Source organism: Clostridium sp. NSJ-49 (assembly GCF_014287725.1).
In the GTDB taxonomy this organism is placed as follows: Bacteria; Bacillota; Clostridia; order Clostridiales; family Clostridiaceae; genus Clostridium; species Clostridium disporicum_B.
Genome location: NZ_JACOOP010000017.1, coordinates 1 through 57,671, shown reverse-complemented (window position 1 = coordinate 57,671; position 57,671 = coordinate 1). Strand labels below are relative to the sequence as shown.

Annotated in this window: 45 protein-coding genes and 2 pseudogenes (1 of these 47 running past the window's edge); 7 read left to right on the top strand and 40 right to left on the bottom strand. The window is 28.4% G+C overall.

The features are described from left to right. The 11 genes and pseudogenes from H8S10_RS08025 to H8S10_RS07975 form a co-directional block, all read right to left on the bottom strand. Positions 1-998, bottom strand: partial view of a penicillin-binding transpeptidase domain-containing protein gene (locus H8S10_RS08025; protein WP_243175851.1) — the 5' portion only. It extends 1,015 nt beyond the left edge of the window; the window shows 998 of its 2,013 coding nt (coding positions 1-998); the start codon lies at positions 996-998; the stop codon falls past the left edge of the window. 71 nt (positions 999-1,069) lie between these two features. Next, positions 1,070-2,488, bottom strand: coding sequence for an aminotransferase class I/II-fold pyridoxal phosphate-dependent enzyme (locus tag H8S10_RS08020; RefSeq protein ID WP_186838521.1), 1,419 nt, complete (start codon positions 2,486-2,488; stop codon positions 1,070-1,072). A 139-nt stretch (positions 2,489-2,627) separates the two neighbouring features. Continuing rightward, positions 2,628-3,842, bottom strand: a complete 1,215-nt coding sequence (locus tag H8S10_RS08015) for a pitrilysin family protein (protein WP_186838520.1) — start codon at positions 3,840-3,842, stop codon at positions 2,628-2,630. A 226-nt stretch (positions 3,843-4,068) separates the two neighbouring features. Next, the gene (gene scfB / locus H8S10_RS08010) at positions 4,069-5,421 is read right to left on the bottom strand and encodes a thioether cross-link-forming SCIFF peptide maturase (RefSeq protein ID WP_055263669.1); all 1,353 of its coding nucleotides are present in this window, start codon (positions 5,419-5,421) and stop codon (positions 4,069-4,071) included. Between the two features lie 218 nt (positions 5,422-5,639). Further along, positions 5,640-5,777 (bottom strand): six-cysteine ranthipeptide SCIFF, encoded by a 138-nt coding sequence (gene scfA / locus H8S10_RS08005; protein WP_003371542.1) that lies wholly within the window; start codon positions 5,775-5,777, stop codon positions 5,640-5,642. A 188-nt stretch (positions 5,778-5,965) separates the two neighbouring features. After that, on the bottom strand, positions 5,966-6,544 hold the full coding sequence (locus H8S10_RS08000; protein WP_055263671.1) for a CDP-alcohol phosphatidyltransferase family protein: 579 nt from the start codon (positions 6,542-6,544) through the stop codon (positions 5,966-5,968). A gap of 148 nt (positions 6,545-6,692) precedes the next feature. Next, positions 6,693-7,358 (bottom strand): HAD family phosphatase, encoded by a 666-nt coding sequence (locus H8S10_RS07995; protein ID WP_186838519.1) that lies wholly within the window; start codon positions 7,356-7,358, stop codon positions 6,693-6,695. A 126-nt stretch (positions 7,359-7,484) separates the two neighbouring features. Further along, positions 7,485-8,282 carry a MerR family transcriptional regulator gene (locus H8S10_RS07990; protein ID WP_186838518.1) on the bottom strand — a complete coding sequence of 266 codons (798 nt, stop codon included), beginning with the start codon at positions 8,280-8,282 and terminating at the stop codon, positions 7,485-7,487. A gap of 79 nt (positions 8,283-8,361) precedes the next feature. After that, positions 8,362-8,557, bottom strand: a pseudogene (locus tag H8S10_RS07985) (hypothetical protein). 97 nt (positions 8,558-8,654) lie between these two features. After that, positions 8,655-10,007: an MATE family efflux transporter gene (locus H8S10_RS07980; RefSeq protein WP_055263679.1), complete on the bottom strand. Its 1,353-nt coding sequence runs from the start codon at positions 10,005-10,007 to the stop codon at positions 8,655-8,657. 91 nt (positions 10,008-10,098) lie between these two features. After that, positions 10,099-11,049 (bottom strand): helix-turn-helix transcriptional regulator, encoded by a 951-nt coding sequence (locus H8S10_RS07975; RefSeq protein ID WP_186838517.1) that lies wholly within the window; start codon positions 11,047-11,049, stop codon positions 10,099-10,101. Positions 11,050-11,326: 277 nt separating this feature from the next. Between H8S10_RS07975 and modA the strand changes: the two genes are divergently transcribed. Genes modA through H8S10_RS07960 form a run of 3 tightly spaced genes read left to right on the top strand, consistent with a single transcriptional unit; the run spans position 11,327 to position 13,876 of the window. Continuing rightward, positions 11,327-12,112, top strand: a complete 786-nt coding sequence (gene modA, locus H8S10_RS07970; RefSeq protein WP_186838516.1) for a molybdate ABC transporter substrate-binding protein — start codon at positions 11,327-11,329, stop codon at positions 12,110-12,112. 32 nt (positions 12,113-12,144) lie between these two features. Then, a complete protein-coding gene (gene modB, locus H8S10_RS07965) occupies positions 12,145-12,828 on the top strand; it encodes a molybdate ABC transporter permease subunit (protein ID WP_186838515.1) in 684 nt (227 codons plus the stop codon). A gap of 1 nt (position 12,829) precedes the next feature. After that, on the top strand, positions 12,830-13,876 hold the full coding sequence (locus H8S10_RS07960; RefSeq protein WP_186838514.1) for an ATP-binding cassette domain-containing protein: 1,047 nt from the start codon (positions 12,830-12,832) through the stop codon (positions 13,874-13,876). A gap of 171 nt (positions 13,877-14,047) precedes the next feature. Here the strand turns inward: H8S10_RS07960 and H8S10_RS07955 are convergent, their stop codons facing one another. The 10 genes from H8S10_RS07955 to H8S10_RS07910 form a co-directional block, all read right to left on the bottom strand. Then, positions 14,048-14,347, bottom strand: coding sequence for a hypothetical protein (locus tag H8S10_RS07955; protein ID WP_186838513.1), 300 nt, complete (start codon positions 14,345-14,347; stop codon positions 14,048-14,050). Next, positions 14,319-14,540: a DUF308 domain-containing protein gene (locus H8S10_RS07950; protein ID WP_186838512.1), complete on the bottom strand. Its 222-nt coding sequence runs from the start codon at positions 14,538-14,540 to the stop codon at positions 14,319-14,321. Before H8S10_RS07950 ends, H8S10_RS07955 begins: the two co-directional genes overlap by 29 nt. Before the next feature lie 137 nt (positions 14,541-14,677). Next, positions 14,678-15,145 carry a MarR family transcriptional regulator gene (locus H8S10_RS07945; protein ID WP_186838511.1) on the bottom strand — a complete coding sequence of 156 codons (468 nt, stop codon included), beginning with the start codon at positions 15,143-15,145 and terminating at the stop codon, positions 14,678-14,680. Positions 15,146-15,166: 21 nt separating this feature from the next. Then, positions 15,167-15,874 (bottom strand): lysoplasmalogenase, encoded by a 708-nt coding sequence (locus H8S10_RS07940; RefSeq protein ID WP_186838510.1) that lies wholly within the window; start codon positions 15,872-15,874, stop codon positions 15,167-15,169. A gap of 377 nt (positions 15,875-16,251) precedes the next feature. Continuing rightward, positions 16,252-17,109: an AraC family transcriptional regulator gene (locus tag H8S10_RS07935; protein ID WP_055263693.1), complete on the bottom strand. Its 858-nt coding sequence runs from the start codon at positions 17,107-17,109 to the stop codon at positions 16,252-16,254. Between the two features lie 166 nt (positions 17,110-17,275). Beyond that, a complete protein-coding gene (locus tag H8S10_RS07930; RefSeq protein WP_186838509.1) occupies positions 17,276-21,283 on the bottom strand; it encodes a pectinesterase family protein in 4,008 nt (1,335 codons plus the stop codon). A 383-nt stretch (positions 21,284-21,666) separates the two neighbouring features. After that, positions 21,667-23,487, bottom strand: coding sequence for a CotH kinase family protein (locus H8S10_RS07925; RefSeq protein WP_186838508.1), 1,821 nt, complete (start codon positions 23,485-23,487; stop codon positions 21,667-21,669). 159 nt (positions 23,488-23,646) lie between these two features. Next, positions 23,647-24,888: a HAMP domain-containing sensor histidine kinase gene (locus tag H8S10_RS07920; protein WP_186838507.1), complete on the bottom strand. Its 1,242-nt coding sequence runs from the start codon at positions 24,886-24,888 to the stop codon at positions 23,647-23,649. A gap of 2 nt (positions 24,889-24,890) precedes the next feature. After that, on the bottom strand, positions 24,891-25,574 hold the full coding sequence (locus tag H8S10_RS07915) for a response regulator transcription factor (protein ID WP_055263701.1): 684 nt from the start codon (positions 25,572-25,574) through the stop codon (positions 24,891-24,893). 124 nt (positions 25,575-25,698) lie between these two features. Next, a complete protein-coding gene (locus tag H8S10_RS07910; RefSeq protein ID WP_186838506.1) occupies positions 25,699-26,226 on the bottom strand; it encodes a GNAT family protein in 528 nt (175 codons plus the stop codon). Between the two features lie 222 nt (positions 26,227-26,448). Between H8S10_RS07910 and H8S10_RS07905 the strand changes: the two genes are divergently transcribed. Continuing rightward, positions 26,449-26,616 carry a hypothetical protein gene (locus tag H8S10_RS07905; RefSeq protein WP_186838505.1) on the top strand — a complete coding sequence of 56 codons (168 nt, stop codon included), beginning with the start codon at positions 26,449-26,451 and terminating at the stop codon, positions 26,614-26,616. An 86-nt stretch (positions 26,617-26,702) separates the two neighbouring features. Here H8S10_RS07905 and H8S10_RS07900 read toward each other — a convergent pair whose 3' ends face one another. The 17 genes from H8S10_RS07900 to H8S10_RS07820 form a co-directional block, all read right to left on the bottom strand. Then, complete coding sequence (locus H8S10_RS07900; RefSeq protein ID WP_186838504.1) at positions 26,703-28,175, bottom strand: glutamate synthase subunit beta; 1,473 nt, start codon at positions 28,173-28,175, stop codon at positions 26,703-26,705. Position 28,176: 1 nt separating this feature from the next. After that, complete coding sequence (gene gltB / locus H8S10_RS07895) at positions 28,177-32,709, bottom strand: glutamate synthase large subunit (RefSeq protein ID WP_243175850.1); 4,533 nt, start codon at positions 32,707-32,709, stop codon at positions 28,177-28,179. Positions 32,710-32,741: 32 nt separating this feature from the next. Continuing rightward, on the bottom strand, positions 32,742-33,293 hold the full coding sequence (locus tag H8S10_RS07890) for an ANTAR domain-containing protein (protein WP_186838502.1): 552 nt from the start codon (positions 33,291-33,293) through the stop codon (positions 32,742-32,744). A 122-nt stretch (positions 33,294-33,415) separates the two neighbouring features. Then, positions 33,416-34,747 carry a type I glutamate--ammonia ligase gene (gene glnA, locus H8S10_RS07885; RefSeq protein WP_055263711.1) on the bottom strand — a complete coding sequence of 444 codons (1,332 nt, stop codon included), beginning with the start codon at positions 34,745-34,747 and terminating at the stop codon, positions 33,416-33,418. A 294-nt stretch (positions 34,748-35,041) separates the two neighbouring features. Continuing rightward, positions 35,042-35,347, bottom strand: a complete 306-nt coding sequence (gene trxA / locus H8S10_RS07880) for a thioredoxin (RefSeq protein WP_055263713.1) — start codon at positions 35,345-35,347, stop codon at positions 35,042-35,044. Between the two features lie 257 nt (positions 35,348-35,604). Continuing rightward, the gene (locus tag H8S10_RS07875) at positions 35,605-36,381 is read right to left on the bottom strand and encodes a M15 family metallopeptidase (protein WP_055263715.1); all 777 of its coding nucleotides are present in this window, start codon (positions 36,379-36,381) and stop codon (positions 35,605-35,607) included. A gap of 120 nt (positions 36,382-36,501) precedes the next feature. Then, a complete protein-coding gene (locus H8S10_RS07870; protein ID WP_055263717.1) occupies positions 36,502-37,800 on the bottom strand; it encodes a VTT domain-containing protein in 1,299 nt (432 codons plus the stop codon). 153 nt (positions 37,801-37,953) lie between these two features. Next, on the bottom strand, positions 37,954-41,178 hold the full coding sequence (locus tag H8S10_RS07865; RefSeq protein WP_186838501.1) for a sensor histidine kinase: 3,225 nt from the start codon (positions 41,176-41,178) through the stop codon (positions 37,954-37,956). A 120-nt stretch (positions 41,179-41,298) separates the two neighbouring features. Then, positions 41,299-41,766: a hypothetical protein gene (locus H8S10_RS07860; protein ID WP_186838500.1), complete on the bottom strand. Its 468-nt coding sequence runs from the start codon at positions 41,764-41,766 to the stop codon at positions 41,299-41,301. Positions 41,767-41,909: 143 nt separating this feature from the next. Further along, entirely contained in the window at positions 41,910-43,964 is a 2,055-nt protein-coding gene (locus H8S10_RS07855) for an FtsX-like permease family protein (protein ID WP_055263723.1), read from the bottom strand. Further along, complete coding sequence (locus tag H8S10_RS07850) at positions 43,954-44,721, bottom strand: ABC transporter ATP-binding protein (RefSeq protein ID WP_055263725.1); 768 nt, start codon at positions 44,719-44,721, stop codon at positions 43,954-43,956. The genes H8S10_RS07855 and H8S10_RS07850 overlap by 11 nt, the downstream gene beginning before the upstream one ends. 352 nt (positions 44,722-45,073) lie before the next feature. Continuing rightward, the gene (locus H8S10_RS07845; RefSeq protein WP_186838499.1) at positions 45,074-46,084 is read right to left on the bottom strand and encodes a sensor histidine kinase; all 1,011 of its coding nucleotides are present in this window, start codon (positions 46,082-46,084) and stop codon (positions 45,074-45,076) included. Further along, positions 46,081-46,752, bottom strand: a complete 672-nt coding sequence (locus tag H8S10_RS07840) for a response regulator transcription factor (protein ID WP_055263729.1) — start codon at positions 46,750-46,752, stop codon at positions 46,081-46,083. Before H8S10_RS07840 ends, H8S10_RS07845 begins: the two co-directional genes overlap by 4 nt. A gap of 328 nt (positions 46,753-47,080) precedes the next feature. Then, positions 47,081-48,565 (bottom strand): ATP-binding protein, encoded by a 1,485-nt coding sequence (locus H8S10_RS07835; protein ID WP_186838498.1) that lies wholly within the window; start codon positions 48,563-48,565, stop codon positions 47,081-47,083. Between the two features lie 213 nt (positions 48,566-48,778). Further along, on the bottom strand, positions 48,779-49,240 hold the full coding sequence (locus H8S10_RS07830; RefSeq protein WP_055263733.1) for a YdeI/OmpD-associated family protein: 462 nt from the start codon (positions 49,238-49,240) through the stop codon (positions 48,779-48,781). Then, the gene (locus H8S10_RS07825) at positions 49,237-49,770 is read right to left on the bottom strand and encodes a hypothetical protein (RefSeq protein ID WP_055263735.1); all 534 of its coding nucleotides are present in this window, start codon (positions 49,768-49,770) and stop codon (positions 49,237-49,239) included. Before H8S10_RS07825 ends, H8S10_RS07830 begins: the two co-directional genes overlap by 4 nt. A gap of 71 nt (positions 49,771-49,841) precedes the next feature. After that, positions 49,842-50,279, bottom strand: a complete 438-nt coding sequence (locus tag H8S10_RS07820; protein WP_055263737.1) for a MarR family winged helix-turn-helix transcriptional regulator — start codon at positions 50,277-50,279, stop codon at positions 49,842-49,844. A 107-nt stretch (positions 50,280-50,386) separates the two neighbouring features. Here H8S10_RS07820 and H8S10_RS07815 point away from each other — a divergent pair, with 107 nt between their 5' ends. From H8S10_RS07815 to H8S10_RS07805, 3 genes are all read left to right on the top strand, one after another. Then, the gene (locus tag H8S10_RS07815; RefSeq protein WP_186838497.1) at positions 50,387-51,781 is read left to right on the top strand and encodes an MATE family efflux transporter; all 1,395 of its coding nucleotides are present in this window, start codon (positions 50,387-50,389) and stop codon (positions 51,779-51,781) included. A 79-nt stretch (positions 51,782-51,860) separates the two neighbouring features. After that, positions 51,861-52,871, top strand: a complete 1,011-nt coding sequence (locus H8S10_RS07810; RefSeq protein WP_186838529.1) for a cysteine synthase family protein — start codon at positions 51,861-51,863, stop codon at positions 52,869-52,871. Between the two features lie 147 nt (positions 52,872-53,018). Further along, complete coding sequence (locus tag H8S10_RS07805) at positions 53,019-53,525, top strand: hypothetical protein (RefSeq protein WP_055263743.1); 507 nt, start codon at positions 53,019-53,021, stop codon at positions 53,523-53,525. Between the two features lie 345 nt (positions 53,526-53,870). Here the strand turns inward: H8S10_RS07805 and H8S10_RS07800 are convergent, their stop codons facing one another. Together H8S10_RS07800 and H8S10_RS07795 are read right to left on the bottom strand one after the other, a co-directional pair. Then, positions 53,871-55,646, bottom strand: a complete 1,776-nt coding sequence (locus H8S10_RS07800) for a S8 family peptidase (protein WP_347707671.1) — start codon at positions 55,644-55,646, stop codon at positions 53,871-53,873. Positions 55,647-55,667: 21 nt separating this feature from the next. Then, positions 55,668-57,455, bottom strand: a pseudogene (locus tag H8S10_RS07795) (S8 family peptidase). Between the last annotated feature and the right edge of the window lie 216 nt (positions 57,456-57,671).

Below are 57,671 nucleotides of genomic sequence, written 5' to 3'. Positions count from 1 at the left end.
ATAGATAGTTTAATATCACTTCCATTAATAGGTTCCTTTTTAGCAATAGTTATATACTCACCATTTCTATCTATATAAATTTCACTTCCATCATATCCTCTTAATTTATCTTCATATACTTGTTCTATTCCTGCTTTTCCTCTTAAGCTTAATTCGTTGTAACCTTTATCAGCATTAGCAGTTAACTCTTCTGATGTGATATTTCCAATATATCCGATTAATCTACCTGTAGCCTTTCCACCATGGTATACTCTTGATTCTTTAGTATTAATAACTATTCCTTCACTTTCTCTATTAGAAAGTGAAGCTAATTTTTCATCATTTGAAAGTATATCTACTATTGGAACAAAATGCTCTGGATTAGTATTTCTACTTAATTTCTCGATTATAGTATCTAAATTTATATCTAAAACAGTTGCAATTTCTTTTATTTTTTCATCTCTATTTTCTAAATCAAATATAGATGGATGTATTCCTACTACACTAATAGTTCCATTTTCAGCTAATACAACGCCATTCCTATCTAGTATACTTCCTCTTTTAGAAGGATAGTTTTCTACCATTAGCTTATCTCCAGAAATCATTTCAGGAAATATTAATGATTCGTCCCATTTGATTTTGTATTCCTTGTCCTCTTTATATACATCTACTTTATAATTATCTAAAGCTAAATCTCCAGCAACAGTTCTTGCTTTTAAAGAGAATGGAATAGTTGTATATTCATCATTTTCTATTAATTCACCATTAATTTCTATTTCTATATTCGTCATTTCAATTGCTGAATATATATTAGTATATCTATCTACAAATGTAGCTTCATCAATATAGCTTTTAGAATCTGTAGTTAACAGCTGATACATCTCTGTAAAATTTCCTTGTATCCATTTATCCTTATATACTTCAAAGGCTTCTAAATACTTATTTGTTTTTGAGCAACCAAATAATGATACAACCATTATAAACATCAAAATAATAACTTTCTTATGTACTTTTCTCATAAAAACCCCCATATACGTCGCTTTATCACAATATTATACCATAATTACTAATTTTCACCAACTATACTTCTTTATATATTTTTTATAACCTTAATTCTATTGTAATAAATCCCCAATATAGAAATACACTTTCCTTGATACCATCTTATAGCCTTTACTACATCTTCAGTTATTTCTTCCCCTGGTAAAACTAACGGAATTCCTGGCGGATATGGAACTATAAAATCTTTTGATATCCTTCCAGCAGCATGATTTATTTCAACTTCTTCAAATCTAGCATTATGTACTTCAAAAGGCTCTAACCTTTTAATCTTCTCTAAATTAACATAGCCTATATTTTTTTCTTCATCTTTAAGTGTTTCTATATCTAAAAACATTATAGCTTGATATATCTTTTCAAAGTCTTCTCTCGTGTTAAATGGCGATAAAATTAACACTACTCCTCTTGAGAAGCTCATTTCACTCTGAATCTTATTTTCTAATAAATACTCTAAAAGCTTATTTCCACTATATCCTACTGGTAATGTCATTATGTATCTACTCTTATCTAATTTATAATTTCCTTCAATATCATCTTGGCTTAAAATTATAACTTTATCTAAAGAGTTAATTTGATTTTTATATACCTCAGCTAAATCTATTAATGAATCATAATCTGAATCACCGTAATTTTCTAAATAATATCGCGCATAATCTAAAGATGACATAATTAAGTATGATGGGGATGTGGTATTAAATGCACTTATAAAAAATTCTACGTTACTATAAATATCATTTACAAGCAAATACGCTCCTTGTGTAAGAGCTGGTAGAGTTTTATGAGCACTTAAAACAACATAATGAGCTAATCTTACCATACTTTCTGGCAACTTTTTATTTATTCCATAATGAGCTCCATGAGCTGCATCTATCAATATCTTTACTCCATTAGCTTTTAACTTTCTTAATATTTTTTCTAAATCACATGATATACCGTAATAATTAGGTGAAGTTAAGATAATCCCCCTAGGATCTTTAGCTTTAATTAGAGCATCTTTTATATTTTTTTCATTACAAGGTAAAAGGATACCGTTATCTAAATCAATATTAGCTTCTATGTACACTGGTTTTAATTTTCTTAAAATAAGAGCATTATAAATAGATTTATGGCAATTTCTTTCTACAAGAACTTCATCACCTTCATTAAAAGCTGCAAATACGCTTGCTAAATTTCCAGAACTACTTCCATTAACTAAAAAATAAGCTCTATCAACTTTATACAAATTAGCTAAAAGCTCTTGTGCTTCTTTAATAACACCTTCTGGCTGATGAAAATTATCTAGATTTCCGACCTCTGTTATATCTAAAAAACCCATACTATTTACAAACTCTTTCCCTATATCATCTCTTAAGAACCCTATACCACTTTTATTTCCTGGCATTGATAAAATTAAATTTTTTTCTTTATGGTATTTTAATACCTCTTCTAATAATGGTAGTCTATTCTTCATATCAACCTCGTAAATCTTCCTTTTTTATAATTTATATTTAAACATAAAAATTATAGCCATAGGACAAAGTTCCCATGACTATCTTATTATATTACATATCTTTATACTATTTAACATAATTAGTATAATTTTTAATATATTAATTTCTAATAACTTGTATACTCATATTTCTTAATACCTTAATAGCTGTATTTATTATATATTCTGGTGTAAGCTTTTCTAAATCTCTGCTTTCATCTAAATATATATTGTAATCTCCAAACATAGTATCATAAGTAGCTAATTCTTTTGCAAGCCTTACTGTCTGCTCTTCTCCAAATAACCTCTTAAGCTTGAAGCTTTTTATCATCTTAGCTATATTTTCAGTATTTAACTCTTTTTTTAAGTTATCCACATTTGAAATTAAATTTTCAACAATTTTAATAGACTTTTCAACATTCTCCACTGCTGTACCATATGTAATTTTATAAACCTTTATATATTCTTCATTTGCAACTCTTGTTAACACATCGTATACTAATCCATTAGTTGTTCTTAAGCTATCAAAAAGTACAGAGTTTACTCCTTCACCAAAATATTGATTAAATACTTTTAATGCTTTTATTTCCCATTGATTCAATTCATTAATAGGGAATATAATTTGAACCTTAGCACTATTTATATCATCTTTTTTATCTATAAATACCCCTGTATTTGGTGTGCTATATATTATCTCATCTTCTGGTAGACTTTCGCTTCTCCAATCTATAAAATATTCCTCAACCTTATCTACTACTTCATCAAATTCCAGACTTGATATCACTGTAATAGTTGCATTATTAGCACAATAATAGTCATTAAAGAAATCTATTGCATCATCAATAGTTAATCTTTCTAAAGATTGTTCTGTTCCTATGATTGGATACTGAAGCCTTCTGCCATCCATACAATTTAAATAAAGCTTATCCTCAGTATACTGTTCTAATTCTTCATCCCATTCTTTAAGTTCCTGCTTTATTACTTCAATTTCTTCCTTAAATCCCTCTTCAGTGAATACAGGGTTTAGAAGAATATCAGAAAGAATCTCCAATCCCTTACTTAAATCTTCATTTAATAAAGTTCCATAAAAAACTACATATGGATAATTTGTCATTGCATTTTGAAATCCAAAAGTATCACTTAGCACTTTATTTATTTCTTTTTCACTTCTTGTTTCAGTCTGCTTATATACCATATGCTCAGTCACATGCGCAACACCTAAATTTTCTCCATCACGGGCTGCCCCTGCATCTAATGAAATAGCAATAGAGCTTAATTCACTATTACCCTTTTTATATACTAACTTCAAGCCATTATCTAAAATATAATCTTTCATTTATTACACCTCATTTAAATTTCATCTATTTTGTATATTTCAACTTCTGATTATTTCATCGATAATCTATATTTTTTAATTTAAGTATAATTATATACTATATAAATCAATTTAACTTAAAAAGATATAAAAGATGAATAAAGTAAGCAGCTAACGTATTCTTCTAACATTAACTGCTTACTAGTTTTAATTATAACCAAAATCTTAACATTTTAGTTCTTAATTATTATTCTGCTTTTAGAGCGATTGCACATTCAATTCTCTTCTTTTGCATCTTACATCCGATTTCGTAAGGAATATTCATATCTCCATTAAATGCAAAGTTATTTGATTGACATCCACCAGAGCAGTAGAATCTCGCCCAACAGTTTCTACATTTTGGCTTATTGTAGATATGTGCTTTCTTAAATGTCTTACCTAATTCAGTATCATATGTATCATCATATATAGAACCAAGTTTAAATTCTTCCTTACCAACAAATTGGTGACACGGATAAACTTCACCTTGTGGAGTTATTGCAACATATTCAAATCCTGCACCACATCCTGAAATTCTCTTATAAACACATGGTCCACCATTTAAATCTATATTGAAGTGATAGAAGTTGAATTCATCTCCTTCTTTCTTTCTTCTTACCATTTCTTCATATAATTTATCGTAGTTTTCAAATATTTCTGGCAAGTGTTCTTCTTTAAGTTCTAACATATGACCTGATTCTAAAACTACTGGCTCTATTGATATTTCTCTAAATCCTTCATTTACCATAGCTTTAACATCTTCAAAGAAATCTGTATTAGCTCCTGTAAATGTTCCTCTTACATAGTAGTGCTTAGATTTATCTCTCTTTTCAATCATCTTCTTTATGTTAGGAAGTATATCATCATAAGAACCTGAACCATCAACTTTTATTCTTACATTATCATTTACTTCTTTTCTACCATCTAATGATAAAATTATGTTACCCATTTCTTTATCCATGAAATCCATCATTTCATCAGTTAAAAGAGTAGCATTAGTAGTCATAGTAAATCTAATATTCTTATTCCAAGCCTTTTCATTTTCTCTAGCATAAGCTATTATTTCTTTAACCTTGTCCATGATCATTGTTGGTTCTCCACCAAATAAATCAATTTCAATGTTTCTTCTTGGGCCACTTCTCTTAACTACATAATCTATAGCTTTCTTTGCTGTTTCCACAGACATTACACCTTTATGTCCATTATATTCACCTTCATCAGCGAAACAGTATTTACATCTTAAATTACATCCATGTATTATATTTAAACATACAGCTTTTATGTAATCTCTATCATCCATTGAAGAATGAGCTATCTCTTCATATTGATCTTTTGAGTATAATATTTCTTCATCTACTAACTCTTTTATCTCGTCATAAGCTTCTGATACAACATCAGCACCGTATTTTTCTCCAAATTCAGCTATAAGCTCTTCCTTTGATCTTAATATATTATCATCTACTAAGTCATATACTAGCTCGTCTACTATATGAACTGCTCCTGTATTTACATCTAACACAAAGTAGTTTTCACCTTGTTTAAACTTGTGAATTAAACTCACGTTAATCTCCTCCTAAGCATTTATATTGGTATCTATATTAAAAGCCTTCATCGGTTAAAAGTTAATAGTTAATAACTAAGAGTTACTATTGAAACTTCTCCGACCTTCTCTTCAAAAAACTCTTACCTCTACACTCTCAACTTTTAATTTTAAAAAAGCTAGAACTTTCACTAATGATATAGTAAGAGCTGTTGAGAGATTTCAACAGCTCTTATTGACTAGTTTTCACATTCTAAGTTAGCTACTGTACAAGATGTTTTACAAGCAGATTGGCAAGAGTTTGCACATTCTTTACATCCTGGTTTGCATAAGCTGTTCTTAATGTTTGTTTTATTGATTGTCTTAATATGTTTCATACTAAATCCCCTCCGGTATATTAATACTTTGACATTTTATCATATATAACACTCCAAATAAAGAATTATTTTCGTCAAATGTTACTTATTTGGATAAATTAGCTTTTATATCCACTTAATATTTTATATATTAAATAAAAATAGCATCTTCTTATTTCAAAGAAAATGCTATTTTAAGCCGATAAATTTTATAAATCTTTATACATTTTTACATATTCTATCATATACATTATAAATGATAATGCCATAAAGAATGCCGATATTACCATTAAAATATTAACTACCATAGAATTCAACATTGGAAATGAAATTATTATAAATGTTGAAAAATAAAATACCGCTGTGGATACCTTACCAAACCACATTGCACCATCTAATTTTTTACCTTTTCTTAATAAGATAATCCCATTAATAAGCATAGATAGTTCTTTTATTACAAATAAAACTACTAAAAAGAACATCCACTTAAACTTAAACATCAGTGCAATTATAATCGCTGCTTGTGTTAACTTATCTGCAACAGGGTCTATCAATTTCCCAAGTTCAGTTACTTGATTAAACTTTCTAGCTATAAAACCATCACAGAAATCAGTAAGTCCTGATAAAAGTATAATAATAGCTGCTAAATAATAATCTACAGTATCCTTTGCATTCACATAAATATAAATAAAAGCAGGTATTAATAGAATCCTTATATAACATAATATATTAGGTATCGAGTATGCTTCTTTAAAAGTAATTTTTTTGTATTCAGTATTTTTATTCATTTATTTGTCTCCCCATAATTCCTTCTCATCTTAATTCTTACTTTTTTTCGATATAAATCTCTTATATTTAGATTCCTATTTATTTTTAAATTGTATTATAGCATAAATCTATATTTCTTTTTCTTTTATTAATATAATTCATAGATAATTAATAGTTTATTTGAAAATTCAAGTATTCTTTAAAGTCTATTAAATTTTTGAAAATTTTATGCGAAAATTTCTTCATTTCATCATCATAATCTCTTAAATCAGGAATATTTACTACTAACATTCCTGCATTATAAGCAGCCTTAACCCCCGCTAAAGAATCTTCAACTACTATGCAGTTTTCACTATCAACCTCTAACTTATTTGCTGCTTTTAGAAATATATCCGGATTTGGCTTAGCTTTCTCTACCTCATCACCACAAACTGAAATATTAAAAACACCTTCAAGATTAGACTCTTTTAAATGCTTGTCCACTCGTTCCCTCTTAGCAGATGTGGCTAAAGCTATATTATAATTATTTTCTCTTAAAAACTTTAAAAGCTCATATACCCCTTCTTTGGTAGGTACTGTTCCATTCTCTATTCTATTAAAGAGAATATCATCCTTCTCCTTATACATCTTATCTATAGGTAAACCTTCACCATAAATACGCTTAAATGTATTTATTACATTCTTACGCCCTACTCCCATAACTGAAGTATAGACTTCTTTTGTCATTTTATATCCATACTTATCAAAAACCTCTGTCCAAGCTTCTAAATAAATTCTTTCAGTATCAAAAATCACTCCATCCATATCAAATATTACTGTATTTATTTTATCCATAGCTTGCCTCCAAACTCTTATCTTTCGTAAATCTTAATTCTAGCATATTATAAAATAATTTTTAGATTATGGCTAACTACATTTTATTCCACATAAAAAAGGTAGCACATTGTGCTACCTAAAGTATTAACTACTTATAATCCATTGCCATGTTTCTTCATTAAATTTTGCATTATAATAAGCTGCTATAGAATCTCTTAAGAATATTGATGCACCTTCTCCAGCTGCATTATCATAGTAATCAGAAAATCTTTCATCATCTACATACATTTGCCCTAGCGATAAATGTGCTTGAACTGGATAGTTTCCAAAGAATGATAGCCATTTCTTATGAAGCTCTACTACTTCTCTAGCTTTTTCTCCCTTAGGATTTCCTTCACTCATAGCTTCTTTTAAAGTTTCATTTATAAGAGTACCTATCTTTTCTGCTTCACTCCACTGCTCCTTAGATAACTTACCAAACATAGCATAGCTTTCTTTTACTTTTTCTTCACCATACTTTTCTCTTATTTCTTTACCGTACTTTTCTTCATTTTCTTTTATTTTCTTCTTTTTAAAACCTTCAAACTTTTCTTCTGCTGACATTTCATTTCCTCCTTCTAAAGAACAAATAGTCTTTTCTACATTGATTAATAATCTTCTTAATTCTTCCTGTTTCCTTAAGATATTTTCCTTATGATCATATAGAGCTGTCTTAGGATCAAAATCCTTGCTAGTTATTATTTCTTTTATTTTTTCAAGAGGTAATTCTAATGCTTTATAAAATAATATCTGCTGAAGAATATCTACTTCTTTATCTCCATATATCCTATAACCTGATGAGTTTATTCTAAGAGGTTTTAATAATCCAATTTCATCATAATATCTTAATGTTCTAGTGCTGATACCTGCAAGTTTAGCTAAACTTTTAATGGAATATTCCAAGAAAATCACCTCCTAATATCAATATAGACTTTTACGTAACGTCAATGTCAACATTATTTATAAATATTTTTTATATTATCTAATATTCGTAAGTAACAATATGCTCTATTCCATCTTTTATACTTTTTAATCTATCTTTAAAAAATGTAGGATATGCTCTATACTCACTTAATTTATCAATAGGCAAAAAGTACATGTCCATTTTCAATAATAATTGCTGCTGCTCTATAACGAAACCATTTATTCTCTCTTTCAAATCCACAATCGTGATCCAATTACCATACCTCCATAAATCTCAAAACTTTTTACCATTATTTATTTTATATATTCTTTACTATAAATATAATTTACTTTAACGTAATTATTTTGACCTTACACCGTTGTGTAGTGAATCCATTTCCCTTTCCATACACGAGGTATAGTTATCAGTGCTTTAACACATTCATCACTTGATAAAATTAGGTAAACTAAAACTGGATGTAGTTTTAAAACAAAAGCGCATAGTAATCCTAAACCTATCTTGCATATCCATAACGTTGCTATATCTATCGCAGCACAGAATGCTGTATCTCCTCCAGCTCTTAATATTCCTACAAATATAGTTATAGTTATAGCTTGGAAGAATAATAAAAACGCTGATACATATAACATACTCTTAATTAATTCAGCTGTCTGTTCAGATGCATTTATAAATGATGGTGCTATCGGTCTAATAATTAATACCATTGTTATTACTATTATTCCTAAAATAATGCTTATCTTTACTAAAAATTTAGAAAAGCTTATTACTTCCTCTTCATGCTTTTTACCTTTACCTATAAGGTTTCCTAATACTACTCCAGCTGCTCCACCAAGTCCCATCATTGCAACACCTGAAAGTTGTTGAAATACATTTATAAAACTATTCGCTGCAATTACATTTGAACCTAATCTTCCAATAATAGCTGCCTGCATAGAGATACCTAATCCCCAATTTATTTCACTTAATAATACTGGCAAGCTATAAGTTGCAATACTCTTCCAATACTTAGATGTTTTGCAAAAAACATCTCTAACTCTGTATCTAACTTTATCTTCAATCTTATACATATAAATTAAAACTAATATACTTTCAAAAATTCTACTTATTAATGTTGCTATTGCCGCACCTCTACATTCTAATCTTGGCATACCAAACTTACCAAATATAAAAGTATAATTTAAAAATACATTTAGTATAAATGATAATCCATATATGTACATAGATATTTTTACATTCTGTATACTTCTAAGACCCATTAAATAAATTCCAGTAAAAGCTGAGAATACATATGAAAGTCCTACTATTCTTAAATATTGAGCTCCATAGTTAATTACTTCAGCTTCATTAGTAAATATAGAAACAGCTTGTTCTGGGAATATAAGAACAACTGCTGAGGCTAGTAGTCCCCCTATAATTCCTATTCTCATCATCAATCCCATAATAGCCTTTATAGCTCCTGTATCTCTTTGACCCCAATACTGAGCATTTAAAACCATTGAACCAGATGCTAGTCCAAATATTAAAGTTGTAAATATAAAATATGGTTGATTTGCTTGCGAAATACCTGCTAATTGTATTTCACTTATATTTCCTATCATAAGTGTGTCTGTAACACTTACTCCAACATTTATTAAGTTTTGTATAGCTATTGGAATAGCAATAATAATTATTTTCTTCAGTAATTCTCTATGTCTTTCTGTCATCCTCTTTCCTCCCATAATACCCTTTATTGTGTTAATTATTTTAATAAAATATAAGGAGGTACTTTAACCATCTTTCACCTCCTTAATACTTTTATGTCTGAGCAATAATTTTCCCTATATCTCTTAAATCATATCCACTTAATCCATCAATTTCATCTCTAAAATCTTTTGATTGAATTATGTCAATAATAGCTTTATATATTGGTGATGATAAATCAGACTTTTTAATAACTAAATCATATCTCTCTTCTTGCATAGGAATAAAATCTATTCCTTTAACCTGAAGTGCTACTTTTTCTATTCCCATACCAACATCACCTTCTCCCCTCGCTATACTACTAGCTACTGAAAGATGTGAATTTCTTACTATGTCATATCCTCTAATACTATTTGAATCTATATTATTAGCCCTTAATTTTTCATCAAGTAATACTCTTGTTCCTGAACCTTTTTCTCTATTTACAATAGATATATTTTTATTAGCTAAATCATTCCATGCTTTAATATTATTAGGATTCCCTTTTGCTACATAAAAGCCCTGCATTCTATAAGCTAAATTTATAAGTATACAAGGTATCCCCGGCAGTAATCTTCTAACATACTCATAATTATAACCATTACTATCTCCATCCCATAAATGTGACGAGCATACTGATATCTTATCATTATATAAATCGTAAAGGTTAGTATAGCTTCCTACATTATTTCTTAGAACTCTTACATCTTTAATATTAGCCTTTATATACTCACTTAAAATATCTAAAATTTGATCCTGACCTGCAATTATTATATCGTTACTACTTATAGTATTCTTATCAATTTTCGGTACAACAACTTCTTTAGTTTTAGTTAAACTTTTCTTGTTATTACCTGACTTTTGATTCTCTATATATTCATTAACATCACATTTATCTATTCTTAACTTCTTACCTACTTTATAGCCTAGTAGCTCTCCCCTTTTTACCAATTCATATACTGTGTTTTTAGTAATATTCAGAAGTTCAGCAACTTCTATGGCATTTAGAGATTCATTCGAATTCATTTAAATCACTCCTTACTTCTATAATATTTTACCATTAAATCCTTAATAGATACAATTATGAACATTTGGTTCTAATATACACCTTCTTTAAATAAAACATGACGAAACATAACAAAACGTATTAAAACTTATCATTTTGGTATTGTATTTATAAGTTTTCAATGATAAAATACTACTTGTACACATTTACTGAAAATTACATTTTTCTAATTATTTTATAATAAACGTAAATTAATAAAATACTATAAAAAAATACAAATATAAAAGGGAGTTTATCATGAAAAAGTTTAGTAAAATTTTATCTCTATTACTAACATCATCTTTAATATTATCTTCAGTTGGATGTGGATCAACTAAAAAAGATGATACTACTTCAGTGGAACTTACAGTGTCAGCAGCTGCAAGCTTAAAAGAAGCAATGGCTGAACTTGAACCAATCTTTACTGAAAAGAACCCTAATATTTCTTTAACTTTTAACTTTGGAGCATCAGGTTCACTTCAACAACAAATTGAACAAGGAGCACCTTGTGATGTATTTATATCTGCTGGTAAAAAGCAAATGAAAGCTTTAGCTGATAAGGATTTATTAGAAACTGATACAAATAAAGATTTAGTAAAAAATAGATTAGTATTAGTAAGTACAGATAATACAACTGTTACTAGCTTAGATGACTTAACTACTGATAAAGTTAAGCAAATTGCCGTTGGTGAGCCAAGTTCTGTTCCTGCAGGAAAATATGCTGATGAAGTTTTAGAAAACTTAGGAATTAAATCTGAAGTAGAATCAAAACTTGTTTTTGCAAAAGATGTTAAAGAAGTTCTTGCTTGGTCAACTTCTGAAAATGCAGATGTTGGATTTGTATATTTAAGTGATGCTTTAAGCAACAATTCTGCTAAAATAATAGAAACAATTTCTGAAGATTTACATTCACCAATTACTTATCCTGTTGCTGTAATAAAAGATAGTAAAAATGTTGATGCTGCAAAAACTTTTGAAGATTTCTTATTTACAGACGAAGCTCAACAAGTATTCGAGAAATACGGATATAATAAAGTTCAATAAGTTCATTAATAATCAACCTTGGAGGAATTAACATGAGTATGAATCTGTCACCTTTATGGATATCCCTTAAGACAGCCTTTTTAGCAACAATAATAACATTTATACTTGGTGTAGCTGCCGCTTACTGGATAGCTAATTCTAAAAATAAACTTAAAGGACTAATTGATGGTTTATTTACTCTTCCATTAATTCTTCCACCAACTGTTATAGGATTCTTTTTATTACTTATATGTGGTAAAAATGGTCCCGTAGGTAAGTTTTTATTAAACTTTGATATTACTTTAATATTTTCATGGACTGCTACTGTAATTGCAGCTACTGTAGTTTCTTTCCCTATGATGTATAGAACAAGCAGGGCTGCTTTTGAGCAAATTGATATTAACGTAATATCTGCTGCTAGAACTTTAGGCTTAAGTGAAATGAAGATATTCTTTAGAATTGCCCTTCCGCTAGCTTGGCCTGGAATTATTGGTGGATTAGTTCTTTCTTTTGCAAGAGCTATGGGTGAATTCGGAGCTACCTTAATGCTTGCTGGAAATATTCCTGGAAGAACGCAAACTATGCCTCTTGCAATCTTCTTTGCAGTTGAAGGTGGAGATATGAAAACTGCAATGCTTTGGGTATTAATAATAGTAGCAATATCATTATTTATGATAGTAATTTTAAATTATTGGTCTGATATTCAATTAAAACTTATGGGAAGGAGAAAGAGATAGTATGTCATTATTAATAGATATTGAAAAGCACCTTCCTACATTTGATTTAAAAGTTAAGGTAAATCAAGATAACGGGGTCCTTGGATTTCTAGGAGCATCTGGTTCCGGTAAAAGCCTTACCTTAAAAACTATAGCTGGTTTAGATAAGCCTACTAAAGGTAAAATTATCGTTGATGGAACTGAGTTTTATAATTCAGATAAGAAAATAAACTTATCACCACAAAAAAGACAAGTAGGATTTCTATTTCAGAACTATGCGCTCTTTCCTAATATGACTGTATCTGAAAATATTCAAATTGGTTTAGGAAATCTAAAAGGCAACGAAAAATCTAAATTGTGTAAAGAATATATAGAACGTCTTGACCTTGGAGGATTAGAAAAACATTATCCTTGGCAATTATCAGGTGGACAACAACAAAGAGTTGCTTTAGCTAGAGCCTTAGTAATCTCACCCAAAATCTTACTTTTAGATGAACCCTTTTCAGCTTTAGACCATCACTTAAGACACTCTATGGAAAAGGAACTTATGTCTATATTAAAGGATTATAACGGAAATGTTATATTTGTTACCCATGATATAGAGGAAGCCTTCAGGGTATGTGATAATATAATAGTTTTTGATAAAGGAACTGCTTTAAACAATAGAAATAAGCTAGAGTTATTTAACTCACCTAAATCATATGCTGAAGCTAAACTAACAGGCTGTAAAAATATATCACCTGCAAAAGCTACTTCACCTAATAAAGTTTATGCTGAAAGCTGGGGGTATGAGTATACTGTTAATTCTTCTTTAGATGCTGATATTAGCTATGTAGGAATAAGAGCTCATCATATAGAGTTATCAACTTCTGATGACGAAGTAAACTCTTATCCATTTATTGTAGAAAATATAATTGAAAATCCTTTTGATTATACTATTTACATAAAGAATCCTAATCTAAAGACTGGAGATTTAATAAGATTTTCTTTAGATAAAAAGAAACTTAACTTTAAAATATCAGATATAATAAATGTAAAGTTTCCAAAAGAAAGTTTATTTTATTTTTAATAATATTTAAGGACTGTATCAAAATTAATTTTGATACAGTCCCTTTTTTCAATTAATTCTATCATATTTTATTTTTAATACATAAGTAGTCTATGCTTCATTTAAAGTATCAGATACTATAAATATAATACTGCTTAAAGAATGTTTGTTTATTTTTTTAGTACATATTAATCAAACTAGTTCCTCTTCTCCAGAATGTATTTTTATAATTTCAAATATACCTTCAATAATTAATTCAACACCTAATATAACAATATGTTCTAAAGCTTTTCCTAAGGGATCAAAAATTAATAAAATAGATAAGGTAAATTCAATAACTGCTTTCAATAAAGCTACAATACCTCCTTCTTTTTTATGAATTTTATATAACGCCTCATTTAAATAATTTGCAGATTTATTTAGTCCTAATAATCCCCAGAATATAACTACTACAACAAATGCATCATTCTGCTTTATTAAATTTCTTTCCATTTAAATCTTTATGATGGTCCTCTTTAATTCCTTCTATAAGCTTAACTACACCTTTTACTAATAAAACTATAGCACATACATCTGTTAGCCATTTGTATATTTCTTCATGAAAAAATATACATATAACTCCATTTATAATTATTAAAATAGTTGATATATAGTCCCAAACTCTTGAGCTAATCTTTCCTTCCATTTTATCACTATCTTTCTATATAGTTATATTAATTGATATATAGTTTGCCCAAATATATTATTAATATAATAATTATATTGATTATATTTATAAAAAAAAGCACTCTATCCCTTTAAGAATAGTTGTGCTTTTTCATTTTATTTTTCATTTAAGTATGAATCACAAATCATCTCAAGATTATCTGTAATATAGAAGAAAACACGATAAAAGTTTTTTCGTTCATCTTCATCTAAACTTTTAGAAGCATTAGCAACTGCCTTAGCTATGGCTTCATTTATCTGATTATTTATTTCCTTACCTTCCTCTGTAAGTATAATTCTTGTACGATACTTACGACTAGGATATGTCTCAGAATATTTTACAAATTCCTTTTTAGTAAGCTCAACAATTGTTCTTGATACAGCTGCCTTATCCTCAATACATAATTTGCATAACTCTGTAGCTGTAAGTCCTTCTGGATTCTTACCAAGATAGTACATACACATCACATGACTTGGTTTCAATCCCATACGCTTAGTTTCAGCAAGCTTAATTTTTTGGATACACTTATATGCTTTTGCAACAGAAGTTGTAAATGACTCGAAACGCTCTATAACTTCAATCATAGTAATACCATTCCTTTCATTTTAAGAAGCTTTTGACATACTATTATTTTTCTCTTGTTTTGATGAATTAACACAAGCATATATAAATAGTGACATTGCAAGTAAAAATTGAGCTGGATAATATGTACTAAGACATAAATAAGAAGCAACTGAAATACCTCCAAACAAATCTAGCATCAACATAAAATCTGATATAAAGAATAATATACTTCCTATTGCAACTATGATATTAACCTGATTCTTCTCCTTTAATAAATTTGAAATTGCCTTACCAACCATAAATGAAATAATAATAGCATAAGTACAACACACACTTTGCATTAAAGAACCTCCAAAATCTAAAAATGGAGTAAATAATATAATAGTTACTGAAATCAATGAAATACAAATACCACATATTAAATCTCTAATGTTAATGGTCTCTAGCATACAGTAAGATACTAGATAAAATATATGTCCAAGAGCAAATACTGCTGTACCAAGATAGAAATTAAGTACAAGTAATATATCTCCTAGCATAGCACATACTAAAGCCACTATCATCCATATCGGAAATTTCAAGTTATTTTTATTCTTAAAACAGTATACTAAATTTATAACTCCTGCTCCAACAAACATAATACTAGCAATAGATTTAGCAGGTAATCCACCACCAAACATATAACAAACATCAAAAACTAATATAAAAATTAGCACAATAATATTTGCCAATATAAATGATTTCCTCATAATTTTCACCTTTCAATACGTCTAAAATTTGTTGAATTATCAACAATTTAAAATATATCAACAATTTGTTGAGTTGTAAACAACTCCATATTTTATGATATATTTATTAAATGAAAATATTGTGTATCTAAACTAAATAAAAAAACGATAAGCTACGTTAAACAAACATATCTTATCGCCTCTTTTATACTATAATATTACTTTCTAACTCTTCTTATAAATAGAATCCTACTATTATTAATAAAACTGTCATAGCTCCAGCCATTACGGAAGATGTTCCTCTTTTATCATTTGCTTTTCAAATAACCGTATAATGTTAGAATATCCTCCTACATTTAACTACTTCTGCTTATATATATATCTTATATAATTAATATCTATTTTTTCTTTACTGGAATCCAAATTTCACTATAATAATTTTTATCTAAGATCCCCTTTTCATACTTACTTGGGTCATTATACATTTCTATATTATAACCTGCTGCAATAGTGTATTCTCTTTCATTCGGTAGCCACTCTGAGAATATTTTCTTATTAGCTTCCTGAATTGCCTGTGGACTTGGTCCATAACAAGGGAAAATAGCCCATGTAAACTTAGGAATTGTTTTAACTATATATCCTTCCATTCCATCTTTCTCTTGAGAATAATCCTCTGCAATAAGATATTCAAATTCATCTCCACTCATTTTTTCATCAATGTTAATACCATACATTCCACAAATATCCTTTAATTTTCCTTGTGAAATATGCTCATTCCAGAATGAAGGAACCTCCATAAATGCAGATTCATACTTAAATTTCTTAGATGCTCCTATAACCTTAAACTCATCCTTCTCAACAATTTTATAATCCATAATATATCCACCTTCCAATGAAAATTTGATTCTAAGGGCAACGAAAGACTTTACCATTGCACCTTCTTTACGAACAGCAGATGGTGTAACTCCGTGAAATCTTGTAAAAGCTTTAGTAAAGCTATCTGGAGAATCATATCCATACTTTATTGCAATATCTATTATTTTTTCATTAGTAGATAAGACATCACTGCCGGCAAGCGAAAGTCTTCTTCTTTTAATATACTCACTTAATGAATAGCCACATAACATTCCAAATCCTTTTTGAAAATAAAAAGGAGAAATATTTACTCTATCTGCAATTTCTTCTATGGATAAATCCTTTGTAATATTATCTTCTATATAAGAAATAGCTTCTCTAATACTTTCAATCCATTCCATAATTTTACCCCCTCTTCATTTCGTTAATCTAATATTATCATCGTAAAAGATTGGCTTCCCGATTTTTTAGGCTTTCTTTTGTCCTATAATTATTATACTAAAAAAGTTATAGCAAAAAGCGATAAGCTATGATTTTCTTACATAACTTATCGCCTTTTTTATAATTTTACTTTTTGTCTTTTTTTCTAAATAAGAATACCCCTGCAACTATTAATAGAAGAGCTATTCCTCCTACTGCTACAGCAGACGTTCCACCTGTATTAGGTAAGTTATTAGAATTATTTTCTGTTGTATTTCCACCTACATTATCAGTTGATCCATTTACAGAGTCATCAACAGATTCATCATCTGCAGCATTACCATTAGAATTTCCATTATTGTTATCTTCAACAACTTCATCTACTACTTCTACTGTTACCTTTATCTCTTTAGTTACAGATGCACCTTGACTATCAGAAACTTTGTATACTACTCTGTATTCTCCAGCTTTTGATGTATCCACTGTATTTTCTACTACTTCGATATTTGATGTTATATTTCCATCTTCTTTATCATTTGCAGTTACATCTTCCATTACATCAAAGTTATCTCCTACCTTAATAGTTATATCTTTTGCTACTATTTCTGGTACACTGTTCATTCCTACTAATATAGGTAGTACTGTTACCTTTATTTCCTTAGTTGCTGATGCTCCTTGGCTATCTGTAACTTTATATACTACTTTGTACTCTCCAGCTTTTGCTGTATCTACTGTATTTTCTACTACTTCGATATTTGATGTTATATCTCCATCTTCTTTATCATTTGCAGTTACAGCTTCCATTGCACCAAAATTATCTCCAACCTTAATAGTTACATCATCTGCTGTTATTACAGGTACTTTGTTCATAACTGTTAATGAAGGTAATACAGTTACTGAATATTCCTCTGAAATATCTCCTGCTGATACTGTTATAGTTGTTGTTCCAACAGCTACTGCAGTAACTACTCCATTTTCATCAACAATTGCTACATTTTCATCATTTGTTTTAAATGTTATAGTCTTTTCTGAAGCATTTTCCGGTCCTACTAAAGCATTAATAGTAGATGTTTCTCCAACCTTTAACGTAGCTTCTTTTTCCTCTAATGCTATTGAAGTTACTGGAATAAAAATTCCATATAATGTTTCAATATTAACCTTTGCTTCAACAGAAGTTGGTATCCAATCAAAAGTAAATGCATCATTGCCATTAGTCGTTGCTGAATTTTTAGCAAATACATTATTCATTTCATAATTTTTAACTTCTTCAACAGTTAATTGATTTCTTGTTTCACTTAATTTTGCTCCTAGTCCAAAGTTTCCAAATTCAAAGAAACGTGAGTCTACAGCTAAAGAGTCTGCTCCCATGTCTTCCCATCCTTTAGCAGTTATATGACTTCCCATATAATTATTAACATAAGTTACTGCTGGAGTCATTTTTTGAGTTTGGCTACTTGGTCTCCACGGTCTACCTAAAGAAACTGTATTATCTGCAATTCCTTCTTCCCCTAATAATCTTGAATTTATTATTAAGTATCCGTAAGCATCTTTATCCCATGTATCTGCTGCTGTAACATATCCATTATTACTTGTTGAATTTCTATTTAAAGAAACTATTTCACAATCATTAAATACTGCTTGTGCACGACCAAAAATAAAATCAACATCACCTTCAATATAATTTTTGTAGTAATATTGTCTTGCTGGCACTGAACTACTTGCATCAGCTAATAATGTGTCTTGGTTACCAATAAGTCTAACATTTATAAAAATACTTTGATCTGCTTGGTTATTTAAAGCAACTGCTTGCTCATTATTATTACCTTGCTCTTTAAACTCATTTGCTATAGTAATATTTTCTGCAGTAAATCCAATAGCTTTTGATTTTACTGTTACACTTGCACTTCCACTTGTTCCATATGCTTTACCTGTTTCAGGATTGATAGTCCCATTAGCAGCATCATATGTCCATACAGTATTTTCACTATCTTCACCTATTATACTTATATATGGTAATTGAACTATTGTTTTTTCTTTATAAATACCATTCTTAACAAATATAACAACACGCTCTTCATTTTTAGTGCTTACAGCATTAACTGCAGCTGAAATTGTCTTATATGTTTTTATACCTTCAACAGTATCTCCATCATTTCCGCTGTAATTACTGTCTACTATCATATTAACATTTTCTTTACTTAATCTTACTATATTAAAGCTTTTTAATGTTTTCTTACCATCTTCTGTTGTTTGATATATATTAATAGTATTTCTTCCAAGCTTCAAGTTTAGTACTTGTTCAAAGCTCTCATTAGCAGCTTTAACTTCTGAATCTACTAATACTTTACCATTTTGCTCTATTGTTATAGTTCCATCTTTATCTGTATAACCAGCTATTTTTATAACAGAATCAAATACTGTATCATTTGGTTTTTCTGTAATAGTAAATTTAGCAGCATCTTTTCCATATTGAAGATTTAGTGGATTGCTATTATTAGGCATCGCACTTACTACTTTAGAATCATGACTTATACCTTCATCATTTGCAGCAACAAGCACATAATAATAAGTAGTATTATTAGTTACAGTATTATCAACATATGTATTTCCTGAAACTGTTGCAATTTCTTCATACTGTCCATCTATAGCTGTAGCTCTTTTAACTATATAACTTGTAGCACTCTCTACATTATTCCATGATAAAGCAACATTAGAATCACCAGCTACAGCCTCTACACCCTCTACAGTATCTACTGGCATAACTTCTAAAGTTGAATCGTAGTATACCTTATCTGCAGTTTCTATTTTCACATTATCAAATATAGCTACTGCCGGTGTTGTACTTCCACCATTACTTACAACAAGTCCTACATTCCAAACTCCATCATCTTCCATAGATACATTTTGTGAATTTGTTATAGTATTATTAGCTGGGAAAGTTGGATCTTCTGAAATAAAATATCTAAATACATTTCCTTCTTTTACTATTTTGATATATTTATTTTTAGAATTCGTATCTAATCCATTTATAGCTGCAGCTCCAGCTTTTACATTATCTCTAAAAGCATATCTATATTGATTTGCTCCTGAATCCACATATGCACCAAAATACTGTGCATCATTGGCAGTATTATTATCACGAATAAATACTCCAGCTTGTCCTTTAGGTGCATTGCTCATATCAAAATCTACAAGTCTTGCAGTAATTGTTGCATCACCTTCAACTTCATAATTAACAAATTGGTAATTATCAGTTACTCCATTATCTTTACCTATTAAATTTCCTGAACCTTCTATTGTAAAATTCTTATTTTCTTTATCAAAATTAGCATATGAAGTATTGTTTTCATTTCCAATGCTACTATTTACAAAACCTTCTGGTAAAATACCTCTATCTACAGGTGTCGTAAATGTATTACTATCAAAAACTAATCCTGTAGCATCGGTTATTGAGATATTATCAAAATTAGCTATGGTATTTGAATCTGATTCTCCGTTGCTTACTGCAAATCCAACATACCATTCATCATTATCACTTATAATTTCCTGACCTTTCATCAAAGTCTTATCAGCCGGGAAAGTTACATCATCTGAGATGAAATATTTAAAATCATTTCTCTTTTTAACTAACTTGATATATAAGTTCTTATCATTTGAAGTTATTCCTTCAATAGTTTCTGCTCCTGTACCACCCTTTTCTGAGTTGGCATCAGAGACATCTCTATAAGCATATCTATATCCATCTAAACTTGGTTCTACGTACACACCAAAATAATCTGCATTATCAGTATTATTAGTGCTACGAATAAATACACCAGCTTGCCCACTAGTTGCACTACTCATATCAAAATCTGCAAGTCTTGCAACAATAGTTGCATCTCCTTCAACTTTATAACTTACAAATTGATAGCTATCAGTTGCACCTTTGTCTTTACCTACGTATCCCCCTGTTCCTTCTATATTAAATTGTTTTGTATTATTATCATAATAAGCATTTCCTTCTGCATTGCTACCTATAGCAATACTTGAAAATCCTTCTGGCAAATATGTAAGCATATTTGCATATACTGTTTTCATATCTGGAATAATAAATCCAAATGTAAACATAACCATCAAAATACTACTTAGTATTTGATTTTTTAATCTTTTGTTCATAGCTTTCTCCCTTTCTATTTATGGTAAAATAAAAAACCGGCTAAGATCTAAAACTTATTAGATCTTAGCCGGTTGCACTGCTGACTTTATATATTCTAAGTGCCCATATTACAAATTGTAATTCTCTGTTTCTAATATATTACCATAATTATTAAATACTAAACTATCTTACTATTATTACAGATATTTAGTCTACATCCTATAACTGGCAACTTACTGGGCTATATTGAAATATTTGTATTTTAATGAAGCTTAATCATAGATTTTCAAGGTGTTTTGGGATAATATTCATATATTTCCTTTAAAAATATCCTTATTAGATAGAATATATGTTGGATTTAATTTGTTTCTATTTGCTTACCACTTTCATTATCTCCACTCTATTACTGACTATTTCCAACTTCACCTTCAATATTCTGTTGCATATCATTAGTATTTATATTGGGCTGTTGTTCCATATTAACCCCATTCATATTTGGTGGCATCTGCTGAATATTTGCACCGTTCATATCCGTCGGCATCTGTGGTAGATTTTCTCCATTCATATCAGTTGGCATTTGTGGGATATTTTGTCCATCAATATTTCCTGGGATATTATTCATATCGAACATTCCACCTTTATTTCCACCCATACCCATTTGTTGTTGACCACCTAATACTGATAAATCAACAGTAGTTTCGATAGTACCATATTCTGTTGAAGGCTGTTCACCATTAAGTTGAGCAATTACACTTGATGATCTATCTTGCATAAATGTTCTTAACTCTGAAACTGCACTTTCATATTCATCGTAATTATAAAAAGCTGTCACATCTTCTTTAACATAATCTTTAATCATATTATCAATTTTAGTTACTAAATTATTAAATCCATCATTGCTTATATAATTTTCTATAATTTGATTTAGATAGCTATGATATAATTCTTTATACTCATCAACTTCCAATAACTTCCCTATTAAAGGAGCATCTTCTAATGTACCTGTTACTGGTGAATCAATTGGGAAATTTACTGCACTACTAGCATTATTAACACCAAATCCTGCAAAGGACATATTTAAGTCCCAAGGCAGCATTTCAAATACTCCATCTCTTTCATAAAGATAATAATTATGATACATTCCACCGGAATAACTATCTAAATTAACTAAAAACGTATTTACTGCAAAGTATTTTAATATTTCTTCTACATTTAGATACTCTTCAAGATTTTCCCCCTTATTTAAGTTTTTTATCATATCTACAATCTTTTGATAATCAGCTTCTGTTGTAGTTTTAAATTCAGCGCTTTCAGTTATTGTTGAATAACTTGCTATATCATCATCTATATATTTAAGATCTGCACCCCCATTATTTCCTTTATTAAATCCGCCCATCATTCCTTGCTTATTACCCTGCATATCATTTGGAATTCCTTCTGGAAGATTTTCTGGCATGTTTCCAGGCATACTTTGCATATTGCCATCCATTCCTTGTGAATTACTATTTGATGCTGCTGACTCTCCACCTATATCTTCATTCGTTTGGAAACCAGGCTTTATCATTTCTTCATCTTTTTGACCAATATCATTATTATTCAAATCCATAGTTTCAGGTTTATAAAGATTTCCCTCTACTGAACCATAATATTTTTCTATATATCTTTCATCAATATCTTCTATAGCAAGATAAAATCCCCATGGCTCTCCATTTATACTTATACTTGCATAAGAATACTCTGGAGTTGAGACCCCTAAAGATTCATATATCTCATAAGATAAGTATTCCTTCATGTATGTAGGGTCTTGATAATTATTATTTAAAGCTAATTTTTCTATTCCATTGTATGTTTGACCATCAACATATTTATCAAATTTAATCTTTAAACTATATCTATCTGTAGTATCATCCTTAGCTATATTGCTAAGACTTGAATTTCCTTTAGCTCTTACTCCTACACTATAAAAAGTCTCTCCATTTATTGTTACATTTGCCTCATAGTATTCTTCTGCTGTTGCATTTTCTTTTAAATCCTCCCAGTCACTATCAGCAATTTCAATATTAATATTTGTAATATTATCTTTATCTAAGACAGTATCAACATTTTGTATATTTCCATAACCATTTTCAGTATTTGGATTAAATTTAACTAAATATACTCCAATTAAAGCTAAGCATATAATAATTAATGTAATTAAAATATACTTTGTCTTTTTATCATTCATTATTAACCCACCTCCATATATTTCTATTTCATTCTAATAGATGAATCTTAACATTAACTTAACATAAATAAAAAACTCTACGCAGAATTTATCTGTACCGTATACAGCATCAATTCTCTTTTGCATAGAGTTTATATTTTTACTTAATCTAATTTATCATTACTTTATCGATTTAGGAATTAATAAAGTAAATTCTGTTCCAACCAATTCTTTTGAAGTTAATTTAACCTTAATATCTAAAGTTTTAGAAATAGATTTTAAAAGACTTAATCCTATTCCACTACCGCTTATATTCTTAACTCTCACATCAGCACTTCTAAAGAATCTATCAAAAATACGCTTTTGATCTTCTTCCTTTATACCAATCCCATTATCTTTAACAGTTACTTTTATATTCTTTCCTGCATCTTCAAAACTAAGTTGAATTTTACCATTATCACCAGTATATTTAAAAGCATTCTCGATTAAGATAATTATCATTCTCTTAATTTTATTGTAATCCCAGCTCACTTTCAAATCAGAGTCTACCGTTTTTACTTCAAAGGTCTTCTCTTGAATTTCAGCTAAATCAATATAGAATTCACTTAAATCTGTAACAAAATCATTTAAAGAAAATTCTGTTATATTAATACTTCCATCAACATCTTCCTTTGATAGTAATAGTAAATCACTATTAAGCTTTTCTAAACCTCTTACCTCACTCATCATTTTTGATATATGTTCAAAATTATTATCAATAGTATCTCCCCACTTATTAGCAAGAAGTTCTAGCTTCCCTCTTATTACTGCAAGAGGTGTTCTCATCTCATGGGATGCATCTTGAACAAAAAATACCTGCTTATCATAAGCTTCCTTAACAGGCTTCATTATCTTTGAAGAAAGATAATAAGATAATACAAGTGCTATTATAATTAGTATAACAAAACTTAATATTATTGAACTCATAAGCTGATTTACAGACTGTATCTCTGAATCTACATTTATTAATAATGATACAACTAAATCATTAAATTTAAATTTTATTCCTCTAAATGTATATTCCCCAAAGGTTAAAGTCACTATTTCATCTTCAGAGTTATCAGGAAAAACTGGTAGATTATCAGAGTCAAAATAGTAATTTTGATTCATTAATGCAACTCCATTACCAGTCTGTATTATCATAATAATATTAGGTGGTAACTTAGGTATCCCTCTCACATCTCTTACATCTCTTCCTGTATTCATTGCATTGCTATAAGTATTTCTCTCCTTCATAAGCTGTTGATCTATATGACTAAATACTATAGAAGTATATAAAGTTTTAGTGATTATCGCAAATATTAACAAGCAAATAAATACTATAGATAAACTCAAAATTATTACTTTTCTCTTGGTCTTTAAAAATATATCTTTCTTCATCATAGTTAGTCCTCAATGCTTTCGTCCATTAAATACCCCATACCTCTCTTTGTAACAATATATTTATCATATCCGTATTTACTTAAATTTTTTCTAAGTCTACTCATATAAACTTCTATTATTTCAGTTGATGCATCACTATTGTATCCACAAATATTATCAAATATCTGTTCCTTAAATAATAGTACACCCTTGTTCATTATTAAATATTCTAATAAACTATACAGCTTCTCATTTAAATCAATTTCATTGCCTTTAATATAAACCCTCTTAGTCTTCATATTAACTTCCATGTCTTTAAACTGAAGCATATTTGAACTTTTTATTTTTCCTACACTCTTTAATATTGCAATTATTCTTGCTTTAAGCTCTTCCATATAAAATGGCTTTGTTAGATAATCATTTGCCCCTAAATTGAATGCTTTAAGCTTATCTCCAAGCTCTTCCTTTGCAGTAAGAACTATAACTGCTGTGTCTATACCTTTTTTAGACATATACTTTAATACTCCCATTCCATCAATTTCAGGAAGCATTAAATCTAAAATAATTATGTCAAAATCATATAACTCTAAATAATCAATAGCATCTCTTCCGTTATATACATTTTTAATATCCATTTCATCTTTAAAATACTCTAATATATTCTCACTAATCTTCTCATTATCTTCAACTAACAATACCTTTATCATCACTATTCCTCCATAATAAGCTACATTATCTCTTATTATTTTTATAATCCTAATTATAGCTTACATTTCTGTACATTACCTTAACTAATATGTACAGAAATTTTTCGTAAAATTTATATAGATTTTAACTGAATATTTTTCTATATTCATCCTCAAGTATGGACATTATGTATATACCTCTATACTGATTATCTATAAATATTCCATCTCTTTTTAATCCTTCAACCTTAAATCCTACTTTTTCATACATTTTCTTTGCTCTTAGATTATAGTCAAAAACTTCTAACTCTACTCTATGTAATTTCAACTTTTCAAATGCAATTCTTAATATTTCTACTGTTGCTTTATATCCAATTCCTTTTCCAAATGATTCTTTATTAAATATAGCTATTCTAAAATGACAGCTCTTATTATCATCATCTATTTCCATTAACACAGCTTCACCTAAAATATTATTATTTAAATCACAAATAACATAATCCTCCCTTGAATCATTTTTTACTACTCTGTCTATATAATTACATATTTGTTCCTCAGTTGGATTATTTGTTGTCCCAGTATAATACATCACTTCTTCATCTTGATTTTTAAATCCACTATTCCAATATTCCTTTTTATCTTCTAATGATAATTTTCTTAAGTTTATATCCATATTAACCCCCATCTTCTTTATAACTAAATATCTGTGCACATTATTTTCATCTTTATTTACTCAACTATATTGAATATCAATACTACATCTATCCCTATATACATTTAATTACGTAGTTAATCTTAATTATACATTTATTGTATCATTATCCCAATAAATGTATAATCAATATATAGTTTAACATATATTTTTTATATTACTAAAAATATTTTGAGGTATTACATGAATAAAAAAACTATTAATACTATTTTCAAAGCAGTTGGTTTATCTATGGGAGTAGCAACTTTAGCTTTATCAATTATAACAACTATTGATATAAACACATCTATAACTCTATTATCAATTGGTCTTACATCATTAGGAATAGCTCAACTTAGTTCAGAAAATTAAACTAGTTCCTAGTGCAAACATATTAACATGAAAAATTTATTTCTATTACGCATATAAAGGATGTCCAAATTGGACATCCTTTAATCCTATTTAACAAGATATTTATGAACATTATAAGCTACATCTATTCCTTCTCTTATAGCCCATACCACTAAAGATTGACCTCTTCTAGCATCTCCACAAACAAATATATTATTTTTATTTGTTTTATAGCTTTTATCATCAGCTTTTATATTTCCTCTATTATTTAATTCTATTTCTAATACTTGAGTTAAATAATCTTCAGAGCCTAAAAATCCCATAGCAATCAAAACTAAATCTACATCTATTAATTTTTCACTATTTTCTACTAGTATAGGTACAACTCTATTATCTTCAGTTTTTTCCCATTTTACGTTTGTTATTACAGCTTTTTTAACATTGCCGTTTTCATCACCAATTAACTCTTTTACTGAAGTTAAATATTTTCTTGGATCTTTCCCAAACTTAGCTACATACTCTTCTTGACCATAATCTTCTTTAAAAATATTTGCCCATTGTGGCCAAGGATTATTATCACTCCTTGATTTTGGTGGCTTATCTGTTATTTCTAGTTGCATTATAGATTTAGCTCCTTGTCTTAAAGCTGTCGCAACACAATCTGTTCCTGTATCTCCTCCACCAATAATTAATACATTTTTATTCTTTGCATCTATATAATTATTATTATCTATTTTCGGTGATAATAAAGTTCTTGTATTTTCTTTTAGATAATCTACAGCAAACTCTATACCTCTTAACTCTCTGCCTTTAACATTTAAATCTCTAGGTTTTGGTGCTCCTGTTGCTAAGATAACTGAGTCATAATTATTGAGTATCATAGAAGTTACCTTGCTCTCTTTTCCAACATCTACCCCAGTTAAAAAGGTTACTCCTTCTTCTTTCATTAACATAACCCTACGATTTACAACGGATTTATCTAGCTTCATATTAGGTATACCATACATAAGTAGTCCCCCAACTCTATCTTCCCTTTCATAAACAGTAACTGTATGTCCTAACTTATTTAAAATATAAGCTGCTGAAAGTCCTGCTGGACCTGAACCTACTATAGCAATAGTTTTTCCCGTTCTACATATGGGGGGTTTTGCCTGCATTGTTCCATTGCTAAAAGCTTTATCTATTATAAATCTTTCATTTTCCTTTATGCTAACTGATACACCATTAAGTCCAACTGTACATCCATGTTCACAAGGCGCTGGACATACTCTTCCAGTAAACTCTGGAAATGGATTTGTCATTAATAATCTTTGTAATGCCAACTTATAATTACCTTTATATAATAAGTGATTAAATTCAGGGATTAAGTTGTTTAGAGGACAACCAGATACTCTATTATTTATTAAAATACCACTTTGACAATATGGAATTCCACAATCCATACATCTAGCCCCTTGTTCTCTTTGCTTATCTTCACTTAAGCTCTTATGAAATTCATCATAATTATTAATTCTATCTAGTGGAGCTATATTTTCTCCTGTTTCTCTTTCATATACTAAAAATCCATCAGGCCTTCCCATATTAAACTCCACTCCTTTCATAAAAAGCTTCTAAAGCTGCATCAGCTTTACTTAATCCACTCTTAACTTTTTCATTTATTAATTTTATAATCTTCGCATAATCCTTTGGCATTACTTTCTTAAAGTATCCTGATTCAAAGTCAAAATTATCCAAGATATTTTTAGCAATCTTAGAGTTTGTCTCTTTATAATGTTCTCTTATAAGATCTCTAACTTCCATTACTTCATCATAATTTAGACCTTCTATAGATACCATATCTTTATTTACTCTATTTTCTAAAATAAGTTTACTATCATAAACATAAGCAACTCCACCGCTCATACCTGCAGCAAAGTTAATTCCCATTTCACCTAAAATAACTACTGTCCCACCGGTCATATACTCTAAACCATGGTCTCCAACACCTTCAACTACTGCTATTGCTCCTGAATTTCTAACTGCAAATCTCTCTCCTGCTACACCATTAATGAAAGCTTTACCACTAGTTGCTCCATAAAGTGCTACATTTCCAATTATTACATTATCTTCACCTTCTAATGTACATTCCTTAGGCTTAGACACTATAAGCTTTCCACCAGATAATCCTTTTCCAAAGTAGTCATTGGCATCACCTATAACTTCTAAAGTAATTCCTCTAGGTACAAACGCACCAAAGCTTTGCCCTGCAGAACCATTACATTTAATTCTTACAGTTTCATCTTGCATAGCATCTTTTCCGTATCTTCTAGTTAGTTCTGAACCTAGTATTGTCCCTAAAGTTCTGTGGATATTTCTAATATCTATATTTAAAACTAAATTTTCTTTTTTCTCCATAGCTTCACTTACCATAGGTAGTAATAAAGTTGTATCTATAACTTTATCTAGGTTATAACTCTTTCTATTCTTATCTCTCACTACTGATTTACCTTTAAATCTTTCATCAACATATAAAACTGAAGATAAATCAACCTTGCTACCTTTAAACCCTTTTAAATCATCTCTTTGCCTAAGCTTATCTACTCTACCAATCATATCTTCAACATTTCTGAAACCTAGTTTGGCCATATATTCTCTTAATTCTTGAGCTATGAAATACATAAAATTAACTACGTACTCTGGTTTTCCTTTAAACCTTTTTCTAAGCTCTTCATTTTGAGTAGCTATTCCTACTGGACAAGTATCTAAGTTACAAACTCTCATCATTACACAACCTAATGTTACTAACGGTGCTGTTGCAAATCCAAACTCCTCTGCCCCAAGAAGAGCTGCTATAGCAACATCCCTACCAGTCATGAGCTTTCCATCCACTTCAATAGTAACTCTATCTCTTAACCCATTTAATAATAACGTTTGATTTGCTTCTGCTACTCCTAACTCCCACGGTATCCCAGCATGTTGTATTGATGTTCTTGGTGCTGCCCCTGTACCACCATCATATCCTGAAATTAAAATTACATCAGCTCCACCTTTAGCTACCCCTGAAGCTATAGTTCCTACTCCTGATTCTGCTACAAGTTTTACTGATATTCTAGCTTTTCTATTAGCATTTTTTAAATCATATATAAGTTGAGCCAAATCTTCTATTGAGTAAATATCGTGATGTGGTGGCGGTGAGATTAATTCAACTGCTGGTGTAGACCCCCTAGTTTTAGCTATCCATGGATATACTTTCTTTGAAGGAAGATGTCCTCCCTCACCTGGCTTTGCACCTTGAGCCATTTTAATTTGAATCTCATCAGCATTTACTAAATATTCTGTGGTTACCCCAAACCTACCAGAAGCTATTTGCTTAATTGCTGATCTTCTAGAATCTCCATTTTTGTCTAATATATATCGAGAACTATCTTCTCCACCTTCGCCTGTATTTGATTTGCCCCCAATTCTATTCATTGCTATTGCTAAAGCTTCATGAGCCTCTTTTGATATAGACCCATATGACATTGCCCCTGTTTTAAATCTTTTTACTATAGACTCTATAGATTCAACTTCATCAATAGGTATAGGATTTTCTTCAAAGTTAAAATCTAATAAACTTCTTAAAGTTATTTCATTATTCTCTTTATTTAATAAAGCTGAATACTCTTTAAATAAATTATAATCATTCTTTTTAGTAGATTCTTGTAACTTATGAATAGTTAACGGATTATATAAATGCTCTTCTTTTCCGCTTCTTTCTTTATACATCCCATTACTTTCTAATGAAAAATCAAAATTATTATAGTACTTATCGAAAGCTTTCTTATGCTTCATTAAAGTTTCTTTATCGATTTCTTCTAACCCTATTCCACCTATTCTACTTACTGTCTTTGTAAAATACTTGTTTATAACATCTTCTTTTATACCTAAAGCTTCAAATATCTGTGCTCCTTGGTAAGATTGAATAGTTGATATCCCCATTTTAGAGCATATCTTGATTATTCCTTTAACTAATGCTTTGTTTATATTTTTAACAGCCTTTTTATACTCTATATTTGTTAAGCCTATCTCTTTACATTCTTGTACTGATTCATAAAGTAAATACGGATTTATTGCTGAAGCACCAAATCCTAAAAGAGTAGCGAAATGATGTACCTCTCTTGGCTCCCCACTTTCAACAATTATATCTACAGCAGTTCGTATTCCTTTATTTATAAAAAATCTATGCAATCCTGAAACTGCTAATAAAGATGGTATTGGAATCTGAGTTTCATTTACCTTCTTATCACTCAAAATAAACAAATTGTATCCTTCTTTATATGAACTATAAGCATTTTCAAACAGATTATCTAAAGCTTTTTCTAAATCTTTATCAGAACTTGTCTTTTCATATACTATCTCTAATACCTTAGCCTTAAAATTATCATCATACATTGCCTTTATCTTTGCTAAATCTTCATCAGATAATATAGGATCATTTAACTTAATTAAATTACAATTATCCTTTTTATCTTCTAATATATTTCCACCTGTACCTAAATAAACATTAGTAGATGTCACAACTTCTTCTCTTATAGCATCAATAGGTGGATTTGTTACTTGAGCAAATAATTGCTTGAAGTAATTAAATAAAGGTTGCTCTCTCTTCGAAAGAACTGCCAGTGGAGTATCTATCCCCATTGAACCTAAAGGTTCTTCTCCACTTTCCATCATTGGTAAAATTGTACCTGTTAAATCCTCATAGCTATAACCAAAAGCTTTAAAGAGTTTCCCTCTTCTTTCTCTTTCAATCTCTTCAACTCTACTTTCATATAAAGAATCTAATGTAACTAATCCTTCACTTAACCATTCATCATATGGATGTTGCATATAATATCTTTCTTTTAACTCTTTATCTTCAATAAGTTTTCCCTTCTTAGTATCTACCAGTAACATCTTACCCGGAGTTAATCTACCTTTATATCTTATATCTTCATTTTTTATATCTAATGCCCCAACTTCTGAAGAAAGAATTAAGGTATCATTTTTAGTAATATAATATCTTGTTGGTCTTAAACCATTTCTATCTAAAACAGCCCCCATTTTATCTCCATCAGAAAAAACAATAGCAGCAGGTCCATCCCAAGGTTCCATTAAAGTTCCATTATATTCATAAAAAGCTTTTTTCTTTTCTGTAACTCTAGTATTCTTAACCCAAGGCTCTGGAATTAACATCATCACAGCTCTTGCCATATCCCTACCATTCATAGTTAAAAACTCTAAAGTATTATCTAAAATAGCTGAGTCAGAACTTTCTTTATTTATAATTGGTAATACTTTTTTAATTTCATCTCCTAAAACTCTTGAGGTTATAGTCTCTTCTCTTGAATATAATTTATTTACATTACCTCTTAGTGTGTTAATTTCACCATTATGAATTATATACCTATTAGGATGAGCTCTCTCCCAGTTTGGAACTGTATTTGTACTATATCTAGAGTGAACCATGGCTATAGCTGATTCAATTTTTTGATTTGTTAAATCCTTATAAAAGTTTTTAAGTTGTCCAGCTAACAACATCCCTTTATACACAATAGTTTTTGAAGATAGAGAAACTACATATGTCTTCTCATCCTTAACTCTTTTTTCAAAACTTCTTCTTAAAACATATAATCTTCTTTCAAAATCCATTCCTGAAAATATATTTTTAGGCTTCTCAATTATAACTTGCTTAAAATATGGCATAGTTTTTAAAGCCTCTACCCCTAAGCCATTTGTATCATATGGTACTTCTCTCCAAGCTAAAATCTTTAAACCTTCTTCAGTAGCAACATTTTCAAACAATCTTATAGTTTCATTTCTTTCAACTTCATCATTTGAAAAAAAGAACATACCAACAGCATATTCTCCCTCTTTAGGTAAGATGAATCCTAAATTTTGAGCTTCTTCTTTAAAAAATCTATGTGGTATCTGCAACAGTATTCCAGCACCATCACCAGAGTTTTCATCAGATCCACCTCTATGCTCTAAATTTATTAATATATTAAGAGCATCCTCTATGGTCTTATGAGTTTTTTCACCATTTATATTGGCTATAGCTCCTATTCCACACGCATCATGCTCAAATACCCCTTTGTATAAACCACAATCCTTATGCATACACCCCTCCATTTAGCTTGGACAAAATCCAATTATATCTCATCTAATATTTCATCAGCTATTTCTCTTATAGTTTTCCTTCTATCCATAGCTTGTTTTTGAATATATCTAAAAGCCTCTTCCTCACTAATAGCTTCTATTTTCATTAATTTACCTTTTGCTTTATCAATAAATTTTCTATCTTCAATCTTCTGCTCTAAAGAATGAATTTTCTTCTTATAAATTCCAAATCTTCTTTGACTTTGTATCACCATATCTATGGAATTTAGAAGTACTGCATTATTTATAGGACTTGTTATGCAAAAAATATCTACTTCTTCCTGTATATAAGCCTTATGTTGTTCATTAACTATTGCTAAAAAACTAGTTAATTCTCCAATATTATCATACACATCCATGATAGTCATATCACTTAGCTTATACCCAATTAAAACAATACTTATATCATTGCTTCTAACTATTCTAGTAAGTTCATTTCCTGACTTTGTAGTAGCAACTATGTAATATCCTGCGTTAGATAATACCATTCTTAATTTGTCTGCAACATTAAGATTATTTATAGCTATTACAATTCTTTCTTGCATATTTTCCCTCCAATCAAACAGATGCTTAAAATCGTATTAAGCAAAAATTCTTTCAGCTTAAGTATATGTTATATATTTAGCTGATAGAATTTCTACTTTAATACTATTCATTTAACAATATCTTAATATTGCTCTAAATAATTATCAATTTCCCATGGAGTTACCTTAGTTCTGTACTCATCCCATTCTATTTTTTTAGCTTTAATATAATTATAGAAAGTATGGTCACCTAAAGTTTTTCTTATTAATTCACTTTCTTCCATATACTTAATAGATTCTTCTAAGCTTCCTGGTAAACTTTCTATACCTTCTTTCTTTCTTTCTTCAACACTCATTCCGAATATATTCTTTTCAATTGACGCTGGTGGTGTTAAATTATTTTTAATTCCATCTAATCCCGCTGCTAAAAGACAAGCTAGAGCTAAATATGGGTTTGCACTTGGATCTGGGCATCTTAATTCTATTCTTGTACCTGCTCCTCTAGTTGCTGGAACTCTTATAAGTGGACTTCTATTTTTTGCTGACCATGCAATATAAACTGGTGCTTCGTAATCAGGTACTAATCTCTTATAAGAATTAACTAATGGATTTGTTATAGCAGTTAATTCTTTTACATGCTTCATAAGTCCTGCTATAAAGCTATATGCATCTTTGCTTAAAGCTAATTTATCACTTTCATCATAAAATGCATTCTTACCATCTTTCATAAGAGACATATTTACGTGCATTCCTGATCCATTTATTCCGAAGAAAGGCTTAGGCATAAATGTTGCATATACTCCATGTCTTTGAGCTACTGATTTAACTACTAACTTAAATGTCATAATACTATCTGCTGTAGTTAATGCATCAGCATATTTAAAATCTATTTCATTTTGACCATATGCTACTTCATGATGAGAAGCTTCTATTTCAAATCCCATATCTTCTAACATCATGCACATATCTCTTCTTGCATTTTCAGCACCTTCTAATGGGCTTAAATCAAAATATCCTGATTTATCTTGAGTTTCTAACTTTGGTCTTCCTTTCTCATCAGTTTCTAATAAGAAAAATTCACATTCTGGCCCTACATTAAAGCTATATCCCATATCCTCTGCTTCTTTTAATACTTTCTTTAATATATTTCTTGGATCTCCTTCAAAAGCATGTCCTTCAGGAGTATAAACATCACAAATTAATCTAGCAACTCTTCCATGTTGTGGTCTCCATGGTAATATAGAAAATGTATCTAAATCTGGTCTTAAATACATATCTGATTCTTCAATTCTTACAAATCCTGAAATAGATGAACCATCAAACATTATATTATTGTCCAAGGCCTTCTCTAATTGTCTATCAGTAATAGCTACATTTTTTAAGAATCCAAATATATCTGTGAATTGCAATCTTATAAACTTAATGTCATTCTCCTCTACTAATCTTAAAATATCTTCCCTTGTATACTTTGACATAATATATTCCCCCTTTATAATAAAAAAAAAGACGACAATAGAATAGGGATTATCCCTCTATTGAACGCCTTTGTTCACTCAAAATATTAATTTAATATATTCATATTATACAACCATTTTATTGAAAATGGAACAAATATTTATAAATTTTATAAATATTTTTTCAATTCTTTATGAAAACATTTAAATAATGTTAATATTGTAATTGATTTAATAAATTAATTATATTACTAAATATAAAAATAAATCACACAGAAATTTACTTAAATAAAATCTCTATGTAATTTTATTAATTTATTTTCCTCTTGCTATAAACTCTTCTATTTTTTTCTTAGGATTGAAACCTATCATCCTATGGATAAATTGTCCATCCTTCAATAAAACTAAAGTTGGTATTGATTGTATTTGATAATATGATGCTATATTTCTTGAATTATCAATATTAACCTTAACAACTTTAATATCCTTATTTTCTTTATTTATTTGTTCTAAAACTGGTGAAAGCATCTTACATGGGCCACACCATTCTGCATAAAAATCTACTAAAACTAATCCATCTTTAACTTCATTTACAAATTCTGATTCATTAATGACTTTCATCTTCTTACTCTCCTATAATTCATTTAAGTTGATAAATTAATTATCACTTAATAAATTATATTCCTCACACCAGCAATTGTTATCATTTTACCTTACCTTGTGTAACTTTATCACATATAATATTCATCACTTATCTATAAATTAAACTTTGGCATATCTAATCTTTATGTAATAAAAAAAACTCTAAAGAAAATATCTTTCTTTAGAAGTTTTTATACATTCTTACTGTAATCCTAGTATTATAAATATATATAATACTAACTATTTAAATATTCTTCTAAGGTTATGCCTTTACTCATTATCTCTTCTGCAACATCAACTCCAACATACCTCAAATGCCATGGTTCATAATCATATCCTGTTATATCTTCTTTTCCTTTAGGATATCTAAGTATAAATCCATAATTACTCATATTCTCCTTAAGCCACTGAAAAGCTCTTGTATTCTCAAACCCCTCATCTAAACTTAAATATTCATCTGATAATAAATCCATTACTAATCCAGTTTGATGCTCACTTGTTCCTGGTACAGCAACATAGTTATTTGTATACTCCTGACCTTCTATTGCAACGCTTCTATCATAAACTTCTTGTTGATACTCATATGATCTATATCCTGAAATTGCAATTAAGTTTATTCCTTCTTTCATTGCATCATTAAACATATTTTCTAAAGCTTTTGCAGCATCTACTCTCATTTCTCTGCACATATCATCAGCTACTCTAAATTTAACATTTGGAATTACTAAATCCGGAGGTATATAGTTTTGGTTTATACCACTTACCTTATTAATCAACATTAAGTATTCATTAGACGCTGATCTACTATTTTTAATAGTTGCTTCTTCATTCTCTATATATTTATTTTCTTCAATAATTACACTTGCCACTTCCTTTTGTTTGCAATAATAATTAATTTTATATATTCCAAAAGTAGTTATAATAATAACTCCTGCTACTATATACTTTCTGCGTTTTCTTTTTCTATTTCTTGTAACTCTATTATTAACTTCCTCTCTCATACTTATAGGCATATCACTTTATCTCTCCTCCATCCATTTTCCATGATTCCTAAAATATAAATTATCATATTAATTTTATAATATAAACATTACAAATAGATGTCAAAGCTAAAAAATTCCTTATACCTTTTACTAATCCTCTAACTTACTTGCAACTTCAGGTATAATACTCCATAATTCTAAAATTGTAATACATAAGATAATCCAAAGAGTAGCAAATAAATAAGCTACAATTACACCACTAGCATATTGAATTTTTAAATATATATCACTTATTCCTACAAAAGCACAAATAGATATAAGTATAATCATCGATATAGTTTTTATAATTTTACTATAACTTTGCCTTAATATATAATATGTAATAATCCCAAATAAAATAGAAACTATAAAAACATCTTTACTTGGAAAGCTATTATAAATACTTCCTATATCTATAGCTGAATTACTCTTCTTAAATATATAGTTAGAAATGTCAACAAATATCTCTCCACCTAGAATTGTAAAAATTATAAATAATATATTTTTTACTTTCTGACTTTGCTTTACTGTTATCCACCCAACCATTAAAATACTTACCAAGATTACAATATATACAGATGATAAATTTTTAAATCCACTTATAACCTCTATAAAACTCTTTGAAAAAACACCTCTAAAAATTCTATAGGTTATACTATCAAATAAGCTCATTTCATTTGATAAATGCTCATCTATTAATTTAAAAGTAACTATTATTAAAGCTATATACACTATCCCTGCAATAACTATGCCTAATTCAACTTTCTTAATTGAATTATAAACCGAAATTATATTTTTCATATATAAGTAAATATATTTCTTTATCTCTTTTTCATATCTCTTATAACCATATATAGCTACTATGATAATCCCTAATAATATTGCTCCTATAATTAAGTACTTTGTAGCATACTTATGTAAATAATTCCAATCTTCACCTAATGCTTTACCAATAGTAATAAATGTTATAGCCCAAATAAATGCACCTATATAGGCATGAATGGCAAATTTACTAAAAGATATATTGGTTATTCCTGATACATATCCAGTAATATGTCTTACTCCAGGTATAAAGTAAGCTATAGTCAATAATTTATTTCCAAATCTATCAAACCATCCTGATATTTTATCTAACTTTTCTGGAGTGAGATGAACATATTTACCATACTTATGAAAAAACGGAACTCCTAATAATTTACCAATAAAATATGATAATGTTATACCACATATAGCTCCTAGTGCTGCTGTTATAATACTTAACGTGTAATTCAAACTTCCATTATAAATAAGAAATCCACAGTATCCCATTAAGATTTCTCCTGGTAGTGGTAATGCTATCAATTCTAAAAATAATGATAAAAAAATAATAATATATCCATAATTATTTATTAATTCTGCTAATCTTTCCATTAATAATCTCCTAAGTATATATTTATTTCTTTATTATCTTTTCTTTATTTAATTAATTAATTCTTATATTTAATAAAAAATTAGCATATATATCTCCATAAATATACATGCTAATTTATTTTAATTATTAAGTTGTAAAGTTACCTTCTAGAATTAAACTAAAGGTAAAGTTATTGTAAATTTACTTCCCTGATTTTCTTCACTTTCTAATGAAACATTACCATTATGAAGCTCTACTATATATTTAACTAATGTTAAACCTATCCCACTACTACTTACTTTAGTTGAATCAGAACCTTTTCCTTGCTCAAATCTGTTAAAAATGAACTCTTGGTCATCTTTTGATATACCAAGTCCAGTATCTTCAACAGAAATGCTTACAAAATTCTCATTTTCTTTAATTACAATACTAATTCTTCCACCACTTTCAGTGAATTTAACCGCATTTCCAATAAGATTTATAATACATCTTTCTATTTCTTTTGGGTCGCAACATATTGTTTTTTCTTCTATCTCTGGGTCAATTATTAGTTCAAGTCCTTTTTCTTTTATATAATCGCTCATATTAAGAGCTGTTTCTTCTACTAAATAAACTATATCTACATTATCTTGTTTATTTATTTTATAAGCTCCAGACTCTATCTTTGAACTATCTATAATATCATTTATAATCTTTAATAAATTATTAGAGCTTTTCTTTATTACATCCATATAATGTTTTGCTTTTTCTTTAGTAACATTTCCACTATCCTCTAAAGAATTTAACAATTGTAAAACAGATAATATTATATTTATAGGAGTTCTTAACTCGTGAGAAAGATTTACAAAATAATCATTTTTAAATTTCTCATTTTTTAAACTTCTTTCATATAATTTTTTATTTTCATCCATCTGACGATTTATTTCTTTAGTCTGTTTTTCAACTATAGCTTTTAATAATTTAACTCTGTTCCATATAAAGTAGATTATAGCTAAAAAAATAAAAATATAAAAACAATATGCTGCTTTAGTTTTCCAAATAGGACTATTTATCGTAAAATTTAAACTTGTTTCTTCTGTAATGTCTCCAGTATTATTCATAGCCTTTACTTTAAAAGTGTAGTTACCTGGTGATAATAATGTATAGTTTGAAAATGACCCTCTATTAATATATTTCCACTCATCATCTACTCCTTCAAGCTTGTATAAATAATTTATCTCTCCTAATCTTCCATACTCAGGAAGGAAATATTGAAACATTATGTTGTTCTCATTGTACTTTAAATTTAGGTTCTTATCTCCCAAAGTAATTAACTCACCATTTATTCTTACTTTTCCTATTACAACATTTTCATTTCTATATGTATCTTCATTAATCTCCATTGGATTAAAAGATACTACTCCAGTAGATGTTCCAAATAGTACCTGACCACACTCCATATTTAAGCTTACCCCTCTATTGAAGTGGCTTCCTTGAATTCCATCTATTTCAGAAAAATTTATAAATTTATTTTCTTCAATATTAAATTTACTTAATCCATTATTTGTTCCTAGCCATAAGTTTCCACAACTATCTATTTCAATTGAATTTATATAATCACTAACTAGTCCATCTTTTTGAGAATATCTTATAAATATTTCAGTTTCTATATCAAATTTATTTAATCCTGAATTTGTTCCTATCCACAAAACTCCATTTCCATCACCTTCTATACAATTTACAAAGTCATAGCTAATAGAAGTGATGTCTTTACTTGTTACATAGTTTTTTATAATACCATCAGTTTTATGAAATTTTATAAGTCCGCTATATCGTTCTCCCGCTAGCCATAATATATCTTTATCTCTTTCATCTTGAAAGATATCTACAACTCTATAATTATCTATTCCTTTCTCTTGAAAATTCTCATTATAGTTTACTAATTCATATGTTCCATTTTCACTTTTAAAAAAAACATTATTAGTACCTATCCACAAATCATATCCATCATTAAAAATAGTTAATATTTCATTAGTATACTCTTCTCTTAAGTCTCTAGTTACGTTACATTCTATCTTTCTTGTATCTTTATATAAAACATCTACCCCTCTATCTGTAGATATTACAAATCTATTTTTTTCAATCTCGAAAATATTATTTATTTTATTACTAGATAATGAGTTATTATTATTCTCATCATATATATATCTAACAGTCTCTTTAGTTTCTACAATAAAGTTTATTATTCCATTACTCTCTGTACCTATCCATAAATCGTTATTACTATCCTCGATTATAGATGTTATACTACTATATGGTATATCCATTTTCCTTAAAGCGTCATTTATGCTATTACTAAACTGTTGAGCTGTATTTAATATGCTCACTCCATTATCAGTTCCTATCCATAAAACTCCATTTCTATCTTGAAATAAACAGGTGATAGAATTACTAATTAGACTAGTATTAAATGCTATGTCTTTTTTGTAAGTTTCAATTGTATTATTTTGTTCATTATATTTTACTAGTCCATCTGAGGTTCCAAGCCATACATTGCCTTCAATATCACATAGTACTGTAACGATACTGTTTTCTATACTATCATCAAATCTAACTTTATAAATATTAGTTTTTTTATCAAATACATTATGTTTATATATCCCACTTTTACTAGCAACCCACATATATCCATCTATACTTCTACCAATTGCGTATATTTGCTTAGAATTTTCTTCCCCAAAATTCTTAGCATAATAATCTAATTCATTTATATTTATTCCACCTATACCACATTTAGTAGCTATCCATAAAAATCCATTTTCATCTTCACTTATATCAGTAATATAATTATTAGCAATTTCATTATCCCTATCATTCCAATAATATTTAACAAATTTATCACTTTCGGAATCATACCTATTTAACCCTGAAGCTGTTCCTACCCACATAGTATTATTACTATCTTTATAAATATCTGTTATATATGGGCTGCTCAAGTTATTTTTATCACCATAGCAAACTATATTTTCTGTTTCACCATCAATGATATTTAAACCGCCATAAGTTCCAACCCATATATACCCCTGCTCATCCTCCGCAATACTTGTTATATATGTAGAACTCAAACCATCTTCTGTGCTGTTTTCATAATTATAAACTTTTACCCCATTTCCATCATATTGATTTAACCCATCTTCAGTTCCTATCCATATATACCCCTTAGAATCTTGAAAAATACAAGTTATAGCATTACTAGATAAACCATCTTTCATAGATATATTTTGAAAGTTAACTTTGCCATTATCTAAATTTTTTTTATTGGAAAGATTAATTTCATCAGCTAGTACTACTGTATTATAAAAAATGCTTATAAAAAATACTATTAAGATTATTGCTGTATATCTTACACGTTTAGTCATTTTTTGCCCCCATCGCTATAATATAGTATTATCCCCTCCATAATTTTAACATTATTTACTATTTTCATCAATATTTCCCGATAGTTTTTCGCTAATATCTTTAATTTCTAGTGTCTAAGTTTATCTAAATCCGAAAATAGGTTGTAAGTTATCCCTATCATATAATCCATTGGCAGCTTTTATATAGTATATTGCTGCTGTTACATTTAGAACATTTGCAGTAATTAAGTCTATATTAGGTTGAATCGAATAATCAGCTCCATTATTTATATCTTCATATGCTAGGTTATAATTAATCATTGCAAGCTGAGCTGATAATAATCCAGTTATTAAAAATATATAGACTGCCTGCTTTACCAAAGTATCTGCTTCTATTTGAAGTTCATTATTTGTAAAATGTGTCTCAACTAGTTCAACTCCTAATAATGCAGCTTTATATAGTAATACTTGTCCATATATATTTAGTATTATTACTAATTGTTGTACAGCAAGAAGTTGTAACTTTTCACTTTCTTTATCATTATAATAAGTAGATTTCTCTTGCCTATCTCTTTTTCTTTTTTTATATTTAAAAGATTTTTTTCCCATAATAACACCCCTTTGTCTGTACTCATACTCTATATTATTTAATATATTTTTTATTTGCTCCAACCTTGAAGTAATAATCGAAAAAGACCATATTAAAATCATTTCAATTTCTTAAAATGGATTTTAACATAGCCTTTATTTATCTATTTTGAATTTTTAATTATAATCTTATATCCTGTATATGTTGTATAAAAATATCCTCCATAAACGACAATAAGTATTCCTAAAGTCATTAATGCTGTTGGTACAATATTAGGTTTTCCATATAAAGCTATAAATTTATTAACTACCGATATTCCAACTATTGAGCTTACTATTGCAAGTGTTAATGGCATTGCAAAATAAATTACTGTTTGAGTAAATATAGTTTTATTTATCATCTTTTCTGTTGCACCAATTTTCTTTAATGCCTTGTATCTATCACTACTATCACTAGCTTCTGATAATTGTTGAAGAGCTAAAACCGCTGCACTAGAAATTAAAAATACAATTCCTAAATATAATCCCATATAAAGTATCATTGTAGTCAGCCCTTTACTTTGTTCATAAAGCTGCTTCTTTGTATATCTTAACATTGGTAGATTATGAATTTCATCTTTCTCTCCTCTAGTATAACTACTACTAAGTGCTCCTTCACTCTTATATCCACTTAAAGAATCAAATAAACTAATCATTTCCTCTTCTTCTGTAGGATTATTAGGATTCTTATAATTCATATTCATATATGCTGAATCTAAAGTCATATCTTTAAAATCATCTGGCACTATAATAGTTAACACATTATCTGCTATTTCAGAGTTATATACTGCTTCGCTTAAATATTCTTTATTAGCTACCTTATACTCTTTTCCAGCTATGCTAATCTGTGGATTACTTTCAATAAAGTTTTTTACTGAATCTTTCGCTGATGTAAAATTAGATGTAACTAATATTTCATTATCACTTATATTTAATGGCTCTTCACCATATAAACTTCTTATTTTATTATAATCTGAAATCTTAATAGCATCTATATATTCCCATCTGTGCTTTCCATCATCTAAGCTCCTTTTAAACTCTCCTACTGCATAATCCTTTAGTATAGTGTTAGCATCTATCCCATTAATTACATATCCATTAATAAATATAGGTTCACTATAAGAAAATTCATAATTAATTTCTTTTAATACATCCTCCATACTTTTATAAGTGCTATCTTCATCTGTAAATAACTTTATTGAAGCATCATATGGAGCAACTATACCTTTTTCTAAAGCACTTTTGAAGCTTAACCCTGTTGATAAAAGTACTATAGTTATAAATAACATAAGTGAAATTACTGTCATTGATACAAAATTAGTATTTACTTTACTACTTATTTGCCTTGTAACAAAAATATTTAACTTTTTAAGATATATATTCTTACTTCTTTGAATTATTGATAATAAAAATCCTGAAATTCCATAGAAAAATCCTGCTGTTCCTATTACACCTAATACTATTGAAAGCTTAAATCCTAGCTTTTCCATATTTAGTCCACTTTTACTTACTAAATAATATGCTGTAAATAAAATTATCATAGATATGATAAATATAATTGATGAAACTATCGGATTTTTTATTTTAATATCTTCACTTTTTCTTGCTGCAGTTAACATATCAATTAATTTATATTTTGATATAATTCTCGTATTAAATATCATTAAAACACCAAATATTAAAGCAAAATATAATACTGTTTTTAAAATAGCACTACCTGATACTACAAATTTAAATTCAGACATTCCAACTTCAAATAATTTAGCTGTAAACAATGATAGACCTTGTGATACACCTAATCCTAATAATAAACCTGATAAAAGAGATAATACTCCTACTATTAAAGTTTCACTTAATAATATCTTTGATATTTTTCTCTTACTCATTCCAAGTGTCATATAAATTCCAAGTTCTTTTTTTCTTTTCTTTATTAAGAAATTATTTGCATATAGAATTAATCCACCTAAAACAAATGATACAAATACTGAAACATATGATATTAAAGTCGTTATAAGTGCTATATATTCTGCTTGATTTTTATTAATATCTAATAATGCTTTTTGTGATTCTATAGAGTTAAAGCTATAAAATATACATACAGCAAAAGATATTGTTAAAAAGTATATTGCATAATCCTTAAAACTTCTTTTTACATTATTTATAGCTATCTTAGAATACATTCTCAACATCACCTCCAAGCAGAGTTACAACTTCAATTATTCTATTAAAGAATTCTTTTCTTGAATCGTTTCCTCTTACTAACTCATTAAAAACTTTTCCATCTTTTATAAATAGAATTCTATGAGCATAACTTGCTGTAAAAGCATCATGAGTAACCATAAGTATTGTAGCATCTAAATCTTTATTTAATTTTTCGAAAGAATCTAATAATAATCTTGATGACTTAGAATCTAGTGCTCCTGTTGGTTCATCTGCTAAGATTAATGATGGGTCAGTTACAATTGCTCTAGCAGATGCAACTCTTTGCTTTTGTCCTCCTGACATTTGATATGGATATTTATTTAATACTTCCTCTATTCCAAGATTTTTTGAAACATTTTTTATTTTTTCATCTATTAAACTCGGCTTAACTCCTTGTATAGTCAATGCTAAAGCTATATTTTCATATGCAGTTAATGTATCTAAAAGATTAAAGTCTTGAAATATAAACCCTAATTCATCTTTTCTAAAATTTTCTAATTGCTTTGATTTCATCTTAGTTATATCTTTATCATTTATTATTATATTACCTGTAGTTACTGTATCTATAGTTGAAATACAATTAAGCAGTGTTGTCTTTCCAGATCCTGATGGACCCATTATTCCAACAAATTCCCCTTTATCAACTCTAAAGCTAATATTATCTATAGCCTTTGTTATATTATCTTTATTTCCATAATACTTTTCTACTTTCTCTACTTTTAATATGTTCCTCACTCTTCCTACCTCCAAAATTTATAATAAATTTAACTTCTTGCATTTTTCTTTTTATATTTAAATTCTTTAATATTGCTTTCAACATAATTTATTCTATACTAAAATATCATAGCCACATATTGATTAAGCTTTCATATAAGTTACAAATTTGTAAGATAAAATCCTTAATCAATATTGCACATACTTGTATATGAGATATATGAAAATATATCTATGTGGTTATTTTCAAATATAAAAATAACCACAGCATATAGTATTAGTAATTATTTTTCTAATATCATATACTATGGTTATCATATTTTTAGTTTTTATAATCTTATTTACTACAATATATAAATACTCTTAACTAAGCTTAAAAATCAGTAAATCTTCCTTTTGGAAATACTATATTAACCTTTGTTCCTTCATTTACTTTAGAAGTTATAGTTATTCCAAGTCCTAATTTTCTACAAAGCTTTTTACAAAGATAAAGACCTATACCTGTAGATTTACCAAATCGCCTTCCATTCTCTCCAGTAAATCCTTTTTCAAAAACTCTATCTATATCTTTACCACTTATACCTACACCATTATCTTTTATAGTTAGTACTATATTATTTTCATATTCTTCAGAATAGATTTCTACTACTCCTTTATTAGCTTCAGAAAATTTAATAGCATTTACTATTACCTGATTTATTATAAATTCAATCCATTTTGCATCACTAAATATCTTTCCACTTACTTCTTTTAGCTCTAATTTAATCTTTTTATTTATAAAATCTCTAGAATTTGATTTAATAGATTTCATTACTACTGCTCTTAAATCAAATTCTTTAATTATGTAATCTTTGCTTACATCACTACTTCGAGCATAATATAAAACTTGATCAATATAATTTTCTACTTTTCTAATTTCATAATTAACTCTTTCGCTTAATTTACTATCATCATTCTCTAGAATTAACTTAGTTGATGCTATAGGTGTCTTTATTTCATGAACCCATGTTTCAATATACTCTCTATATTCTAACTGTTCATCTTTAAAATATTTTACTCGTTCATTCATATCTTTACTAACAGTTTTCAAAATATTATTTAATATCTTTCCTTCGATAAAATTAGCTTCATCTATAACCTCTGGTAATAAATACTTTTTATCTAAATTCTCTAATACATTATTTATACTATCAAAATACCTTCTACTCTTAATTAATTCTATTACTATATAAGATACTAATGGTAAAAACCAAATTGAAAATACTATTATTATTATACTTTTAGGCACATTAGCTATATACATAAAAATTGCAACAATAAAAAATAAAACTAAATTTATTATTAGAAAAGGTATCCTTTCTTTTATATATTCTACAATATTCATACCATTATATAACCTAACCCTCTTCTTGTTTCAATTATGTTAGATAATCCAATCTCCTCTAGCTTCTTTCTAATTCGTGTAACATTTACTGATAAAGTATTATCATCAATAAACATCTCACAATTCCAAAGATAATTTATAAGAGATTCCCTTGATACAATTTTTCCTCTATTCTTTATTAAATATGATAGAATTTTCAATTCATTTTTAGTTAATTCAATAACTTTATCATTATAAACTATAGTTCCATTAGATAAGTTCAACTTCATATCTCCATACTCCAATACATCTTGAACCGTGGAATTTCTGTATACTCTCTTTAATATAGATTCAATTCTTGCCAATAATATTTGTGTATTATAAGGTTTAGTTATAAAATCATCAGCCCCTAAGTTCATACTCATAAGCTCATCAACATCACTATCTCTACTAGTGACTATAATTATAGGAACCTCTGAAAATTTTCGTATCTCTCTACATATATAATACCCATCAAATATAGGTAAGTTTATATCTAATAATATTAAGTTTGGATTTTTACTTTTTACGTAATCAATAATATTAGAAAAGTCATCTGGAACTAATACCTCATACCCATACCTAGTTAAAAATACTTTCAACTCTTCCCTAATAGTTACTTCATCTTCTATAATCATAATTTTGGACATTTCGTTACTCCTTTAATGAAACACTTTCAGTTAAGTTCGCCATCAAAATCATAGATTTTGGGTCACTTAATGAAACACTCTACTCACTGACGTTCGTAGGTGTATACTCTGTATAACTTCAAGTTACCAAATTACAAATTTGGACTTTCAGTTGACTTCGACCATCAAAATCATAGATTTTGGGTCTTACTTATATTTTACAACAAAATCTTATAAAATATCTTAAGTTAATCTTAATATTAATTTAAAGTATTTTAATATTCTATATTTAATACAAATTAAAACACCTACTTATATAGCAGGTGTTTACTTGTCTATCTATATTAAATTATATAATAGCATATATATCTGAAAATTCTATCATACATTTTTCAAAAATTGTTTGGTTACAAATATTAAATTTAAGTTGCTCACTCTTAACTACTCTTTTTGCTGGTAGTGTAATTATAAAATTTGAACCTTTTCCTAGTTCACTTTGTACATTAATAGTTCCATTGTGCATTTCTACTACTGACTTTACTAATGCCAGACCTAATCCACTTCCCTCTTGTTTCCTTGATAAGCTTTTATCCTCTTGTCCAAATCTCTCAAAAATATTATTAATATTCTCTGGTGATATTCCAATTCCATTATCTTTTACAGAAATCTCAACACTATCTTCATAAGAGTTTATATTAACAAAGATTTCACCATTATCATTACCATATTTCACTGCATTAGATAGTAAATTAAGTATAACTTTTTCTATTTTTTCTTGATCACAGGCAACTATTCTTTCTTCTACGTTTGTATCAAAAATAATTTCACCACTGAAATTCCCCATGCAATCACAAGCTGTTAATACTACATCTTCAACTATAGATACAATATCTTTATTTTCTAAATTTATTTTATATTCTCCAGTATCTATTTTAGTCATATCAATAAGATTATCAGTTAATCTCAATAACCTATAAGAATTATTCTCAATCATTTCGATATAATTTTTAATCTTCTCTCCACTTATCTCTTTAATATCTCGCTCTTTTATATGGCTTCCTATTAATTGAGTAGTAGATAAAAGAACATTTAGTGGAGTTTTAAATTCATGAGAAATATTATTAAAAAATTCATTTCTAATCTTTTCTACTTCAATCTCTTTCTCAAGTTCTCTTCTTTTTTCTTCTATCTTCTTAATATCTGTAATATCATGTGCCACTCCAAAAACATATTTAACATCCCCATCTTTATCTACTGCCACATCCTTAGCTACAAAAAACAGGGCTAATTTATTTTTTATTCTAAGCTCCTCTTGCTCAATAATATTACACTTTTCTTTTATTAGTTTTCTATCTTCCTCTTCTATAACAGATGAGTCTTCTTTACAAAGAAAATCTCTATCTCTCTTTCCTATTATTTCATCTTTACTTAGTTTCATAAAATCACAATATGCTCTATTCACATAAATATATTTACCTTCTAAATCTCTCATCCATACCAATAGCGGAATATTTTCTAATATCTTTTCTAAATCAGCCTTAGTATATAATTCTTTTTCTTTTAAAACTAAAATTTTTGCACTATTTCCTTTCCATATTGCATTGTTTACTTTATATGTAAATTGAACTGGAGTATTTTCTTTGTTATAAATAATTACTTCTCCATCACTATCGAAATTATTAATCCCTTGTATAATATTAATCAAATTCTTTTTTTGTATATCATTCAAATTATAGCCCAATATATTTAACAAACTCTTATTACAGAATTTTATTATATTTTTTTCATCTAGAACCATTATGCATTCATCAATACAATTAAAAACAGATTCCATCTTTCATCCCCCGTATCCCATAAATACTACTCATTTATTTTATCATAAGCAAATTTTTTATACAAATATTATATTTAGAGTATTTTTTTCCCTTTTCGACATTCTATTCTTTTTTCATTTCGACATTAATTTACAAATATTAATTTAAACATAAACCCCTTCTGCATTTACAGAAGGGGCTTACATATTAAAATTTCCTATAAATAATCTTATTTACATTTTTTCTTTATTTGATAATTTTATTATAGTATCATTAATTCTTTTCTCAAATGTTTCTTTTTTCTTAGCAGAATTTATCCACGTAACATATTTTTTCTTTTGAGAATATGATAAATCATTATAAAAATCATATGCCTCTTTATTATCATTAAATCTCAATTTTAACTCTTCTGGAATTTCTATAATACGCTCTTCAACATCTCTTTCTACTATTACTTTAACAGTATCTCCATAAGTTTTTCCTATTTTATTGCGTATATCCTTAGTAAGTCCTATCATATAACAAGGTAATCCCATCTTAACAATAGAACCTCTATACTCAATTCCATCAAATGAAGCTTTAACTTTTATTCTTTTTGCTCCAAACTCCTTTTCCACATCAAATGGTATCTCTATATATGATGCATCTTTTCCATCTACCTTCTTTATCTCTGCTTCAAACTTATACTCTTTCACAGCTTTAACTCTTCTCCTGTACTCTGATTGATATTTACGTTAATTAACCTTTTAACATGTATTTTATCTAAATCTACCTTTGGTTGAACACTTGGATTGAGTGGATATCTACCTTCTTGATTTTTTAATGCTGTATAAAATCCATTCTTAACCCCACCACCGGTAACATACACAATTATATCATTAAATCCATTAGTTTTTGAATTACTTATTATTATTGGCATATTAACACTCGTAGTCTTAGATATAAAACTATAATTTCCATTCTCTTCAGTAAATACTAATAAAGTATCTCCACAGCTATTGCTAAAGTCTGGTCCCCATATATAAACTAATACTTCATTATTAGTTCCTCCATTTATATCTTCATAAAATGTCATATATCTATTACCTTCAGTTGTTACCTTAACATTACTAATTATTGCTTTTTCAAGTTCAATATTATTCTTAACATTTTCAGCACTTGTATATGAAGTAATTATAAAAGTTAAAATTAAAACAAAAATTGTACTAATAAGTATCTTTTTCATAAAAAAAACTCCTTATAACTATAATAATTATTCTTATTATTTGTTATAAAAAGATTTTTAATACATATTTTTTACCTTTTTTTAGAGTTTTTATAAAAACTATCCATAATTTTTATGTATGTTTTTATATCTTCTTTATCAATACCATCAGTAATAATATCAATAAATTCTCTTTGCATCTTTAATAATATATCAAGTAATGGTTCTGATTTTTCTGTAAGAAGAAGATGTTGACATCTTCTATCTTCTTTATCTATCTCGATTGTTATTAATTCTTTATCTAATAAAGGTTCCACAGCCTTAGATACATATGCTTTTGAAAATCCTCTAAGTTTAACTATATCCTTTGCAGTATTAAATTCTGGGTTATTTTTTATAAAAAGTAAAATATCTGCTTCTGGTTTTGTTAAATTACATTCCTTTGCAGCTTTAGAAGAAAGGTCATAATATAAATCACCAATATGTTTCATATTATATAAAATATTAGAAATTTTAAAATTTGTATCCATTTTTCCTCCAAGATAGTTGAATTATAAACTGTTTCCTTGTAAACTATATTATAATTAATATAAATCATTGTCAATTTTATTTTAAAATAAAGAAGGAGACTGATATTATGCAACATAATCAAACAGAAGAACTAGGAACCTGTAGTGTTGGAAAATTACTTTTTAAATTAGCAGTACCTGCAATTGCAGCACAAATTATTAACTTACTTTATAACTTAGTTGACCGTATGTATATTGGTCATATTGCTAATGTGGGCAAGCTAGCTTTAACAGGTGTTGGTGTTTGCTTACCTTTAATAATGATTATTTCTGCTTTTGCAGCACTTGTTAGTATGGGTGGCGCTCCAAGAGCATCTATATTTCTTGGAAAAGGTGAAAAAGACACTGCTGAGAAGACTTTAGGTAACTCTTTTACCTTACTTGTAATTATATCTATTACACTTACAATAATATTTTTATTCTTCGCTGAAGATTTACTTTTATTATTTGGTGCAAGTGAAAATACAATAACTTATGCAACAAGCTATATGAAAATATATAGTTTAGGTACTATATTTGTTCAATTAACGCTTGGTCTTAATGCCTTTATAAGTGCACAAGGCTTTGCAAAAACAAGTATGCTTACTGTTTTAATTGGTGCAATAACAAATATTATCCTAGATCCTATTTTTATTTTCGGATTTAATATGGGGGTAGCTGGTGCCGCTCTTGCAACTATAATTTCACAATCTTTATCAATGATTTGGATTTTATTCTTCTTAACAGGAAAGAAGACTACCTTAAAGATACGTAAAAAACATTTACGTCTATCAAAAGAAATTATTCTTCCATCAATAGCACTTGGACTTGCTCCATTTATTATGCAAGCTACTGAAAGTTTAATCGCAGTTTGTTTTAATTCTTCACTATTAAAATATGGTGGTGATATCGCTGTTGGTGCAATGACAATACTTACAAGTGTTATGCAATTTTCTATGCTTCCACTAACAGGATTAACTCAAGGTGGACAACCAATTATTAGTTATAATTTTGGTGCTAAGAATGCTGATCGTGTAAAGAAGGCCTTTAAGCTTTTACTTATTTCATGTTTAACTTACTCTACTGTGCTTTGGGCTTCTGCAATGATTTTCCCTCAAGCATTTATATTAATATTTAATAACGACCCTGAGCTTGTAGATTTTGCAAGTCGAGCACTTAGAATATATATGGCTGTATCTTGTATTTTCGGTATTCAGATTGCATGCCAACAAACATTTATTGCTCTAGGTAATGCAAAAGCATCTTTATTCTTAGCATTGCTTAGAAAAATAATTTTATTAATACCTTTAATTTATATTATGCCAATGTTTATGGAAGATAAAACAACAGCTGTATTTACTGCTGAACCTGTTGCAGATATCTTAGCAGTTACAACTACAGCAATATTATTTATAATTCAATTTAAGAAAGCAATGAAAGAAATTTCTACACCTTTAGATGATAAAAATTCTATAAATGCTTAAGAATTCGTAAAATTTATAATAAATATTTCTAAATCTAAGACATATATTTAATATTAATAATCTTAGTTTAGGAGTCTTAATTATGAATATTTCAAATAAAATAAGTAATTTAGAAAAACTTATAGGAAACACTCCATTAGTTGAAATTTCTTTTACTTATAAAGGAAAACCTCTTAAGGTATATTCTAAAATTGAACACTACAACTTAACTGGAAGCATTAAAGATAGAATCGCAATATATATGATAAAAAAAGCATATTCAGATAAGAGATTAAAAGAAAATGATATTATTGTAGAAGCTACTAGTGGGAATACTGGTATATCTTTTGCAGCTATAGGTGCTTATTTAGGACATGAAGTGCATATTTATATGCCTGACTGGCTTAGTACAGAAAGGATGAAGCTATTAGAAAGCTATAATGCAAAACTTCACTTAGTATCAAAAGAAGATGGTGGATTCCTAAAATGTGTATCCTTAGCAGAGGAATGTTCTAAAAATTGTTCTGATATATTTTTACCTGGACAATTTTCTAACGTAGATAATACTTATGCTCATTATTACTCTACAGGTCCTGAAATATATCATGCATTAAAAAAGCATGGTCTAAAAGCTGATTTATTTATTGCTGGTGTAGGAACTGGTGGAACAGTAATGGGTATAGGTAAATATTTAAAAGAAAGAAATCGGAATTTAAAAATTTATCCTCTTGAACCATCTAACTCTCCAACTTTATCAAAAGGAAAACATACATCTAGCAAGCATCGTATCCAAGGAATTTCAGATGAGTTTATACCTGCGATTTTAGATTTATCGAAATTAAATGATGTAATTAGCGTAGATGATGGTGATTCAATAATCATGTCTCAAATGATATGTAAAAAATTCGGTTTAGGTGTTGGAATATCTTCTGGTGCTAACTTTATAGGTGCAATAAAAGCCCTTGAATTAAATAATTTCAAAGGCAATATAGTTACTGTATTTGCAGATGATAATAAAAAATATTTATCGACAGACCTTATGAATGTTGAGTCTATAAAAGAAGGTTTTATATCTTCTGATGTAGAACTTCTAGACCTAAAAGTTCTATAACACAAACATATAAATTTCAACTTTTTTATAGCTAAGTAAGGATATAAAAAAGTTGAAATTTATTTTCTCCATAAAAGCATGCTTTACGCTTTCAAATAATCATCTTTTTGCATATACTATCATGAAATTCTTTTATGGAGGCATCTTTTGAAAAAAAGTAAAGACAATAAAAATTCAAATAAAAGCACTTCCTCAACAGATGCTTTTGAATTATACCTAAAAGATTTAGAATTAGCCTTAGCTAACTTAGAAAAAATAGGAGCATTATTTGCATCTTTCGGATATCTAACATTTTTCTCTGCTGCCAATTTAGATACATTAGATATATTAAATATAAATAACACTGGTCGTACACCTGAAGAAACCTTTGTTTATGGTCAAATATTAATTTCTATTGGATATACCTTATTATGGATAGTATCAATGAATAGATATTCAGAGGCTTTACTTAAACTTAATAATACCGAAGAAAATCCTGATTTAGCAACATTACAACAACTTAAGGATTCTTATCTAATAAGCTTATTTGCGAACTTCTACAGACTAGATGCATTTATTAAACTATATAAAGATAGTCTAGAAGAAGACTCTAGTTCTAATAGTACTACTGAAAGTAATACTCAAGAAACAGAATCAAACAACTTCTTTTATTAGATTACTTCAACTTTGAAATTTCTATCTCGTAATATTATATATAATATAAAAATAAGCCGTATTACTAAACTAGTAATACGGCTTCTCTACAACTTGTAGGTATAAGTTTCATATCAAGGAATTTAAGACTTTAAGATGATAGATTCATAACACATATATTACCTATAACTCCTTGTATGTTTATTATTAAATCTAGTACTGAACATGAAAATAAATCTATCTAACGAACCCCGTCTTTTCCCCTACAATATATAATATAATAATTCATTATTTTTGTTACTTCTTTATGATATATTTAAACTTTATAGAGTAACTTTGTATTGTGAAAATTTCATCTAAATAGTTTTATGTCATATTATTAAATATTTTATAAAAATTAATTATTCCATATCCAAGATGCGAATTAGGATATTTATCTCCTCTTCTTCTTTCAGTCCCTCTCCTAAAAAATGTCTTCATACTCTGTGTATACATATATGGATAATTGCCATTTACTATCCCCCACTGAAATAATAATACACAAGCTCCTGCTCCAATAGCAGCTGCAAGACTTGTACCATTAATAATCCTTGTAGTATTATTAAGTCCTACCGTTAACGTATTTACTCCTCCTGCGGCAAAGTCTATCTTATCATCCTTATCATCTCTAAATGCTGTACCTGAGTAGCCCAAAAGATTATTATTATTTTGATTATATGCAGCTACAGTTATAACAAAAGATGAGTCTCCTGGAATAGTTATAGTTCCATATGGATCGCTAGGGCTAAATCTTGTACCTTTCTCCAAAAGCTCTCTCTGCATTGTCCACATATTATATCTTGCATTTGAACCAAGCTTTAATTTTAATACTATACTCCAAATTCCCGGAGTAATATTAGAAAAATTAATCATTATAAACTCATCACCACTATATTTTTCTGGAACAAAATAATTTATCATCACTTTTGTATTTTCTATAGTAAATTCATATTTTTCCTGAAGGTTAAATGATAGCTGAATAATTCCAGTGGCCTCTCCTGATGGAGATATAAGACCAACCTCCATTATATTAGGCAAATCTACCCACACTTCTACAAAACAGTCTTTCTGATTTTCATCCATTATCAAATCCACTACCTCTTCACCTGATACTTCCTGTATTATCCCTGAAACATGTTCATCTTCAATTCCTTCATTACCAGTTCCACTAACTACAGCTATTCCTATGTTTCTAGTTATACTTTCTATATAAGAATCCAAAAGATTTATTCCTTTATGACTTCCAGCATTACTTCCCAATGGAAGAAGGATTACGACAGGTTTTTGCTGTCTTAATAAATATTGATTTAAAAATTCTATTGCTGCGAAAATAACTGATGCATCAAATACTGTTACACTTTCATCATACCCATTTCTATATTTAAATCCTATGGATTCAACTAATTTTATTACTACAAATTCACATTCTGGTGCAATACCTTTTATATCTGGATTTTTCCCTGCTGCACCAACTATTCCCGCCATACTTGTTCCATGTCCATTCATATCTCTGCTTGGAACTATACTATATGGATTTTCTCCATTCCTTTTTGCCTGTATTGCTCTATTTATATCATCTTTTGTATACACTTCTCCAAAAGGAATCTCTCTATTCTCTTCCTTAATAGAATCAATAGTCTGATCCCATATAAGATTAATTCTAGTATTTCCTTCACTATCCATAAACTCTTCATTTAAATAGTCTATACCTGTATCTATTATCCCAACAACTACCCCTTTACCTGTTAAATTCAATTGCATCTGGTCCTGTAAAAGATTTACTCCTACTGCTTCAATAGCTGATATTTGTTGTAATGAAAACAGTGTTAACGGTTCAAGATATACTATATAAAATTTATTACTTACTTCACTTTCATTAATTTTATTTACAATTTCCGTTGCATCAAAGGTATACTCTATATTACTCTGTTCAACAGAAAGTATCGCAAAACTCTCATTTATTACAGTTATGTGTGTTCCTGAAATCTCTTTTATATTACTTATTTCTCCTTCATATTGAATTACGTAATGTAAATAATTCCTATTGATAAAAATATTCTCTTTATATTTAGGATTATAATTATTAATTTTTAAATATTCCACTTAAGGTCCTCCAATTCAATACTATTGTTTTGGAATTCTTACAAATAAATTATTAATATGATACTCGTCGTATTCATTATCACTAATTCTATAATTTCCAGCTATTATATTAAATACCTCATCTAAATCCATATCACCATATCCATTTTCCTCATGTGGGTAAATAAAATTACCTTTTCTTTTTGCTGCATATATTAATAAACTCCTAATTTTAGTAGAATTAATAGCTAAATCATTTTTATCAGTTACTGCCCATTGAAGTAAAAGCGCACATACTCCAGCTACGATTGCTGTTGCAGCAGAACTTCCAGTTGTTGAAATGACATTGTTCCCATCTAAATCTATTGTTAATATATTTGTCCCAACCGTTGCTATATCTGGATTGATAAGATAATTTGCATTAAATCCTTTTCCTGATTCTGCTTGAATTCCACCGGTTATATTACTGTAATACGCTACTGTTACCACTCTCATAGCAGTAGATGGTATTGTTAATGTATTATATGGACTAGGTTCTAAAAATTTAGTTCCCTCCGGCATCAACATTTTATCATTTAACCATATATCATATCTTCCATTGATTATATACTCTCCTTTTAATTTCAGCTTCCATATACCAGCTTTTATACTTTTAAATTTTAGATGATAAACCTGATGTCCTGTATAGTTTTCTGGATCATATTCTTCAACCTGAATATTTGTATCTGTTAAATAAAACTTTCTATCATACTTTGCTTGTACTTTTTGTATAAAAAAGCCTATCTCCTCCCCTGCTGGAGAAATTATGCTTAAAGACATTCTATTTGGCTTCTGAACCTATATATAGAAATTGAAGACTTCGATAGTTCTAGGTATATTTATTTCAACGGTATCAATATCTCCTACATTTTTAATATACCTTGTAACATGGCCTTCACTATTCCCCAAATTTCCAGTACCTGCAACAAATATAATTCCACTTTTATCAGCTATTGAAGTAATAAATCTTGCTGTAATATTATATCCATCATGACTTCCCTGTGTACTACCAACTCCTAAGTATATAACTATCAGCCTCTCTAGTTCTTGTGCTCGTTTTTCTAGATAGGCAATAGCTGCTAATACTTCTGAATTATTATAAACAGGAACTATAGGAAGATTGTTCCTCTTTAAAATTGTCTTATAATTAGGTGATTCAAAAAGTTTTACAACTAAAAAATCACAATCATTGACTATTCCAACCATTTTTCCGTTATATCCTCTAGCACCAATTATCCCTGCCATTTTTGTGCCATGCCCTACTTCATCTTTACTATTTACAAGTGCATATGGATCTTGTCCATTTTTTTGTGCTTTAATTGCATTATTAATTTCTGCATTGGTAAATTCTCTTCCTATATATACATTCTCTTTTCTATCTGATTGTATACTTTGGTCCCATAAACTAATTATCCTCGAAGTATCATCTTCTCTAATAAACTCCTTATTCAAGTAATTAATCCCTGTATCTATTATTCCAACCAAAACTCCTCTTCCATTTAAACCTATATAAGGATTACTTTTAACTTGATATATATTATCAACATCACTTGGTGATATATCTTGAAGTGTATATACGCTTCTAGCCTCAATAAATATTATTGCCGGTACATCTTTTCTTAATCTATCAAGATTTTCTTCACTTACAGCTACTACTGCTAATGTATCTGTAATAGTATCACCACATGCATAATCTACCTTATCAATTTGTTCCTTAAAATTCCCTCTATATTCCACTACATATCCTGGAGCATTTTCATCTAAATAATAGTTACATGTACTATTACTCATCATTTCTCTCCCTACTATTACTTACACTATAAGTTTATGATTTAATAAAAAATAATACCCCAACAATTATAAAATCACCTCTATAACTTATAGCTTATAGGGTTAATCATATTTCTTAACCCTTATATATCAAGGCCTTTATGGCCAAGATTTTTTATATCACTCAAATTTTTCAGTATCATTTTTGCTCCTTTGGATAAAACTAATAGCATATAC

Coding starts and splice junctions, on each gene's coding strand:
- H8S10_RS07995 (WP_186838519.1), bottom strand. CDS start 7,358: ATGGATAAAATAAATACAGTAATATTTGATATGGATGGAGTGATTTTT.
- H8S10_RS07945 (WP_186838511.1), bottom strand. CDS start 15,145: ATGATTGAAGTTATAGAGCGTTTCGAGTCATTTACAACTTCTGTTGCA.
- H8S10_RS08015 (WP_186838520.1), bottom strand. CDS start 3,842: ATGAAAGATTATATTTTAGATAATGGCTTGAAGTTAGTATATAAAAAG.
- H8S10_RS07905 (WP_186838505.1), top strand. CDS start 26,449: ATGAATAAAAAAACTATTAATACTATTTTCAAAGCAGTTGGTTTATCT.
- H8S10_RS07960 (WP_186838514.1), top strand. CDS start 12,830: ATGTCATTATTAATAGATATTGAAAAGCACCTTCCTACATTTGATTTA.
- H8S10_RS07935 (WP_055263693.1), bottom strand. CDS start 17,109: ATGGAATGGATTGAAAGTATTAGAGAAGCTATTTCTTATATAGAAGAT.
- glnA (WP_055263711.1), bottom strand. CDS start 34,747: ATGTCAAAGTATACAAGGGAAGATATTTTAAGATTAGTAGAGGAGAAT.
- H8S10_RS07900 (WP_186838504.1), bottom strand. CDS start 28,175: ATGGGAAGGCCTGATGGATTTTTAGTATATGAAAGAGAAACAGGAGAA.
- H8S10_RS07835 (WP_186838498.1), bottom strand. CDS start 48,565: ATGGAATCTGTTTTTAATTGTATTGATGAATGCATAATGGTTCTAGAT.
- trxA (WP_055263713.1), bottom strand. CDS start 35,347: ATGAAAGTCATTAATGAATCAGAATTTGTAAATGAAGTTAAAGATGGA.
- H8S10_RS07920 (WP_186838507.1), bottom strand. CDS start 24,888: ATGATGAAGAAAGATATATTTTTAAAGACCAAGAGAAAAGTAATAATT.
- H8S10_RS07925 (WP_186838508.1), bottom strand. CDS start 23,487: ATGAATGATAAAAAGACAAAGTATATTTTAATTACATTAATTATTATA.
- H8S10_RS08020 (WP_186838521.1), bottom strand. CDS start 2,488: ATGAAGAATAGACTACCATTATTAGAAGAGGTATTAAAATACCATAAA.
- H8S10_RS08000 (WP_055263671.1), bottom strand. CDS start 6,544: ATGAATAAAAATACTGAATACAAAAAAATTACTTTTAAAGAAGCATAC.
- H8S10_RS07980 (WP_055263679.1), bottom strand. CDS start 10,007: ATGACAGAAAGACATAGAGAATTACTGAAGAAAATAATTATTATTGCT.
- modB (WP_186838515.1), top strand. CDS start 12,145: ATGAGTATGAATCTGTCACCTTTATGGATATCCCTTAAGACAGCCTTT.
- H8S10_RS07820 (WP_055263737.1), bottom strand. CDS start 50,279: ATGGATACAAATTTTAAAATTTCTAATATTTTATATAATATGAAACAT.
- H8S10_RS07940 (WP_186838510.1), bottom strand. CDS start 15,874: ATGAGGAAATCATTTATATTGGCAAATATTATTGTGCTAATTTTTATA.
- H8S10_RS07890 (WP_186838502.1), bottom strand. CDS start 33,293: ATGCAAGAAAGAATTGTAATAGCTATAAATAATCTTAATGTTGCAGAC.
- H8S10_RS07950 (WP_186838512.1), bottom strand. CDS start 14,540: ATGGAAGGAAAGATTAGCTCAAGAGTTTGGGACTATATATCAACTATT.
- H8S10_RS07875 (WP_055263715.1), bottom strand. CDS start 36,381: ATGCCTATAAGTATGAGAGAGGAAGTTAATAATAGAGTTACAAGAAAT.
- H8S10_RS07975 (WP_186838517.1), bottom strand. CDS start 11,049: ATGAATTCGAATGAATCTCTAAATGCCATAGAAGTTGCTGAACTTCTG.
- H8S10_RS07840 (WP_055263729.1), bottom strand. CDS start 46,752: ATGTCCAAAATTATGATTATAGAAGATGAAGTAACTATTAGGGAAGAG.
- modA (WP_186838516.1), top strand. CDS start 11,327: ATGAAAAAGTTTAGTAAAATTTTATCTCTATTACTAACATCATCTTTA.
- H8S10_RS07930 (WP_186838509.1), bottom strand. CDS start 21,283: ATGAACAAAAGATTAAAAAATCAAATACTAAGTAGTATTTTGATGGTT.
- H8S10_RS07870 (WP_055263717.1), bottom strand. CDS start 37,800: ATGGAAAGATTAGCAGAATTAATAAATAATTATGGATATATTATTATT.
- H8S10_RS07815 (WP_186838497.1), top strand. CDS start 50,387: ATGCAACATAATCAAACAGAAGAACTAGGAACCTGTAGTGTTGGAAAA.
- gltB (WP_243175850.1), bottom strand. CDS start 32,709: ATGCATAAGGATTGTGGTTTATACAAAGGGGTATTTGAGCATGATGCG.
- H8S10_RS07915 (WP_055263701.1), bottom strand. CDS start 25,574: ATGATAAAGGTATTGTTAGTTGAAGATAATGAGAAGATTAGTGAGAAT.
- H8S10_RS07825 (WP_055263735.1), bottom strand. CDS start 49,770: ATGAAAAAGATACTTATTAGTACAATTTTTGTTTTAATTTTAACTTTT.
- H8S10_RS07865 (WP_186838501.1), bottom strand. CDS start 41,178: ATGACTAAACGTGTAAGATATACAGCAATAATCTTAATAGTATTTTTT.
- H8S10_RS07955 (WP_186838513.1), bottom strand. CDS start 14,347: ATGGAAAGAAATTTAATAAAGCAGAATGATGCATTTGTTGTAGTAGTT.
- scfA (WP_003371542.1), bottom strand. CDS start 5,777: ATGAAACATATTAAGACAATCAATAAAACAAACATTAAGAACAGCTTA.
- H8S10_RS07910 (WP_186838506.1), bottom strand. CDS start 26,226: ATGGATATAAACTTAAGAAAATTATCATTAGAAGATAAAAAGGAATAT.
- H8S10_RS07845 (WP_186838499.1), bottom strand. CDS start 46,084: ATGAATATTGTAGAATATATAAAAGAAAGGATACCTTTTCTAATAATA.
- H8S10_RS07855 (WP_055263723.1), bottom strand. CDS start 43,964: ATGTATTCTAAGATAGCTATAAATAATGTAAAAAGAAGTTTTAAGGAT.
- H8S10_RS07860 (WP_186838500.1), bottom strand. CDS start 41,766: ATGGGAAAAAAATCTTTTAAATATAAAAAAAGAAAAAGAGATAGGCAA.